The 55707-nt window shown below is 65.3% G+C and carries 55 protein-coding genes, 1 tRNA gene and 1 riboswitch (1 of these 57 only partly in view); of the genes, 22 read left to right on the forward strand and 34 right to left on the reverse strand.

Features of this window, described 5'->3' with window-relative positions; genetic code table 11:
* The first annotated feature begins 48 nt into the window (after positions 1-48).
* Positions 49-369: a HigA family addiction module antitoxin gene (locus D580_RS0107150; protein ID WP_155999762.1), complete on the forward strand. Its 321-nt coding sequence runs from the start codon at positions 49-51 to the stop codon at positions 367-369.
* 231 nt (positions 370-600) lie between these two features.
* Here D580_RS0107150 and D580_RS0107155 read toward each other — a convergent pair.
* From D580_RS0107155 to D580_RS0107180, 6 genes are all read right to left on the reverse strand, one after another.
* Positions 601-674 (reverse strand) — tRNA-Gln (locus tag D580_RS0107155).
* Between the two features lie 31 nt (positions 675-705).
* Complete coding sequence (locus D580_RS0107160; protein ID WP_018953729.1) at positions 706-1062, reverse strand: four helix bundle protein; 357 nt, start codon at positions 1060-1062, stop codon at positions 706-708.
* A 65-nt stretch (positions 1063-1127) separates the two neighbouring features.
* Entirely contained in the window at positions 1128-1520 is a 393-nt protein-coding gene (gene rpsI / locus D580_RS0107165; RefSeq protein WP_012639336.1) for a 30S ribosomal protein S9, read from the reverse strand.
* Between the two features lie 61 nt (positions 1521-1581).
* Positions 1582-2010 (reverse strand): 50S ribosomal protein L13, encoded by a 429-nt coding sequence (gene rplM, locus D580_RS0107170; protein ID WP_012639337.1) that lies wholly within the window; start codon positions 2008-2010, stop codon positions 1582-1584.
* Between the two features lie 595 nt (positions 2011-2605).
* Positions 2606-2911: a (2Fe-2S) ferredoxin domain-containing protein gene (locus D580_RS0107175; protein WP_012639338.1), complete on the reverse strand. Its 306-nt coding sequence runs from the start codon at positions 2909-2911 to the stop codon at positions 2606-2608.
* A 22-nt stretch (positions 2912-2933) separates the two neighbouring features.
* Positions 2934-3662 carry a DUF481 domain-containing protein gene (locus D580_RS0107180; RefSeq protein WP_026289787.1) on the reverse strand — a complete coding sequence of 243 codons (729 nt, stop codon included), beginning with the start codon at positions 3660-3662 and terminating at the stop codon, positions 2934-2936.
* A gap of 82 nt (positions 3663-3744) precedes the next feature.
* On the opposite strand from D580_RS0107180, the gene D580_RS0107185 reads away from it, so the two are divergent.
* Together D580_RS0107185 and coq7 are read left to right on the forward strand one after the other, a co-directional pair.
* The gene (locus D580_RS0107185) at positions 3745-4998 is read left to right on the forward strand and encodes a (Fe-S)-binding protein (RefSeq protein WP_026289788.1); all 1254 of its coding nucleotides are present in this window, start codon (positions 3745-3747) and stop codon (positions 4996-4998) included.
* 63 nt (positions 4999-5061) lie between these two features.
* Complete coding sequence (coq7, locus tag D580_RS0107190; protein WP_018953732.1) at positions 5062-5703, forward strand: 2-polyprenyl-3-methyl-6-methoxy-1,4-benzoquinone monooxygenase; 642 nt, start codon at positions 5062-5064, stop codon at positions 5701-5703.
* A gap of 112 nt (positions 5704-5815) precedes the next feature.
* On the opposite strand, the gene speD is transcribed toward coq7, so the two are convergent.
* The 3 genes from speD to D580_RS0107205 form a co-directional block, all read right to left on the reverse strand.
* On the reverse strand, positions 5816-6628 hold the full coding sequence (gene speD, locus D580_RS0107195) for an adenosylmethionine decarboxylase (RefSeq protein ID WP_026289789.1): 813 nt from the start codon (positions 6626-6628) through the stop codon (positions 5816-5818).
* 242 nt (positions 6629-6870) lie between these two features.
* Positions 6871-7275 (reverse strand): VOC family protein, encoded by a 405-nt coding sequence (locus tag D580_RS0107200; protein ID WP_018953734.1) that lies wholly within the window; start codon positions 7273-7275, stop codon positions 6871-6873.
* Positions 7272-7721: an OsmC family protein gene (locus tag D580_RS0107205; RefSeq protein WP_026289791.1), complete on the reverse strand. Its 450-nt coding sequence runs from the start codon at positions 7719-7721 to the stop codon at positions 7272-7274. Before D580_RS0107205 ends, D580_RS0107200 begins: the two co-directional genes overlap by 4 nt.
* Before the next feature lie 179 nt (positions 7722-7900).
* Here D580_RS0107205 and crp point away from each other — a divergent pair, with 179 nt between their 5' ends.
* Positions 7901-8539, forward strand: a complete 639-nt coding sequence (gene crp, locus D580_RS0107210; protein ID WP_018953736.1) for a cAMP-activated global transcriptional regulator CRP — start codon at positions 7901-7903, stop codon at positions 8537-8539.
* Between the two features lie 187 nt (positions 8540-8726).
* Here crp and trpC read toward each other — a convergent pair whose 3' ends face one another.
* From trpC to rpe, 7 genes are all read right to left on the reverse strand, one after another.
* The gene (gene trpC, locus D580_RS0107220; RefSeq protein ID WP_018953738.1) at positions 8727-9524 is read right to left on the reverse strand and encodes an indole-3-glycerol phosphate synthase TrpC; all 798 of its coding nucleotides are present in this window, start codon (positions 9522-9524) and stop codon (positions 8727-8729) included.
* A gap of 198 nt (positions 9525-9722) precedes the next feature.
* Positions 9723-10739, reverse strand: coding sequence for an anthranilate phosphoribosyltransferase (trpD, locus tag D580_RS0107225; RefSeq protein WP_018953739.1), 1017 nt, complete (start codon positions 10737-10739; stop codon positions 9723-9725).
* A gap of 200 nt (positions 10740-10939) precedes the next feature.
* The gene (locus D580_RS0107230; RefSeq protein ID WP_026289792.1) at positions 10940-11536 is read right to left on the reverse strand and encodes an anthranilate synthase component II; all 597 of its coding nucleotides are present in this window, start codon (positions 11534-11536) and stop codon (positions 10940-10942) included.
* 60 nt (positions 11537-11596) lie between these two features.
* The gene (locus D580_RS0107235; protein ID WP_018953741.1) at positions 11597-11974 is read right to left on the reverse strand and encodes a GxxExxY protein; all 378 of its coding nucleotides are present in this window, start codon (positions 11972-11974) and stop codon (positions 11597-11599) included.
* Positions 11975-12040: 66 nt separating this feature from the next.
* A complete protein-coding gene (trpE, locus tag D580_RS0107240; protein WP_018953742.1) occupies positions 12041-13510 on the reverse strand; it encodes an anthranilate synthase component I in 1470 nt (489 codons plus the stop codon).
* A gap of 89 nt (positions 13511-13599) precedes the next feature.
* Entirely contained in the window at positions 13600-14280 is a 681-nt protein-coding gene (locus tag D580_RS0107245) for a phosphoglycolate phosphatase (RefSeq protein WP_026289793.1), read from the reverse strand.
* A 13-nt stretch (positions 14281-14293) separates the two neighbouring features.
* The gene (gene rpe, locus D580_RS0107250; RefSeq protein ID WP_018953744.1) at positions 14294-14983 is read right to left on the reverse strand and encodes a ribulose-phosphate 3-epimerase; all 690 of its coding nucleotides are present in this window, start codon (positions 14981-14983) and stop codon (positions 14294-14296) included.
* 249 nt (positions 14984-15232) lie between these two features.
* On the opposite strand from rpe, the gene D580_RS0107255 reads away from it, so the two are divergent.
* Positions 15233-15694 carry a CopD family protein gene (locus tag D580_RS0107255; RefSeq protein WP_018953745.1) on the forward strand — a complete coding sequence of 154 codons (462 nt, stop codon included), beginning with the start codon at positions 15233-15235 and terminating at the stop codon, positions 15692-15694.
* A gap of 735 nt (positions 15695-16429) precedes the next feature.
* On the opposite strand, the gene D580_RS0107265 is transcribed toward D580_RS0107255, so the two are convergent.
* The 5 genes from D580_RS0107265 to purE form a co-directional block, all read right to left on the reverse strand.
* On the reverse strand, positions 16430-16741 hold the full coding sequence (locus tag D580_RS0107265) for a c-type cytochrome (RefSeq protein ID WP_026289795.1): 312 nt from the start codon (positions 16739-16741) through the stop codon (positions 16430-16432).
* 202 nt (positions 16742-16943) lie between these two features.
* Complete coding sequence (locus tag D580_RS0107270) at positions 16944-17609, reverse strand: energy-coupling factor ABC transporter permease (protein ID WP_026289796.1); 666 nt, start codon at positions 17607-17609, stop codon at positions 16944-16946.
* A gap of 68 nt (positions 17610-17677) precedes the next feature.
* The gene (locus tag D580_RS0107275; protein ID WP_018953748.1) at positions 17678-18265 is read right to left on the reverse strand and encodes a class I SAM-dependent methyltransferase; all 588 of its coding nucleotides are present in this window, start codon (positions 18263-18265) and stop codon (positions 17678-17680) included.
* Between the two features lie 85 nt (positions 18266-18350).
* Entirely contained in the window at positions 18351-19472 is a 1122-nt protein-coding gene (locus D580_RS0107280; protein ID WP_018953749.1) for a 5-(carboxyamino)imidazole ribonucleotide synthase, read from the reverse strand.
* Entirely contained in the window at positions 19469-19969 is a 501-nt protein-coding gene (purE, locus tag D580_RS0107285; protein WP_018953750.1) for a 5-(carboxyamino)imidazole ribonucleotide mutase, read from the reverse strand. Before purE ends, D580_RS0107280 begins: the two co-directional genes overlap by 4 nt.
* Before the next feature lie 191 nt (positions 19970-20160).
* Between purE and D580_RS0107290 the strand changes: the two genes are divergently transcribed.
* Positions 20161-21051, forward strand: a complete 891-nt coding sequence (locus D580_RS0107290) for a phosphoribosylaminoimidazolesuccinocarboxamide synthase (RefSeq protein WP_018953751.1) — start codon at positions 20161-20163, stop codon at positions 21049-21051.
* Positions 21052-21165: 114 nt separating this feature from the next.
* Positions 21166-21846: a dethiobiotin synthase gene (bioD, locus tag D580_RS0107295; RefSeq protein ID WP_018953752.1), complete on the forward strand. Its 681-nt coding sequence runs from the start codon at positions 21166-21168 to the stop codon at positions 21844-21846.
* A gap of 274 nt (positions 21847-22120) precedes the next feature.
* Here the strand turns inward: bioD and D580_RS0107300 are convergent, their stop codons facing one another.
* From D580_RS0107300 to tkt, 6 genes are all read right to left on the reverse strand, one after another.
* The gene (locus D580_RS0107300; protein WP_018953753.1) at positions 22121-22522 is read right to left on the reverse strand and encodes a CPCC family cysteine-rich protein; all 402 of its coding nucleotides are present in this window, start codon (positions 22520-22522) and stop codon (positions 22121-22123) included.
* 270 nt (positions 22523-22792) lie between these two features.
* Positions 22793-23857 carry a class II fructose-bisphosphate aldolase gene (gene fba / locus D580_RS0107305; protein ID WP_018953754.1) on the reverse strand — a complete coding sequence of 355 codons (1065 nt, stop codon included), beginning with the start codon at positions 23855-23857 and terminating at the stop codon, positions 22793-22795.
* Positions 23858-23946: 89 nt separating this feature from the next.
* Positions 23947-25389 (reverse strand): pyruvate kinase, encoded by a 1443-nt coding sequence (gene pyk / locus D580_RS0107310; RefSeq protein ID WP_018953755.1) that lies wholly within the window; start codon positions 25387-25389, stop codon positions 23947-23949.
* Between the two features lie 66 nt (positions 25390-25455).
* Entirely contained in the window at positions 25456-26634 is a 1179-nt protein-coding gene (locus tag D580_RS0107315) for a phosphoglycerate kinase (RefSeq protein WP_018953756.1), read from the reverse strand.
* Positions 26635-26850: 216 nt separating this feature from the next.
* Entirely contained in the window at positions 26851-27849 is a 999-nt protein-coding gene (gene gap / locus D580_RS0107320; RefSeq protein ID WP_012639428.1) for a type I glyceraldehyde-3-phosphate dehydrogenase, read from the reverse strand.
* Between the two features lie 92 nt (positions 27850-27941).
* A complete protein-coding gene (gene tkt / locus D580_RS0107325) occupies positions 27942-29939 on the reverse strand; it encodes a transketolase (RefSeq protein ID WP_026289797.1) in 1998 nt (665 codons plus the stop codon).
* 503 nt (positions 29940-30442) lie between these two features.
* On the opposite strand from tkt, the gene metK reads away from it, so the two are divergent.
* From metK to metF, 3 genes are all read left to right on the forward strand, one after another.
* Positions 30443-31618 (forward strand): methionine adenosyltransferase, encoded by a 1176-nt coding sequence (metK, locus tag D580_RS0107330; protein WP_018953758.1) that lies wholly within the window; start codon positions 30443-30445, stop codon positions 31616-31618.
* Positions 31619-31792: 174 nt separating this feature from the next.
* Positions 31793-31874, forward strand: a riboswitch (S-adenosyl-L-homocysteine riboswitch).
* 18 nt (positions 31875-31892) lie between these two features.
* On the forward strand, positions 31893-33305 hold the full coding sequence (gene ahcY / locus D580_RS0107335; protein ID WP_018953759.1) for an adenosylhomocysteinase: 1413 nt from the start codon (positions 31893-31895) through the stop codon (positions 33303-33305).
* Positions 33306-33421: 116 nt separating this feature from the next.
* A complete protein-coding gene (metF, locus tag D580_RS0107340; RefSeq protein ID WP_018953760.1) occupies positions 33422-34282 on the forward strand; it encodes a methylenetetrahydrofolate reductase [NAD(P)H] in 861 nt (286 codons plus the stop codon).
* Positions 34283-34729: 447 nt separating this feature from the next.
* On the opposite strand, the gene D580_RS0107345 is transcribed toward metF, so the two are convergent.
* Positions 34730-35569, reverse strand: coding sequence for a phosphate/phosphite/phosphonate ABC transporter substrate-binding protein (locus tag D580_RS0107345; protein ID WP_231363518.1), 840 nt, complete (start codon positions 35567-35569; stop codon positions 34730-34732).
* Between the two features lie 212 nt (positions 35570-35781).
* Here D580_RS0107345 and D580_RS0107350 point away from each other — a divergent pair, with 212 nt between their 5' ends.
* Positions 35782-36516 (forward strand): 16S rRNA (uracil(1498)-N(3))-methyltransferase, encoded by a 735-nt coding sequence (locus tag D580_RS0107350; protein WP_026289798.1) that lies wholly within the window; start codon positions 35782-35784, stop codon positions 36514-36516.
* A gap of 135 nt (positions 36517-36651) precedes the next feature.
* Here the strand turns inward: D580_RS0107350 and D580_RS0107355 are convergent, their stop codons facing one another.
* The 6 genes from D580_RS0107355 to D580_RS0107380 all read right to left on the reverse strand — a co-directional run bounded on the left by D580_RS0107355 (position 36652) and on the right by D580_RS0107380 (position 46751).
* Positions 36652-37119 (reverse strand): chemotaxis protein CheW, encoded by a 468-nt coding sequence (locus D580_RS0107355; RefSeq protein WP_012639435.1) that lies wholly within the window; start codon positions 37117-37119, stop codon positions 36652-36654.
* A 32-nt stretch (positions 37120-37151) separates the two neighbouring features.
* Positions 37152-43070 (reverse strand): Hpt domain-containing protein, encoded by a 5919-nt coding sequence (locus D580_RS0107360; protein ID WP_018953763.1) that lies wholly within the window; start codon positions 43068-43070, stop codon positions 37152-37154.
* A gap of 54 nt (positions 43071-43124) precedes the next feature.
* Entirely contained in the window at positions 43125-45227 is a 2103-nt protein-coding gene (locus tag D580_RS0107365) for a methyl-accepting chemotaxis protein (RefSeq protein ID WP_018953764.1), read from the reverse strand.
* Positions 45228-45362: 135 nt separating this feature from the next.
* Positions 45363-45908 carry a chemotaxis protein CheW gene (locus D580_RS0107370; protein WP_018953765.1) on the reverse strand — a complete coding sequence of 182 codons (546 nt, stop codon included), beginning with the start codon at positions 45906-45908 and terminating at the stop codon, positions 45363-45365.
* A gap of 4 nt (positions 45909-45912) precedes the next feature.
* Positions 45913-46275: a response regulator transcription factor gene (locus tag D580_RS0107375; RefSeq protein ID WP_018953766.1), complete on the reverse strand. Its 363-nt coding sequence runs from the start codon at positions 46273-46275 to the stop codon at positions 45913-45915.
* A 122-nt stretch (positions 46276-46397) separates the two neighbouring features.
* Positions 46398-46751 carry a response regulator gene (locus tag D580_RS0107380; protein ID WP_018953767.1) on the reverse strand — a complete coding sequence of 118 codons (354 nt, stop codon included), beginning with the start codon at positions 46749-46751 and terminating at the stop codon, positions 46398-46400.
* A gap of 353 nt (positions 46752-47104) precedes the next feature.
* On the opposite strand from D580_RS0107380, the gene gshB reads away from it, so the two are divergent.
* From gshB to D580_RS0107435, 11 genes are all read left to right on the forward strand, one after another.
* Positions 47105-48037, forward strand: a complete 933-nt coding sequence (gene gshB / locus D580_RS0107385; RefSeq protein WP_038043347.1) for a glutathione synthase — start codon at positions 47105-47107, stop codon at positions 48035-48037.
* The gene (locus D580_RS0107390; protein ID WP_018953769.1) at positions 48034-49077 is read left to right on the forward strand and encodes an FAD:protein FMN transferase; all 1044 of its coding nucleotides are present in this window, start codon (positions 48034-48036) and stop codon (positions 49075-49077) included. Before gshB ends, D580_RS0107390 begins: the two co-directional genes overlap by 4 nt.
* Positions 49074-49451: a NusG domain II-containing protein gene (locus D580_RS0107395; protein WP_018953770.1), complete on the forward strand. Its 378-nt coding sequence runs from the start codon at positions 49074-49076 to the stop codon at positions 49449-49451. The genes D580_RS0107390 and D580_RS0107395 overlap by 4 nt, the downstream gene beginning before the upstream one ends.
* Before the next feature lie 57 nt (positions 49452-49508).
* Complete coding sequence (locus D580_RS0107400) at positions 49509-50021, forward strand: Gx transporter family protein (protein WP_018953771.1); 513 nt, start codon at positions 49509-49511, stop codon at positions 50019-50021.
* Entirely contained in the window at positions 50018-50896 is an 879-nt protein-coding gene (locus D580_RS0107405) for an energy transducer TonB (RefSeq protein ID WP_018953772.1), read from the forward strand. Before D580_RS0107400 ends, D580_RS0107405 begins: the two co-directional genes overlap by 4 nt.
* A 111-nt stretch (positions 50897-51007) precedes the next feature.
* The gene (locus tag D580_RS0107410; protein WP_018953773.1) at positions 51008-51568 is read left to right on the forward strand and encodes a YqgE/AlgH family protein; all 561 of its coding nucleotides are present in this window, start codon (positions 51008-51010) and stop codon (positions 51566-51568) included.
* 12 nt (positions 51569-51580) lie between these two features.
* Complete coding sequence (gene ruvX, locus D580_RS0107415; protein ID WP_026289799.1) at positions 51581-52039, forward strand: Holliday junction resolvase RuvX; 459 nt, start codon at positions 51581-51583, stop codon at positions 52037-52039.
* Positions 52032-52541 (forward strand): bifunctional pyr operon transcriptional regulator/uracil phosphoribosyltransferase PyrR, encoded by a 510-nt coding sequence (gene pyrR / locus D580_RS0107420; RefSeq protein ID WP_018953775.1) that lies wholly within the window; start codon positions 52032-52034, stop codon positions 52539-52541. The genes ruvX and pyrR overlap by 8 nt, the downstream gene beginning before the upstream one ends.
* Positions 52538-53548, forward strand: coding sequence for an aspartate carbamoyltransferase catalytic subunit (locus D580_RS0107425; protein WP_018953776.1), 1011 nt, complete (start codon positions 52538-52540; stop codon positions 53546-53548). Before pyrR ends, D580_RS0107425 begins: the two co-directional genes overlap by 4 nt.
* Complete coding sequence (locus D580_RS0107430; RefSeq protein WP_018953777.1) at positions 53545-54828, forward strand: dihydroorotase; 1284 nt, start codon at positions 53545-53547, stop codon at positions 54826-54828. The genes D580_RS0107425 and D580_RS0107430 overlap by 4 nt, the downstream gene beginning before the upstream one ends.
* Before the next feature lie 166 nt (positions 54829-54994).
* On the forward strand, positions 54995-55707 hold the 5' portion of the coding sequence (locus D580_RS0107435; RefSeq protein WP_018953778.1) for a dihydroorotate dehydrogenase electron transfer subunit. The gene runs 157 nt beyond the window's last position; 713 of the gene's 870 nt are visible here — the first part of the coding sequence; the start codon lies at positions 54995-54997; the stop codon falls past the right edge of the window.

A 55707-nucleotide genomic window follows, 5' to 3' on the forward strand; every position in this document is an offset into this window, starting at 1 on the left:
CACTGAAGCGTGAAGATGATGACTATCCGACGAGAAGAAATCACCCGCATGGATTTTTCCGATGTGGTGGAGCCCGGCGAGAAACTGCCACCCGTCCACCCGGGGGATATCCTGCTCCATGACTTCATGAAACCGCTCGCACTTTCAGCCAACGGGCTTGCGGCTCGTCTTCATGTTCCCGCCAACCGCATCAGCGGCATCGTCAATGGCTCGCGCGCCGTGACTGCGGACACCGCACTGCGCCTGGCGCGATATTTTGGCACCACTGCGGAGTTCTGGGTCGGGTTGCAAAAAGATTATGAGCTCGAGGTTGCCCGTCGGGCGGCCCTAGCCAGCATCGAGAAAGAGGTTTCGCCGAGGGCGGCTTAGTATTACAGGGGGGGTAGTGGCGGACACGGCCCGCCCTATGGGACCTAACGCTTCGCCGATTCGCTCCGGGCGAATCGGTGTTCAACCCATCCATGGGCCTCACCCTTCGGGCTCCCTTCGGTCGCGCCGATTCGCTCCAGGCGAATCGGTCGAACCTGGCGCCAGGTTCTCATGCCGCACTCTCAAGCCAAATAAAAAAGGGGCCCGCTGTTCGCGAGCCCCTTTTTTATTTGGCTGGGGGACCAGGATTCGAACCTGGGTTGACGGAGTCAGAGTCCGTAGTCCTACCGCTAGACGATCCCCCAAGAACAGTGGCTAGTGGCAAGTCTCAAGTGGCTAGGACTGCTTACGATAGTGCTCAAGCAACCCGTGCAGCATTTTGGACAATTCGGTGGCTTCCTTCAAGTAAGCCCGGGCCGGTGTTTCGGGAAGCAACTTGGCCCGAATCCCAATCATGAGTTGAGTTCTGAGCTCACCGCATGATCCCTTGGCCACCTTCAGGAACTGCACCCTCTCCCTGGATGAATCCCTTTCGTATCCCTCAGCGATGTTTGAGGGAACGGACAGACCGGAACGCACCAACTGATCACTAAAGGACCTGTCCTTACATGTCTGCGTGCATTCGAATAATGCAACAGACAAGGCGCAGGCCCTCTTCCAGACATCCAATGATTCGTACGAGTTCGCATCCATGCAGTCTCACTCCTTGAGACTTGCCACTTGCAACTTGCCACTGCGCCGAAGCGCAGCGAGGCGCTTTAGCGCTTACTGAACTGCGTGGCGCGGCGGGCCTTGCGCAGGCCGACCTTCTTGCGCTCGACCTCGCGGGCGTCGCGGGTCATGAAACCGGCGGCACGCATGGAGCCGCGCAGGGTTTCATCGTATTCCACCAGCGCGCGGGCGATGCCGAGGCGGATGGCACCGGCCTGACCGTTGGCGCCGCCACCGGCGGTGGTGGCGAACACGTCGAAGCGGTTACCGGCCTGGGCCACTTCCAGGGGCTGACGGACCACCATGCGGGAGGTCTCGCGGCCGAAGTAGGCGTCCAGGGGCTTGCCGTTGACGACGATGTCACCCTTGCCGGGACGCAGGAAGACGCGCGCGGAGGCGGTCTTGCGGCGGCCGGTACCGTAGTTCTGAGTCGTTGCCATAAATGTCCTGCCGAATCTTTAAGTCTGGCTTGAGATGCGGCCTGGGCCGCAGTGAAAACGCTTACAGCTCCAGCGCCTGGGGCTGCTGGGCGGTGTGCTTGTGCTCAGTGCCGGCGTAGACCTTGAGCTTCTTGAACATGGCCCGACCCAGGGGGTTCTTGGGCAGCATGCCCTTCACCGCAAACTCGATGGCACGCTCGGGGGCGCGCTCCATCAGCTGGTTGAAGTTCATGGACTTCATGTGGCCGATGTAACCGGTGTGGTGGTAGTACATCTTGTCCTGGGCCTTCTTGCCGGAGACACGCACCTTGTCGGCATTGATGATGACGATGTAGTCACCGGTATCCACGTGGGGGGTGTATTCGGGCTTGTGCTTGCCACGCAGACGACGAGCCACTTCGCTGGCCAGGCGACCCAGGGTTTTGCCGGAGGCATCCACCAGGTACCAGTCGCGTTTGACTTCAGCAGGCTTGGCGCTAAAGGTCTTCATGCAATACTCCAAGGCACTTCCTGTTCGGGAAAGAGCGGGATAATACAGTGGCAAGTAGCAAGTCTCAAGTGGCAAGGGAAAACATCCTCTCCATCCCCCGCTTTCGGGGGAGGATCGGGGGCACCTTGCCACTTGAGACTTGCCACTTGAGACTTGCCACTGCTTTTAATGCCGGGCAAAAAAAAGCGCGGCACTGGGCCGCGCTAATAACCACCAAAGGAGGATGGAGGAGTCCACTGAGTCCGGGGAGGGCCCGGAATTCAGTATGTGATTAGTTTCTAATATTAGATTGCGGCTGTCAACAGGAATTTGATCGCAAAACCGGGGATCGGGGTTGGCGGGGACGAACGGCCTGTTTCGGGGGATGAGCGGCGCGCTGAGTGGCGTGGCGGCATGCCGCTGGAGCGAATCGGGGGTGGGCTGGGAGGTGGCGGCTGTTCGCGGCGGGGTCGCAGTTCAGGCAGTGGCTAGTGGCTAGTGGCTAGTGGCTAGTGGCTAGTGGCTAGTGGCTAGTGGCAAGGGAAAACCACCCCTCCCCCTCATGAGGGAGCGTCGGGGTGGTTTTCCCTTGCCACTAGCCACTTGAGACTTGCCACTAAATCCGCAGGCGCTCCACCACCCGGCCGTGGACCAGGTGCTCCTGGAGGATCTCCTCCACGTCCTGTTCGTCCACGTAGGTGTACCAGACGCCTTCGGGGTAGACCACGGCCACGGGGCCCTCGTTGCAGCGGTCCAGACAGCCGGCGGTGTTGACCCGTACCCCGCCCTTGCCGGTGATGCCCAGCTCCTTGGCGCGCTGCTTGGCGTAGGCGCGGATCTGGCTGGCGCCGTAGTTTTCACAGCAGTTGCCGTCTTCCCGGCAGTTGGTGCAGAAGAAGATGTGGCGCTGGTAGTAGGACATGGACGGGCGGCTCCGGCAGGGTTTACCAGAAATTGTAAACCAGGCTGACCGCGGTGATGGTGTCGGTTTTCTCCCGCTCGGGCGGCACGTCGGTGTTGTGCTTGGCGGTGAGCGACAGGCGCATGGCCAGCTTGCTGTTGATGGCGGCGGTCAGGGAGGTCACCGACTCGATCTCGGTGTTGTCGTTGCCGCTCTGGATGAGCAGGTCCTGGCCCAGCCTGGCGGTCTCGCTGAGGCGGTGTTCGAAGGACAGGGCGCCGCGCAGGATGGCGTCATCATCGCGCTCACCGGATTCGAGCCTGCTCTGGCGGTAACCGGCACCGGCCTCGAGTTCCAGGCGGGTGCGGTCGGTGTCGATGACCCGGCGACCGTAACCGGCGGCGACCGAGGACTGGTAGTCATAGCCACTGAAGCGATCCTTCTCGTAGCGCAGGGCGGCGAAGAGGTATTCCCGGGGGCGGAATTTCCAGTCGCTCTTGAAGTTGCCCACGTAGCGCTCGGCGGTGGAGGTCCCCTCTTCCGAACGCCTCAGCGCCTCCAGTTGCCCGGTGTGGCGCCAGGATGCTTCCTCGTAGCGCAGGCGGGTCTTGGCATTGATGGTCTCGGCCTCTGTGTTGCCGCTGGTCCAGACGGCGCCCAGCTCGGCAAAACCGCTCCAGCCCTCGTCGCCCCAGTCATCGGCGTGAACGGGCGTCAGGGCCAGCAGGCCGGCACCCAGGAGGCTGGTAGAATAGGTGATCGCTTGCTTCATGAAAGGCACGCTTTCCTCCTGTTTGGCTTTCAAAACAAGCGGGTTACCTTAACAGACGAGCGGGATCTCTCCCGATTCCCCCATGAATCACAGGCTTAAAGACACTGATCGCTGCGTCATGTGCGGGCTGTGCCTGCCCCACTGCCCCACCTACGGCCTGAGCCGCCAGGAGGGGGATTCACCCCGGGGCCGAATCAGCCTGATGCAGGGGCTGGCCAGCGGACGGCTGCAGGCGGACGACAAGGTGACCGGCCACCTGGACGGCTGCCTGGAATGCCGGTCCTGCGAATCGGTGTGCCCGTCCGGCGTACCCTTCGGGCGGCTGATGGACGAGGCGCGCGCCCTGTTGCGGGAACAGCGCCCGGACCGCCCCGAACTGCCCGGCATCGCCCGACCGATGCTGCGCGGCGACGCCACGGGCCGGTTCATGGCGGGACTTCTGCACACCGGGCAGCGCCTGGGGCTCCCGGGGGCACTGGGGCATCTGCCGGGTGTGTCCGGCAAGGCGTCGGCCCGCGCCCTGGCATTGCTGCCCCGCCAGGCCACCCCGACTGCGCCTCGCGGCACGCACACGCCCGCCGGGGAGTCCCTCGGCACGGTGCAGTTGTTCATCGGCTGCACCGGCAACGCCTTCGAGGGCAGGTCGCTGGCGGCCGCCCGGGACCTGCTGCTGGCCCTGGGTTACCGGGTGGAGGTGCCGAGGGCACAGGGCTGCTGCGGGGCCCTTGACCTGCATGCAGGCAAGCCGGAGGCCGCCCGGCGACTGGCGGCAGGCAATCTCGCCGCCTTCGGCGCGTCGGATGTGCCCGTCATCAGCCTAAACAGCGGCTGCCGGACCCAACTCAGGGAATACGAGGCGCTGATCCCGGAGGGCGCGGCGCTGGCGGGCCGGGTGCGGGACCTGTACGGATTCCTGATGGAGCACGAGGAGCGGCTGTTCGGCGAGCAAGGTTTAATTCGCCCGATGCCCCCCGAGAGCAGGACCATGCGGGTGGCGGTGCACCTGCCCTGCACCCTGCGCAACGTGCTCAGGGAGCAGGGAGCGATGCTCGCCCTGCTCAGGCGCGTGCCGGGGCTGGAAGTGGTGGAGCTGGAGGGCAACGAACGCTGTTGCGGGGCCGCCGGGGCCCATATGTTCACCCACCCGGAGACCGCCGACGCCCTGCTCTCGCCCAAGATCGAGGCGGTCCGGCGCCAGGCGCCGGAGGCCATCATCACGGCCAACATCGGTTGCAGCCTGCATTTCCAGGCGGGTCTGCGTCGGGCGGGGCTTGAGGTGCCGGTGATGACGCCGGCGGAGTGGCTTGTCAGCCAGTGGCAAGTCTCAAGTGGCTAGTGGCAAGGGAAAGCCTTCGACCTTCCTTGCCACTAGCCACTTGAGACTTGTACCTTTATTGCCATGCGACACCTGACCCCCATCGATCGACTGCTGTGCGGCGCGGACAACGCGCTGCGCACCCTGTTTGCCACGCCGGCCGGAACCGGCCGGCCCGTGCCCGGCGCGGATCTCCCCGAGGCGGAACTGAGCGATGCCGAACGCACCCATGCGGGACGGCTGATGCGCGTGAACCATGCCGGCGAGGTTTCCGCCCAGGGCCTGTACCAGGGCCAGGCGCTCACCGCCCGCAACGCGGTGGTGCGGGAGAACATGGAGCGTTCCGCCGAGGAGGAGAACGATCACCTGCGCTGGTGCCAGGCGCGCATGGACGCCCTGGGTGCACACCGCAGCTATCTCAACCCGCTCTGGTACGCGGGCTCCTTCACGCTGGGTGCCATTGCGGGCCTGGCCGGTGATCGCTGGAGCCTGGGTTTCGTCGGCGAGACGGAACGCCAGGTGGAACACCACCTGGACGAACACCTGGACACCCTGCCCGAGGCCGACGCCCGTTCCCGGGCGGTGCTCGCGCAGATGCGCGAGGACGAGATCCACCACGGCGTCAAGGCCATGGACCTGGGCGGTGCGGAATTGCCGTGGGTGGTGCGGAAGGTGGTGATGCCGGCCGTGTCGAAGGTGATGACGCGCACGGCTTATTGGATATAAAGGCGCCAGTTACTAGAGGCAAGATACAAGAGGCAAGAAAAGGCCACGCTGCCCGGATTCACAACGAGGCAAGCCCAAGCCCCTCTTGTCTCTAGCAACTTGCCTCTTGTCTCTAGATCTTCCCTATATTCTTGCCGTAGAAGATCTCCGCCATCTCCCGCTGCAGGAGGCGCTCGATGCGCTTGAGCTCCTTGGGGGAGTAGTCTTCCTTGCCCATGCCGAACAGGTACTGATCGATGTCGAACTCCTTGATCAGCATCTTGGTGTGGAACAGGTACTCCTGGTAGACGTTCACATCCACCATCTGGTAGCGGTCCTGGGTGTCCTTGGACAGGAAGTTCTGGATGGAATTGATCTTGTGGTCGATGAAGTGCTTCTTGCCGCGGATGTCGCGGGTGAAGCCGCGCACCCGGTAGTCCATGATGACGATGTCGGACTCGAGGCTGTGGATCAGGAAGTTCAGGGCGCGCAGGGGCGAGATGCGCCCGCAGGTGGAGACGTCGATGTCCGCCCGGAAGGTGCTGATGCCGCCGGCGGGATGGCTCTCGGGATAGGTGTGGACCGTGATGTGGCTCTTGTCCAGGTGCGCGAGCACGGTCTCGGGCAGCGGGCCGGGACCCGGGCCCTCGGTGTAACCGATCTTCTCCGTGGCGATGGGCTCCTCGGAGATCAGCATGGTGACGCTGGCGCCCTGGGGGTCATAGTCCTGGCGGGAGATGTCCAGGATGTTGGCGCCGATGATGTTGGCCACCTCGGTGAGGATCTGGGTGAGCCGCTCGGCGTTGTAGGCCTCGTCGATGTACTCGATGTACTCGCCACGATGCTGCTCGCTGGGCGCGTAGCAGATGTCGTAGATGTTGAAGCTCAGGCTCTTGGTGAGGTTGTTGAACCCGTGGAGCTTGAGGCGCTTATCGTGGCGTGTCACCAATGTCCGATCCCCCGCAAAAAGTCGCATTGTAGGGGCATCTGCCCCCGAGTCAATCCAGACTAGCCCGCATATCTCACCACCCTTCTACTGCGGCCGCCGATATGCGCGCTGTGACGGGGCGTGCTCCCTGCAGCCGGCTTGACGTAGTGTCGGCTACGCCTGCGCCGTCTTCCGCTCCGCGCGCCCCGTCACAGCGGCATCTCGACGCCCTCGCTACGAACGGTGGTGAGATATGCGGGCTAGCCGCAGGCGCCGGCGATGGGCGGATGCCAGATCATCTGCACCCGGTTGCCATCGGGATCCCGGCAATAGAAGCTGCGGGCACCGTCCCGGTGGGTGCGCGGGGCGGTGTCCATGGGCACGCCGTGGCTTTTGAGGAACGCGTACCAGGGGTCCACGTCCTCCATGCGGCGCAGGATGAAGCCCAGGTGATCCAGCCGGGTCTCCTCGCCCGACACCTCGCCCACATGCAGGGCCAGGTTGTCGCAGCCGGAGGTGAGATAGAGGTTTTCCGCGTCCGGGCGCCATTCCACGCGCATGCCCAGCAGGTCCACGTAGAAATGCTCGCTGGCGTCCAGATCCCGGACGAACAGGGCCAGATGCCGCATGCCCGCCGTGGCGGGTGGCCGGTTCACGCTGCTCATGCGCCCTCCCCTGCCGGTGACTCGTCGGGACAGGCCTCGCGGATCTCGAAATCGTGGGTGATCTCGGCCATGGCGCCCAGCATGATGGAGGCGGAGCAGTATTTCTCCGCGGAGAGCTTCACCGCCCGCTCCACGTGCTTCTCGGACAGGCCGCGCCCGGTGACGATGAAATGCACGTGGATGCGGGTGAACACCTTGGGCTCGGTCTCGGCCCGCTCGGCCTCGATCTCCACCTCGCAGCCGGTGATGGCCTGGCGGGAGCGCTGCAGGATCATGACCACGTCAAAGCTGGTGCAGCCGCCCATGCCCAGGAGCAGCATTTCCATGGGCCGGGGCCCCAGATTGCGCCCGCCGGCCTCCGGGGGGCCGTCCATGACCACCGAGTGGCCACTGCCGGATTCCCCCACGAAGCTCATGTGATCAAGCCATTTTATGCGCGCCTTCATAATATTCTTTGGTTCCGCGTGTTATGTTGAGCGTGCCGGGGCGGGTGAAATACCCGATAACCGGCCAAACATTGTGCAAAATCCCGTTTATACTTGTGTAGTTGCGAACCCAGCGGCATCTGGGCCGGGACGCAGCACTTAAGGACATCCATCACAGGGTTGCCCCTATGAGGCAGACAATGAACATCCTGCAAAGGCAAAAACCCGTGCAAGACCCCGCTTTGGAGAAGCTGCTTTCCCACTGCCATCGCCGGCAGTATCCGGCTCGAGCCACCATCGTGCACGCCGGGGATCGTCCGGAGACGCTGTACTATATCATTCAGGGTTCGGTGAGCGTGACCATCGAGGACGACGAGGGCCACGAGATGGTGCTGGCCTATCTGAATCCCGGCCAGTTCTTCGGCGAGATGGGCATCTTTTCGTCCCAGACGCGCAGCGCCGGGATCACCACCCGCACGGCCACCGAAACCGCAGAGATCGCCTACCCCAAGTTTCTGGAACTGGCCATGCAGGATCCGCAGATCCTGTTCCTGCTGGCCTCCCAGCTGGCGGTGCGCCTGCGCGACACCAGCCGCAAGGTCATCGACCTGGCCTTCCTGGACGTGACCGGCCGCATTGCCCGCACCCTCGTGGAACTGGCCCAGCAGCCCGACGCGCTGACCCACCCCGACGGCATGCAGATCCGCATCACCCGCCAGGAACTGGCGAAGATCGTGGGCTGCTCCCGGGAGATGGCCGGCCGCGTGCTCAAGGACCTGGAAGAACGCGGCCTGATCACCGCCCACGGCAAGACGATCGTAGTCTTCGGCGTTCGCTGATCCAACAACATCTGCCGCAGAGGCGCGGAGTCGCAGAGAAAAAGATAACGATTGGACAGGATTTACATGATTAACAGGATTGAAAAAACCTTCACAGGGTCCTGATCAATAATCATGTCAATCATGTAAATCCTGTCGAGTTTGTTTTCCTCCGCGTCTCCGCGCCTCTGCGGCAAATCCTTCTTCCCTACCCGAACAACTCCGCCAAACGCGCTCCCGGATCCGAAGCCCGCATGAAGGCCTCGCCCACCAGGAAGGCGTGCACGCCGGCGTTGCGCATGCGCGCCACATCATCCCGGGTGTGAATCCCGCTCTCAGTCACCACCAGCCGGTCCGGCGGTATCATTTCCAGCAGGTCCAGGGTCGTTTCCAGGCGCGTCTCGAAGCTGCGCAGGTTGCGGTTGTTGATGCCGATCAGCCGGGCGTCGAGTTTGAGCGCCCGCTCCAGTTCCTCGCGGTCATGGACCTCGATGAGCGCATTCATGCCCAGCTCGTGGGTCAGCGCGAGCAGGTCGCGCAATTGCACATCTTCCAGGGCGGAGACGATCAGCAGCACGCAGTCCGCACCCATCACCCGGGCCTCGTAGACCTGGTAGGGGTCGATGATGAAGTCCTTGCGCAGCACCGGCAGGCCGCAGGCGGCCCGGGCGTCCTCCAGATAGGCCTCACTGCCCTGGAAGAAGTCGTGGTCGGTGAGCACCGAGAGGCAGGCGGCGCCGCCTGCCTCGTAGCGCTTCGCGATGGCCTCGGGATCGAAATCCTCGCGCAGCAGGCCTTTGCTGGGGCTGGCCTTCTTGATCTCGGCGATCACCGCGGCCTGCCCGGCATGGATCTTCGCCTCCATCGCACCGAGAAAGGGACGCACGGCGGGAGCGGCATCGACGAAGCGGCGCAGATCCTCCAGAGAGGTGCGCGCACTGCGTTCGGCGATCTCCTCGCGCTTGCGGGCGAGGATCTTGGTCAGGATGTCGGTGTTGTTGGTCATGGGGATTCCGCAATTTAAAGATTGCTGCAGAGGCGCGGAGTCGCAGAGAAAAGGATAACGAATGGACAGGATTTACATGATTAACAGGATTGAAAAAACCTTCACAGGTTCCTGATCAATCATCATGTCAATCATGTAAATCCTGTCGAGTTTGTTTTCCTCTGCGACTCCGCGCCTCTGCGGCAGATGTTGCCGTTTTCAGCAGGACGCCGTGAAAGACACCAGCTGCTGAAGTTTCTCAGCGGCGGCGCCTGAGTTGATGGCTTCACGGGCCATTTCGATGCCTTCCGCGTGGCTGCCGGCAACGTCGGCCACGTACAGGGCGGCACCGGCATTGAGCAGCACGATGTCGCGGGCCGGGCCGGGCTGGCCATCAAGCACACCGCGGATCATGGCAAGGCTGCCCGCGGCATCCTCCACGCGGATCATGGACAGGTCGGCGCGTTCCATGCCGAAATCCTCGGGGGCGATCAGGCGCACCGTGACTTCGCCTTCGCGCAGTTCGGCCACCCGGGTGGGCGCGCCGATGCTGATCTCGTCCAGACCGTCCTCGGCATGGACCACCATCACGTGACGGCTGCCGAGTCGGCCCAGCACCCGGGCCAGGGGCTCCAGCCAGCGGTTGCTGAACACACCCAGCACCTGGTTGGGCGCACCCGCCGGATTGGTGAGCGGTCCGAGCACGTTGAACAGGGTACGCACACCCATCTCCCGGCGCGGGCCGACGGCGTGCTTCATGGCGCCGTGGTGCTTGGGGGCGAACAGGAAACCGACACCCACCTGCTCGATGCAGCGGGCCACCTGCTCCGGCGAGAGATCCAGGTTCACGCCGGCGGCCTCTAACACATCGGCGCTGCCCGACTTGCTGGAGACGGAACGGTTGCCGTGCTTGGCCACCCGGCCGCCGGCGGCAGCCACCACCAGGGCGCTGGCGGTGGAGATGTTGAAGCTGCCGGAGGCATCGCCGCCGGTGCCGCAGGTGTCCACCAGGTGCTCGGCCTGCACCTCGACCCGGGTGGCCAGATCGCGCATCACCCGCGCGGCGGCGGTCACCTCGTCCACCGTCTCGCCCTTCATGGCAAGACCCACCAGGAAGCCGCCCATCTGGGCGGGCGTGGCCTCGCCGTTCATGATCAGGCCCATGACCGCGGTCATCTCCTGCTCGCTGAGGTCGATGCGCTGGGTCACGGCGCGGATGGCTTGCTGCATGTCCATGGTGTCGGGCGTCTCTCGAATCGTGTGTGGTTCAGGCCGGATTCTCCGGACCACCGCCGCGGGGGTCAATAGAAGTGGCAAGTGGCAAGTGGCAAGTGGAAAGTGGCAAGTGGCAAGTGGCAAGTGGCAAGTGGCAAGTGGCAAGTAAGAGCATAAAAATCCCGGTCTCCGATGCAAACGGGGTTCCTTGCCACTTGAGACTAGCCACTAGCCACTGCTTTCATGGTCAGGAAGTTGCGCAGCAGGTCGTGTCCGTGGCGGGTGAGGATGGACTCCGGGTGGAACTGCACGCCCTCCACTGCCAGGGTCTTATGGCGCACGCCCATGATCTCGTCCATCTGCCCGTCCGGTGTCTCGGTCCAGGCGGTGATCTCCAGGCAATCGGGGATGCTCTCTTTTTCGATCACCAGGGAGTGATAGCGGGTGGCCTCGAAGGGATTGGGCAGGCCCTTGAACACACCCTTGCCGGTGTGGTGAATGAGCGAGGTCTTGCCGTGCATGATCTCCCGGGCGTGCACCACCTTGCCGCCGAACACCTGGCCGATGGCCTGGTGTCCGAGACACACACCGAACACGGGGATCTCGCCGGCGAAGCGGCGGATGGTCTCCATGGAGATGCCCGCCTCGTTGGGGGTGCAGGGACCCGGCGAGATCATGATGCGCTCGGGCGCCAGCGCGGCCACATCGTCCACCGTCAACGCGTCATTGCGCCGCACCTCCACCTGGGCACCCAGCTCGCCCAGGTACTGAACCAGGTTGTAGGTGAAGGAGTCGTAGTTGTCGATCATCAATATCATCTGTGGATAAACCTCGACGCAAAGGCGCGAAGGCGCAAAGGGCCGCAAAATGTTTTGGAATTAAAGGCCGTTAACCACTCGGCGGATACCCTGCCGGAGCCTTGGTGCATTGAAATTGATCAGCAGGCCCAGTCGACAACCACTCAAGCGCAGATACGAAAGCAGTTGCGCGGAATGCAATGGCTGTAGCACTTCCACTGCCTTCAGCTCCAACACAAGCTTGCCTTCAACCAGCATATCGAGTCGATAGGCCGCGTCGAAAGAAATGCCTTTGTAACTGGCCTGCAGCGCGACCTCGGATTCATGGCCTATACCACGCAACGCCAATTCACGACTCAGAGCCTGGCAATAGACAGACTCCAACAAGCCAGCCCCGAGCACCCGGTGCACCTCGATGGCGGCACCTACCACCACATACGACAACGCGTTCTCATCCATAAGTTCGCCCTCGTTTCTTTGCGATCCTTCGCGTCTTTGCGACTTTGCGTCGAATGATTAATTGCTTTACTTCAGCCCCGCCTCCGCCATGGCCACTGCGCGGAACACGGCGCGGCCCTTGTTCATGGTCTCGGCCCATTCGTTGTCGGGCACGGAGTCGTAGACGATGCCGGCGCCGGCCTGGATGTGCAGCTGGCCGTCCTTGATCACGGCGGTGCGGATGGCAATCGCCGTGTCCATGTTGCCGGCCCAGGAGAGGTAGCCCACGGCGCCGGCGTAGATGCCGCGCTTGACCGGCTCCAGCTCGTCGATGATCTCCATGGCGCGGATCTTGGGCGCACCACTCACGGTGCCGGCCGGGAAGGTGGCGCGCAGCACGTCCATGGCGCGCATCCCCTTCTTCAGATGCCCGGTGACATTGGAGACGATGTGCATCACGTGGGAGTAGCGCTCGACCACCATCTGCTCGGTCACCTTGACACTGCCGGTCTCGCTGACGCGACCCACGTCATTGCGACCCAGGTCGATGAGCATGAGGTGCTCGGCGCGCTCCTTGGGATCGGCCAGCAGCTCCGCCTCCAGGTGCAGGTCCTCGTCCTCGGTGGCGCCCCGGGGGCGGGTGCCGGCGATGGGGCGCACGGTGACCACGTCGTCCTCCAGGCGCACCAGGATCTCCGGCGATGAACCCACCACGTGGTGATCCTCCAGGTCCAGGAAGAACATGTAGGGCGAGGGGTTCAGCCCGCGCAGGGCGCGATAGAGATTGAGCGGCGGCGCGGCGAAGGGGATGGACAGGCGCTGGGAGAGCACCACCTGCATCACGTCCCCCTCGACGATGTAGTCCTTGCAGCGGGCCACGGCGGCCTTGAAGCCCTCCTCGGTGAAACCGGAGATGAAGTCCGATTCGCTGACCTTGCGGGTGTCGCCGGATGCCTCCGGAATGGCGGCAGGCTCACGCAGGCGCCGCTGCAGCTCGTCCAGGCGCGCCTCGGCGGCGGCCAGACCCGCGTCGGGTCGGGCGTGCACCACCAGGTACAGACGGCCGGCCAGGTTGTCGTAGACCACCACCTCGTCGGAGACCATGAGCAGGATGTCCGGCACGCCCAGGGGATCGGGCTTGTCGGTACCGGCCAGGCGCGGCTCGATGTAGCGGATGGTGTCGTAGCCGAAGTAGCCCACCAGGCCGCCGGTGAAGCGGGGCAGGCCTTCGATCTCGGGCACGCGATGACGGGTCTGGAAGTCCTCCACCCAGGCGAGCGGATCGTCCACTTCCAGGTCCTCCGCCACATGGCCGCCCTCCTCCACCGTCACCCGCCGGCCACGCACCTTGACCACGGTGCGTGCGGGCAGGCCCACGAAGGAGTAACGGCCCCACTTCTCACCGCCCTGAACGGATTCGAACAGGTAGGTGTAGGGCGCGGCGGCCAGCTTGAGATAGACGCTCAGGGGGGTGTCGAGATCCGCGAGGACCTCGCGGACCAGGGGGATACGGTTGTATCCCTGGCGGATCAGATCATCGAATTGTTCGGGGCTCATGGTGCATTTCCGGAGGGTCAGGGTGGACGGGGCTGGACGCTGTCACGTTCAGCCGCGCCATCGCCCTTCGTACGTCCGGAAGCCCCTGTTCATGCCGCGTCTTCCAGCAGCCCCTGGATCTGATCCAGGCGATCGATCACCGCGTCGGGGCTGTAGTTGCGGATATCCTCGCCGTGGTTGTAGCCGTAGCTCACGCACACGATGGGGAAACCGGCAGCCCGGGCGGCCTTCACGTCGCTACGGGAATCACCCACCATGAGGGACTCGCCTGGAGTGACGCCCAGCTTGCTTGCGGCATACAGCAAAGGCGCGGGATCGGGCTTTTTCACCGGAAGGGTGTCGCCGCTGACCACCAGCTCGAAATCGTCCAGGATGCCCATGTCCCGCAGCAGCGGCAGGGTGAACTGCTCGGCCTTGTTGGTGACACAGGCCAGGCGTAGGCCGGCGCGCTTGAGATAGTCGAGCCCCTCACGCACCCCCGGGTACAGGCAGCTGCGCCCGGAGGTGTTGTCCTTGTACAGGCGCATGAACACCGGCAGGGCACGCTGGAACTCCGACGGCTCCGGCTCGCCATCCACGGCGTTGATCAGCGCCCGCTGCACCAGGCGCTCCACGCCGTTGCCCACCCACTGGCGCACCGCGGCCTCGCCACGCTCCGGCAGGCCCAGCTCACGCATCATGGCGTCCACGCAGAAGGCCAGGTCCGGCACGCTGTCCACCAGCGTGCCGTCCAGGTCGATGAGCACCATCTTGGGTCGGGCTATGGGCATGGAAACGGCGTCCTCAGGCCTTGGCCAGCTCGTCGCGCATCTGCTTGATGATGCTCTCGTAGTGGTGCGGGTCATCCTTGCTGGCGGCGCCGAAGATGGCGGAGCCGGCCACGAAGGTGTCGGCACCGGCGGCCTTGATCTCGCGGATGTTGTCCGCCTTCACGCCGCCGTCGATCTCCAGGCGGATGTCCAGGCCGGACTCGTCGATGCGCTTGCGCGCCTCGCGCAGCTTGTCCAGGGTGGCGGGGATGAACTTCTGACCGCCGAAACCGGGGTTCACGGACATCAGCAGGATCATGTCCACCTTGTCCATCACGTAGTCCAGGTAGGACAGCGGGGTGGCCGGGTTGAACACCAGGCCGGCCTTGCAGCCTTCGCCCTTGATCAGCTGCAGGGTGCGGTCGATGTGCTCGGAGGCCTCCGGGTGGAAGGTGATGTAGGTGGCGCCGGCCTTGGCGAAGTCCGGGATGATGCGGTCCACCGGCTTGACCATCAGGTGCACGTCGATGGGCGCGGTCACACCATGCTTGCGCAGGGCCTCGCACACCAGCGGGCCGATGGTCAGGTTGGGCACGTAGTGGTTGTCCATGACATCGAAATGCACGATATCGGCGCCGGAGGCCAGCACGTTGTCCACTTCCTCACCCAGACGGGCGAAGTCGGCGGAAAGGATGGACGGGGCGATCAGGTCGGGTTTTGCCATGGTTGCAATGCCTCTGGTGACGAGCCGGGCGGGCCGGCAAGTGAGTATCTGGGCGCGGCGCAGGCTGGGCCATAGCGCACGCGGAACTGCGCAATTTACCTGAATCGGGCGGAAAACTTAAGTCTGAAGGTGGTCCATGGTCAGTCGTCAGTGGTCAGTTGCAGGAAACGGCGGACGACGGGCCACTGACTACGGATCGGCCTTTCAATGGTTTATGATGCAGGCCACAGAAAAATGAAGGAGTTAGCCATGTCCATCGCCATCACCTTGCACGTCCTGTCCGCCGTCATCTGGGTGGGCGGCATGTTCTTCGCCTACATGGCCCTGCGCCCCGTGGCCGCGAGCCTCCTGGAGCCCCCCATGCGCACCACCCTGTGGCGGGACACCTTCAACCGCTTCTTCCCCTGGGTGTGGGCGGCGGTGATCCTGCTGCTGGTTACCGGCTACTGGATGCTGTTCAAGAAGTTCGGCGGTATGGCCCATGCGCCCCTGTACGTGCACGTCATGAACGGCCTGGGGCTCGTGATGATGGCCATCTACCTGCACGTGTTCTTCGCCCCCTTCCGCCGCATGAAGCAGGCCATCAGCGCCCAGGACTGGCCCGAGGCCGGCCGCCGGCTGGGGCAGATCCGCATGCTGATCGGGATCAATCTGGTCATCGGGCTGGTGGTGGTGGCGGTGGCTTCGGGTGGGGCTTATTTGATTGTTTGAGGCGGGCTAGCACATCAAAAGTCAAAGGCTTCCGATCCCCGTTGCACGGGGCTCGGGTTACTTTTCTTGCTTGTCCAAGAAAAGTAACCAAAAGAAGGACACCCCGATGCCGCACCCGCTGTTCGCGGGTACCCTGCGTTGCTCGGCTTCGAGGGGGTCGCCTGACAGGCCGTCCCTGGCCTGGCAGGCGACGCGCCGCTTCCCTGCGGCGCCCCTTCGGGCTTTTTCCCTCGAAGCCTGCGCTACTCGGTGCGGCATAAGGGGCAGACAGGTCAAAACCGCTTCGATCTGCTTTGGGTTTTCCTGGTAGGAGCCCCGACCCCGGGGCGAATGATGGGAAATTCGCCCCGGGGTCGGGGCTCCTACAAAACCAGGCAAGGCAACCCAGCTTGTGGAGGTTGCTGCCTTTGACGTTCTCCCCCCGTTTTTCTCGCCGAGCACGGGGGTGTTCCGGGGTCAAAGCCCGATAGGGGCGCCGCAAGGATGCGGCGCGTCGGCTGCCAGGCCATGGACGGCCTGTCAGCCGACCTCCCCGGAACACCCCCGCGCGCAGGGCACCCCGCAGGGGCGAGAAACCCGGGTGTCTTTTCTTTGGTTACTTTCTTTGGACAAGCAAAGAAAGTAACCCGAGCCCCGTGCAACGGGGATCGGAAGCCTTTGACTTTTTTGCCCCAAAACAATCATCCACAAAAAAGCCGCCCGAAGGCGGCTTTTCTGCTGGCCAGAACCGAAACCTCAGAGGGTCTCGATGTAGGCAGCCAGGTTGGCGATGTCCTCGTCGGACAGGCCCTTGGCCTGGGGGGCCATCAGCGGGGTGTTGGGACCCACGGTCTCGCCGGCACGGTACTTCTTCAGCAGATCAACGGTCTTTGCAGCGGGGGAGCCGGCCAGCTTGGGGAAGATGGCCTGGCCCTGGCCCTGGGCGCCGTGGCAGCTGATGCAGGTGGCGAACTTGGCCTTGCCGGCCTCCACGTCCGCGGCCTGGGCCGCACCGGCCATGGCCAGGGAAGCAGCAAGGGCAACACCCATAAGAGCAAACTTCTTCATGTGCAACACTCCTCCAGTTAAGGATCTAGATTGTCAGCTGGTCCCGCCCATGGCGACCCCGACCAACAAAACCCGGCGATTATCCGGGATGCTCGGGATCAAGTAAACGCCACCATGCCTGAACGAAAGCTGAACCGATCAGAAACCCGATGACACAACCCAAATGATGCGCCCGCTCAGGGACTTATTCCACCGGAACGGTTCAGCGCCCCCGAATATAGCGCTCGTCGGACCAGGTGCACAGCCACTCGGGCTTGAGCATGACCATGGCGGTCACCAGGGTGCCGTTGAGGATGGCCTCGGGCAGCACCAGCAGGGGCAGGTAGATCAGGTATTCCCCGGTGATCTTCTCCAGGTCGTAGATCCCCAGGAACGACAGCAGACCGCCCACGGCCAGCATGCTGGCCAGGATGGCCAGGGCGGCACCGGCAAAGGCGCAGACGTACAGGTAGATGAAGGGATGGGGCGGCAGCAGGCGCTCCACCAGGCGCAACAGGCCATGACTGACCAGTACCGGCACCAGGCCCGAGAGCAGGAAGGCCAGCGGCAGGGAGGCCCAGTCCTGGGCGGTGAACAGGGCCACCAGGACCAGGGCGAGGGCCACGGCCAGCAGGGTGAATTGCCAGCCGAACATCAGGGTCAGGGTGGTCACCCCCAGGTAGTGCAGGGACAGGCCCGGGGAGATACCCGCGCTCAGGCTCCAGAGTACGGCGATGCCCAGCACGCTGGCCAGGAACAGGTGCAGTCGTCCGGGCTGGTAGAGCTGCCACCAGGGGGCACCGGCCAGCGCCCGCCACATGGCAAATGCGAACAGCAGGCCGCTGCTCAGGAGGGTGCCGGTGGTGAAAAGCTGGGCGTCGAACAGCATGAAGGCGATCTGCACAGGTCAGGTTGAAGCATTGGACGCGAACGGCGGGAGGTTCGTTCCCGCACCGGTCACTCCCGCACGGCCAGGGCCACGGTGTAGTCCTTGCCCTGCTTGAGCTTGTCGTAGTTGCCGAACACCTCCTTGAAGCCCCGCTCGATGAAGCGGCGCAGGCCGGTGATGGTCACCACGTACAGGCGGCCACCGGGATGCAGGTGCTCGAAGGCGTCGTAGAGATACAGATAGAGCATCTCCTTGCCCACCTTGGCCGGCAGGTTGGAGGTGATGACCTGGAAACGGCGATCCCCCACGGCGCTGAAGCCATTGCTCAGGAAGGCCTCGGCGTTGCCGATGCCATTGATGCGGGCGTTCTTGTTGCTGTAGTCCACGGCCACGAAGTCCTTGTCCACCAGGCAGGTGCGCCCCCTGGGCGCCAGGCGCGCCAGGGTCAGGCCGATGGGGCCGTAGCCGCAGCCCAGGTCCAGGCAGTCATCGGCCTCACCGACCTCCACGTGGTCCAGCAGCAGGCGCGTGCCGGCGTCGATGCCCCGGGGGGAGAACAGGCCCCAGGTGGTGTGGAAGGTGAGCGGCTGGCCGCACAGGGTGTCGCTGAAGACGATGTCCTCGCGCAGGCTTGCGATGTATTCGGGGGAAGGCATAATTCAAAATTCAAGATTCAACATTCAAGGGCGGAAGGATCATACCACCCCTTGAATCTTGAATATTGAATCTTGAATTCGCCCTTCAAAGCGCCCCGAAGATCGCTTCGGCCTCGGCGATCACGCGCTCCAGGTCATCGCCCAGCACGCAGAAATGCCCCATCTTGCGCCCTGGGCGGGCCTCCGCCTTGCCGTAGAGGTGCAGCTTGGCCGCGGGGTGAGTGAACAGGGCCGACCAGTCCGGCTCACCGTCTGCCCAGAGGTCTCCCAGCAGGTTGACCATCACCACCGGGCTCAGCAGCCGCGTGTCGCCGAAGGGCAGGCCGCAGATGGCACGCACCTGTTGCTCGAACTGGGAGGTGACGCAGGCATCCAGGGTGTAGTGGCCGCTGTTGTGGGGGCGCGGCGCGATCTCGTTGACCAGCAGCTCGCCGGCGGTGGTGATGAAGAACTCCACCGCCATGAGACCGCAGTAGTCGAGGCCCTCGGCGATCCGGATGGCCGCCTCCCGGGCCGCACGGGCCTGGGCCTCGGTGACCCGGGCGGGCACGATGCTCATGTGCAGGATGCCGCCCCGGTGGATGTTTTCGGCCACGGGATAACAGACCGTGGCGCCGTCCGTGCCCCGGGCCAGCACCACGGAGATCTCCATGGCCAGGTCCACCCGGTGTTCCAGCACGCAGGGCACCCCGCCCAGGGCCTCGAAGGCCTGACGGGCCGCCGCCGGGGAGTCCACCGGGATCTGGCCCTTGCCGTCATAGCCGAAGGCGGCGCGCTTGAGGATCGCCGGTCCGCCCACCCTGGCAAACGCGGCCTCGGCCTCGTCGGCGCTGGTCACCACCTCGAAGGCCGCCGTGGCGAGTCCCAGGGAGCGGATGAAGGTCTTCTCGCGACCGCGATCCTGGGTGTGCAGGAGCGAGCCGGCCGCCGGGCGTACCGGGACCTTGCGCGCCAGGGTCTCCAGGGTCTGGGCGGGGATGTTCTCGAACTCGGTGGTCACCACCGCGCAGCGAACGGCCATCTGCTCCAGGGCCCAGGCATCGCCGTAGGCGGCATGCAGGTGTTCATCGGCCATGCGGCCGGCGGGACTGCCGGTGTCCGGATCCAGCACCAGCACCCGGTAGCCCAGGGTGCGGGCGGCCACGGTGAACATGCGGCCCAGCTGGCCGCCGCCCAGCATGCCAAGGGTCTGGCCGGGCAGGATCACGGGTTGGGCGGCAGCTGCATGGCGAGCACCTGCTCGGCCAGCTCGCGGCGGAAATCGGCCAGGCGCTCGGCCAGTTCGGCATCCTGGGCGGCCAGCATGGCCACGGCGAACAGGCCCGCGTTGGCGGCACCGGCCTCGCCGATGGCGAAGGTGGCCACCGGGATGCCCTTGGGCATCTGCACGATGGAGAGCAGGGAATCCTGCCCCTGCAGATGGCGCGAGGGGACGGGCACGCCCAGCACCGGCACCGTGGTCTTGGCCGCCAGCATGCCCGGCAGATGCGCGGCGCCGCCGGCGCCTGCGATGATGCACTTGAGCCCCCGCTCACGGGCGCTTTCGGCGTATTCAAACAGCAGGTCGGGCGTGCGGTGGGCGGAGACCACCCGGGCCTCGTGGGGCACACCGAAGGCCTTGAGCTGATCCACGGCATGGGCCATGACCGGCCAGTCGCTCTGACTGCCCATGACCACGCCGACGATGGGGGATTCGTTAGACATGTTGGCAAAAAACCAGGGTGGACAATCGCCTAGGATAAACCAAATTTGAAGGGGGAAGTACGAATTGGGATGTTGGAAGGGGCTCACTTCGCACTTCCCAATTCCTCCTTCCCCCTTCCACCCCCCACTTCCCAATTCACACTTCGCACTTCAAAATGGCCGCGAAATCAAGCCTAAGGTCGCCATAGCCGATGTCCCAGCCGCTCCTTCAAAGCCACCTGACCTCCCTCCCCCTGATCCACCGGGGTAAGGTCCGCGACCTCTATGCCGTGGGCGAGGATCACCTGCTGATCGTCACCACCGACCGGATCTCCGCCTTCGACGTGATCCTGCCCACGCCCATCCCGGGCAAGGGCGAGGTGCTGACGAAGATCTCCGAGTTCTGGTTTCGCAAGCTTGAGCACATCGTGCCCAACCAGCTGGCGGACATGAGCCTCGCCGAGGCAGTCCCCGATGCCGCCGAACGCGCCCCCCTGGAGGGACGCAGCCTGGTGGTCAAGCGCCTCAAGGCCCTGCCCATCGAGGCGGTGGTGCGCGGCTATCTCATCGGCTCCGGCTGGAAGGACTACCAGAAGACCGGCCAGGTGTGCGGCAACCCCTTGCCTGCGGGTCTGCAGCTGGCTGACAGGCTGCCGCAGCCCATCTACACCCCGTCCACCAAGGCGGCGGTGGGGGATCACGACGAGAACGTGGACTTCGACTACACCGCCGAGCTGGTGGGCCCGGAGCTGGCCGCCCAGGTGCGCCAGACGGCGCTCGCCCTGTACAAGGCCGCCGCCGAGTACGCCCTTGAGCGCGGCATCATCATCGCCGACACCAAGTTCGAGTTCGGCCTGGACGACGAGGGCGTGCTGCACCTGATCGACGAGGCCCTGACCCCGGACTCCTCCCGTTTCTGGCCCGCCGACACCTACCGACCCGGCATCAGCCCGCCCTCCTTCGACAAGCAGTTCGTGCGCGACTACCTGGAGACCCTGGACTGGAACAAGCAGGCCCCGGGACCGGAACTGCCGCCGGAGGTGGTGCAGAAGACCACCGAGAAATACCGCGAGGCGCTGTTGCGGCTTACTGGGGCAAGCTGATTCAAAATTCAAGATTCAAAATTCAAAGGGGGAACCACCGCGATGCGACAACCGATGCCCAGCCGAACAGACGCTTTTCCCTTTGAATTTTGAATTTTGAATTTTGAATTTTGAATGTCTCTAAACGGCTACTTCGTCACCGGCACAGACACCGGCATCGGCAAGACGGTCCTCTCCTGCGCGCTGATTCGGGCCCTGCGTGAAGGCGGATACACCGTCACACCGCGCAAACCGGTGGAATCCGGTTGCGAGGTCCGCGACGGACAGCTCTTCCCGGCAGACGGTACCGCCCTGCGCGAAGCGGCGGGCGCACCCTTCCCGGACCTGGACCGCGTCACCCCCTATCGTTTCTCCCACGCCCTCGCGCCCGACCGGGCAGCCCGCCTGGCCGGCGCAACGCTGCACATCGAACAGCTGAGACAGGCCTGTCTCGCGGATGCAAATCAGGACGCCCTGCTGGTGGTGGAAGGCGCCGGGGGTTTCTATTCGCCGCTCGCCGAGGACGGCCTGAATGCCGATCTGGCCGAGGCCCTGGGGCTGCCCGTGGTGCTGGTGGCGCCGGACCGGCTGGGGACCATGAACCACGTGCTGCTCACCGCCGAGGCCATCGCCCGGCGCGGCCTGCGCCTCGCGCTGGTGGTGCTGAACGCAGTGGAGACCGAACAGCGCGAGGGAATGGACAACCGGTCGGACCTGGCACGGCATCTCGATTGCCCGATCCTCGGCTTTCCGCGGGTGAAGCGGACGGGAGACGGCTGGGAAATCCTGGCCGGCTGGCTTCGCGACGGTGCGTAGCTGGAAAAGCCCTTCCTCTCACGGGGGCACGGAGACACGGGAACAACAAAAGACTCGATCTCTCGCCTTCGCGAGAGAAACGGTTTTAGTATCGAAGCCTTGGAGCCGAACAAAAACGAATACTGTTTAGAGTCCGGGAGCACGGGAAAAGCGTTCAGGATTGAATCCCCCGTGGCTCCGTGCCCCCGTGAGAGGATCGCCTTTCAGGTGCTGGAATGCGAATCAAAGCAGCCGAGGCTAACCATCCTTGCCAGTTTGAGGCCGCGGCCACTCCCTATCCGGCCACGCGCCGCCAGTAGCGTTCGCTCCAGTAGTAGAGCACCGTGGTGTCCAGCACCGGGTAGCTGTCGGCGTAGTCGATACCCCGGGCGGGTTGCTCGATGTTGTCCCGCGCAGGATCCAGGGGACGCCATTGGGTGTCCCGGGTCTCACCCACCGGTTTGCGCCCCATGCCCTCGTGGCGCCGCTCGGCTGCGCCGAACTCCCGGTAGTTCTGCTGCGCACGCTCCAGGGACACGGTGTTGGAGCCGCCGGGCATGAGGGGAAAACGCAACTGCACCAGGTTGTCTTCCCAGCAGCAGATGGGACAGCGATGATGGCTGCCCGGCGGCATGTCGAAGACCTGGTAGCCGCACACGGGGCAGGGAAACTTGGCCTCGCCAAACGACATCATCATCACACACCTCCCGCATCCGCACACCCTCACGCCTTCATCAAGGGTAAGCCGAGGGCGCCGTTGCGACAACTTGAAATCAAGTGCCTTCAACGCAAAGGCGCAAAGACGCAGAGAACGCAAAAGATCAGGATTTTTTCATCAAAACCTTTGCGCCTTTGCGCCTTTGCGTTGAAGGCTTTTCCACAACCCGCGCAAAAAAGGCACAGGGGCGAACCCCTGTGCCTTTCAGTACAATCGATGCGGGACCAAGGTCCCGCACGGTGACGGGTCTTAGTTGACCTTGGGATCCAGCTCGCCGCTCTTGTAACGGGCGGTCATCTCCTCCAGGGAGAGGGGCTTGATCTTGGAGGCCATGCCGGCGCAACCGAAGGCCTCGTAGCGGGCCTTGCAGATGTCCTTCATGGCCACGGTGGAGGCCTTCAGGAACTTGCGGGGGTCGAACTCCTTGGGGTTCTCGGCCAGGAATTTGCGGATGGCGCCGGTGGAGGCCATGCGCAGGTCGGTGTCGATATTGACCTTGCGCACGCCGTGCTTGATGCCTTCCTGGATCTCTTCCACGGGCACGCCGTAGGTCTGACCCATGTCGCCGCCGTAGTTGTTGATGATCTGCAGCCACTCCTGGGGCACAGAGGAGGAACCGTGCATCACCAGGTGGGTGTTGGGGATGCGGGCGTGGATCTCCTTGATGCGGTTGATGGCCAGGATGTCACCGGTGGGCGGACGGGTGAACTTGTAGGCGCCGTGGGAGGTGCCGATGGCGATAGCCAGGGCGTCCACGCCGGTCTTCTTGACGAAGTCCGCGGCCTCGTCCGGGTCGGTCAGCAGCTGGGAGTGGTCCAGCACGCCCTCGGCGCCGGAGCCGTCTTCCTCGCCGGCCATACCGGTTTCAAGGCTGCCCAGGCAGCCCAGCTCGCCTTCCACGGACACGCCCAGGGCGTGGGCCATCTCGGAGACCTTGCGGGTCACGTCCACGTTGTACTCGTAGGTGGCCGGGGTCTTCATGTCGGGCATCAGGGAGCCGTCCATCATGACGGAGGTGAAGCCGGACTGGATGGAGCGGAAGCACACGGCGGGCTCGGAGCCATGGTCCTGGTGGAGCACGATGGGGATGTGCGGGTACTGCTCCACGGCGGCGATGATCAGGTGGCGCAGGAAGGGCTCGCCGGCGTACTTGCGGGCGCCCGCGGAGGCCTGGATGATCACCGGCGCATCCACCTCATCGGCGGCCTGCATGATCGAATGCACCTGCTCCATGTTGTTGGCGTTGAAGGCCGGCATGCCATAGCCGTGTTCGGCGGCATGATCCAGCAGCTGTCTCAGAGAAATCAGGGCCATACAGACCTCCTATTGCGTTTCGCTTGTGGTTTGGATTTCAGGACCAAACGGGTTGATGAGTATAGTAAATCGTCTCGCGGACAGACGCCTCACGCGCCGCTCTCGATGAGCTCGCCTACCCGCACAATCTTCATGGCATTGGTGCCGCCCATGACCCCGGCCAGATCGCCCTTGGTGATGATCACCAGGTCGCCATCGGTGACGATGCCCTCGCTGATGAGCAGGTCCACCACCTGGCGGTTGGTCTCCGCGTGGCTGGTCTGCACCGCCTCGAAGGCCACAGGGTAAACGCCGCGGTAGAGGGTGAGTTTTCTACGCGTGTGCTCATGGCGCGTCAAGGCGTAGATGGGGATGCCGGAACTGATGCGCGACATCCACAGGGCCGTGGAACCGGACTCGGTGAGCGCCGCGATGGCGCGCACATCCAGGTGATTTGCGGTGTACATGGTGGCCATGGCGATGGCCTCGTCCACCCGCTCGAAGCGGCTGTCCATGCGATGGTGGGAGACCCGCGCGCTGCGCTGGCGCTCGGCGGCCTCGCAGATACGGCCCATGGCAGCCACGGTCTTGACCGGGTAACGGCCGGTGGCGGTCTCGCCGGAGAGCATCACCGCGTCGGTGCCGTCCAGCACCGCGTTGGCCACGTCGAACACCTCGGCGCGGGTGGGGATCTGGTTCAGGATCATGGACTCCATCATCTGGGTGGCGGTGATCACCACCCGGTTGAGGGTCCGGGCCCGCTGGATCAGGGTCTTCTGTACCCCGGGCAGTTCCGCATCACCGATCTCCACACCCAGGTCACCACGGGCGATCATGATCACATCGGAAGCGAGGATGAGCTCGTCGATGGCATCCATGGCCTCGGCGCGCTCGATCTTTGCACAGATGGCGCCGTGTCCACCGGCCTCGCGCAACAACTCCCGGGCCAGGTGCACGTCGTCGGCGGTGCGGGGGAAGGAGACCGCGAGATAGTCCACCCCGAGTTCCGCGGCGAGACGGATGTCCTCGCGATCCTTTGCGGTGATGGCGGGCGCGGACAGGCCTCCGCCCTGGCGGTTGATGCCCTTGTTGTTGGACAGGGTACCGCCCACCACCACACGGGTGTAGATGGCAGGGCCGTCCACGCGATCCACGCTGAACACCAGGCGGCCGTCATCCAGCAGCAGGGTGTCACCGGCATGCACGTCGTTGGGCAGGTCCTTGTAGGTGAGGCCCACGCGCTCGCGGTTGCCCTCGTCATCGCCCAGGCTTGCGTCGAACACGAAGGCATCGCCCTCGTTCAGCTCCACCTCGCCTTCGGCGAAGCGGGCGATACGGATCTTGGGGCCCTGCAGGTCACCCAGGATGCCCACCACGCGGCCCACCTTGTCGGCGGCCTCGCGGATTATCTGGGCCCGGCGGCGGTGCTCGTCTGCCTTGCCGTGGGAGAAATTGATGCGCACCACGTCGACGCCGGCACTGACCAGCTTTTCCAGCACGGCAGGGCTGTCCGTGGCCGGGCCGAGGGTGGCAACGATCTTGGTTCTTCTCATCAGAATGAAATCTCGGGTTGGCCGGGGCGCCGGGGCGGCTGGCCCCGGCCACCCACGGCACGGGGATCAGCCCTTGGCGCGCTCTTCGAGCATCGCAACGGCGGGCAGCTTCTTGCCTTCCAGGAACTCCAGGAAGGCGCCGCCGCCAGTGGAGATGTAGGAGATGCGCGAGGCCAGGCCGTACTTGTCGATGGCGGCCAGGGTGTCGCCGCCACCGGCGATGGAGAAGGCGTCGCTCTCGGCGATGGCCTCGCCCAGGGCCTTGGTGCCCGCGGCGAACTGGTCGAACTCGAACACGCCCACGGGGCCGTTCCAGACGATGGTGCCGGCCTTTCTGAGCATGTCCGCGTAGGAAGCGGCGGTGTCTGGACCGACATCGAAGATCATATCGTCGTCGGCGACCTCGGAGACCTTTTTGGTGCTGGCCGGGGTGGACTCGGAGAACTCCTTGCCGGTGACCACGTCGGTGGGCACGGGGATGTCACCGCCCTTGGCCTTGGCGGCGGCCATCAGGCGCTTGGCCTCGTCCACCAGATCGGCCTCGTACAGGGATTTGCCCACGGGATGACCCTGAGCGGCGATGAAGGTGTTGGCGATGCCGCCACCCACGATCAGCTGGTCAACCACCTTGGACAGGGACTCCAGCACGGTGAGCTTGGTGGAGACCTTGGAGCCGCCGACGATGGCCACCAGGGGACGCCTGGGGTTGTCCAGGGCCTTGCCCAGGGCCTCCAGCTCGGCGGCCAGCAGCGGACCGGCGCAGGCCACGGGGGCATACAGGCCGGCGCCGTGGGTGGAGGCCTGGGCGCGGTGGGCGGTGCCGAAGGCATCCATCACGTAGACGTCGCACAGGGCGGCGTACTTGCGGGACAGGCCTTCCTCGTTCTTCTTCTCGCCCTTGTTGAAGCGCACGTTCTCCAGCAGCACCACCTCACCGTCGGCGACATCCACGCCGTCGAGGTAATCCCGCACCAGGCGCACTTCCTTGCCCAGCAGGCCGGACAGGTGCTCGGCCACAGGCTTGAGGGAATCCTCCTCGCTGAACACGCCCTCTTCAGGGCGGCCCAGGTGAGACATGAGCATCACCTTGGCGCCCGCCTTCATGGCGTGCTCGATGGTGGGCAGGCTGGCGCGGATGCGCGCGTCGGAGGTGACCTTGCCATCCTTGACGGGGACGTTGAGGTCTTCACGGATGAGCACGCGCTTGCCGGCCAGATCCAGGTCGGTCATCTTGATGACGGACATGAGACAACTCCTATAAAGGCTGAATGAAAAGTCTGAAAGATGTTTGTTAAAACCGTGTGCACGGCTGAGCCGTGTCCCTCACCCCGACCCTCTGCCGCAAGCAGGCGAGGGGGGAAAGGTGTCGCTTCGCGACATCCATGCCAAAGGTCTTAACAAACAGCTCTCCGATCCATGAAGACCCCGGATGCCGCGCGCGGCATCCGGGGATCACACTGCTTACTGGCCGATGTGCTTGACCACACGCAGCATGTTGCAGGTGTAGCCGTACTCGTTGTCGTACCAGGAGACCACCTTCACGAAGGTGGGATCCAGCTGGATGCCGGCCTCGGCATCGAAGATGGACGGCATGCTCACGCCGCGGAAGTCGGTGGAGACCACCTTCTCGTCGGTGTAGCCCAGCACGCCCTTCAGGGGGCCTTCGGAGGCGGCCTTCATGGCCTTGCAGATGTCCTCGTAGGAGGCTTCCTTGTTGAGCTCCACGGTCAGGTCCACCACGGACACGTCGGAGGTGGGCACGCGGAAGGCCATACCGGTCAGCTTGCCGTTCAGTTCGGGCAGCACCTTGCCCACGGCCTTGGCGGCGCCGGTGGAGGACGGGATGATGTTCTCCAGGATGCCGCGGCCGCCGCGCCAGTCCTTGGCGGAAGGACCGTCCACGGTCTTCTGGGTGGCGGTGGCGGCGTGCACGGTGCTCATCAGGCCGCGCTTGATGCCGAAGCTGTCATTGAGCACCTTGGCCACGGGGGCCAGGCAGTTGGTGGTGCAGGAGGCGGCGGAGATGATGGCCTGACCCTTGTAGCTGTCGTGGTTCACGCCGTAGACGAACATGGGGGTTGCGTCCTTGGAGGGGGCGGACATCACCACCTTCTTGGCGCCGGCCTCGATGTGCTTGCTGGCCACGTCTTCGCTCAGGAAGAAGCCGGTGGATTCGATCACGATGTCGGCACCGACCTCGTTCCACTTCAGGTTGGCGGGGTCGCGCTCGGCGGTCAGGCGGATCTTCTTGCCGTTGACCACCAGGTTGTTGCCCTCCACGGAGATCTCGCCGTTGAAGCGCCCGTGCACGGAGTCGAACTTGAGCATGTAGGCCAGGTAGTCCGGATCCAGCAGGTCGTTGATGGCAACCACCTCGATCTCGGGGAAGTCCTTGGCGATGGCGCGGAAGGCCATGCGGCCGATGCGGCCGAAACCGTTAATACCGACTTTAATCGTCATGTCTCACTCTCCTACTCGTCGTAGCGTGTAAAAAACCTGTTATTTGCGGCCCGCGCCCTGCACCGGGGCGCGGGTCTAGAACCGTTCCGGGATCAGGCGAGGACCTCTTCCACGGCCCTTGCGACGTTCTCGGCGGTGAAGCCGAACTCCTTCATCAGGGTGCCGCCGGGGGCGGATTCACCGAAGCGGTCGATGCCCACCACGCGGCCGTCGAGGCCCACGTACTTGAGCCAGAAGCCGGTGACACCGGCCTCCACGGCCACCCGGGCACGCACGGCCTTGGGCAGCACGGCCTCGCGGTAGGCGGCGTCCTGGGCGTCGAACAGATCGGCGCAGGGCATGGAGACCACACGCACCTTCCTGCCCTTGCCGGCCAGGCTCTCGGCCGCTTCCATGGCGATGCCCACCTCGGATCCGGTGGCGATGATGATGGCGTCGGGGGTGCCGTCGGTGTCCTTGAGGATGTAGCCGCCCTTGGCGATGCTCGCCACCTGCTCGGCGCTACGGGCCTGGTGAGGCAGGTTCTGACGGGACAGGATCAGGGAGGTGGGACCGGCGGTCCGCTCGATAGCCGCCTTCCAGGCCACCGCCGTCTCCACGGCGTCACAGGGGCGCCATAGGGACATGTTGGGGATGATGCGCAGGCTGCTCACCTGCTCGATCGGCTGATGGGTGGGGCCGTCTTCGCCCAGACCGATGGAGTCGTGGGTCAGCACGTAGATCACCCGCTGTTTGGTGAGCGCGGACATGCGGATGCCGTTGCGGGCGTAGTCGGAGAAGATCAGGAAGGTACCGCCGTAGGGGATGAAACCGCCATGCAGGGCGATGCCGTTCATGATGGCGGACATGCCGAACTCACGCACGCCGTAGAACACGTAGTTGCCGTCACCGTCTTCCTTGCTGATACCCTTGGAACCCTTCCACAGGGTCAGGTTGGAGCCGGCCAGGTCGGCGGAGCCGCCCAGCAGTTCCGGCAGGGCCGGGGCGTAGCCGCCGATGGCGTTCTGGGAGGCCTTGCGGGAGGCAATGGACTCGGCCTTGTCGACGGCGGCCTTGATGTAGGCGCCGGCCTTTTCCTGCCAGTCGGCGGGCAGTTCTCCGCTCATGCGGCGCTTGAACTCGGCGGCCAGTTCCGGGTGGGCCTTTTCATACTCGGCGAAGGCCTTGTTCCAGGCAGCCTCGGCCGCGGCGCCCTTGTCGCGGGCGTTCCAGCCGGCGTAGATCTCGTCGGGGATCACGAAGGGCTCGTGTTTCCAGCCCAGGGTCTCGCGGGCCAGCTTGATCTCGTCATCGCCGAGGGGCGCGCCGTGACACTCTTCCTTGCCCTGCTTGTTGGGGGAACCGAAACCGATCACGGTCTTGCAGCAGATGATGGAAGGCTTGTCGGTGACCGCACGCGCGGCCTCGATGGCCTGTTTCACCGCCTCGGCATCATGGCCGTCCACATTGGGCACCACGTGCCAACCATAGGCCTCGAAACGCTTCGGGGTGTCGTCGGTGAACCAACCTTCCACCTCGCCGTCGATGGAGATGCCGTTGTCGTCGTAGAAGGCGATCAGCTTGCCCAGGCCCAGGGTGCCGGCCAGGGAGCAGGCCTCGTGGGAGATGCCTTCCATCAGGCAGCCATCGCCCAGGAACACGTAGGTGTTGTGGTCCACCACGGCGTGGCCGTCGCGGTTGAAGTGGGCGGCCAGGGCCTTCTCGGCGATGGCCATGCCCACGGCGTTGGTGATGCCCTGGCCCAGGGGGCCGGTGGTGGTCTCGACGCCGGGGGTGTAGCCGTATTCAGGGTGACCGGGGGTCTTGGAGTGCAGCTGACGGAAGTTCTTCAGCTCATCCATGGGCAGGTCGTAGCCGGTGAGGTGCAGCAGAGAGTAGACCAACATGGAGCCGTGGCCGTTGGACATGACGAAGCGGTCGCGGTCGGCCCACTTGGGGTTGGCCGGGTTGTGCTTCATGTAGTCGTTCCACAGCACCTCGGCGATGTCGGCCATGCCCATGGGGGCGCCGGGGTGACCGGAGTTGGCCTTCTGGACCGCATCCATGCTGAGCGCACGGATGGCGTTGGCTAGCTCTCTACGGGAAGGCATAAGGATCTCCTGCAAGATAAAAGTGAAAAGGCTTCGGGTTTCATCAATCTGCTCCGGGCCGCCCCTGTTTTTGATGGTTGTGGTGGGGCGGCGGCCCGGTCGATGTCTTAAGCACGATCCGGGGAATGCGGTCCTGCGGCCGGCGCGTGGCGAGAGTGGCGCTCGAACATCCAGCGCCCCTGTGGGTGCTGGAAATCGGCGCAGCACGGACCCCCTGCCGCCGGCATGGAGCGAAGCATTTTCCCCGAGTGGGCCATGCGGGGCAAGCCTGCCCCGCGTCGAAGCCCCCTGACAGCCCTCGGGAGGACACCCGACCCCCGGTCGCCAATACCCTATCAAACAAATGATTTAAAAAGGATTTACGAAACCGCTACGGAGCCCTCCCTATCTCCGTTGGGATGCATTCGCAAGACTAAATCGGCTACAATCCGCACTCTTTGGGCCCAAGCGAACTACGTGCGGCCCGATCACCAGGGCCATTCTGACGGAGCATCAGAAAAAGCATGAAAAACAATTACCTGTTCACTTCCGAGTCCGTTTCCGAGGGTCATCCCGACAAGATGGCCGACCAGGTCTCCGACGCCATCGTGGACGCCATCCTCGCCCAGGACCCCCATGCCCGGGTGGCCTGCGAGACCCTGGTGAAGACCGGCATGGTGGTGCTGGCGGGCGAGATCACCACCCACGCCAACGTGGACTACGAGACCCTGGTGCGCGAAGTGGTGGTGGACATCGGCTACAACCATTCGGACGTGGGCTTCGACGGCAACACCTGCGCCGTGCTCAACGCCATCGGCAAGCAGTCCCCGGACATCGCCCAGGGCGTGGACCGGGACGTGAGCAACCGGGAAAACCAGGGTGCCGGCGACCAGGGTCTGATGTTCGGCTATGCCAGCAACGAGACCGAGAACCTGATGCCGGCGCCGATCTTCTACGCCCATAACCTGGTGCGCCGCCAGGCCGAGGTGCGCAAGCACGGCGAGCTGTCCTGGCTGCGCCCGGATGCCAAGAGCCAGATCACCTTCCGTTATGAGGATGGCCAGCCGGTGGGCATTGATGCGGTGGTGCTCTCCACCCAGCACGATCCGGAGATCGACCAGAAGGACCTGCGCGACGCGGTCATGGACATGATCCTCAAGCCCGTGCTGCCCGCCCATTGGCTGGACGCCTGCCCGGCCGAGAACATCCACATCAACCCCACCGGCAAGTTCGTCATCGGCGGCCCGGTGGGCGACTGCGGCCTGACCGGGCGCAAGATCATCGTCGACACCTACGGCGGCATGGCCCGCCACGGCGGCGGGGCCTTCTCCGGCAAGGACCCCTCGAAGGTGGACCGCTCCGCCGCCTACGCCGGGCGCTACGTGGCCAAGAACATCGTCGCCGCGGGTCTGGCGGACCGCTGCGAGATCCAGGTCTCCTACGCCATCGGCGTGGCCAGGCCCACCTCCATCAGCATCGAGACCTTCGGCACCGGCAAGGTGGCCGACCGGCGCATCGTCGAACTGGTGCGCGAGCACTTCGACCTGCGCCCCTGGGGCATCATCACCATGCTGGACCTGCTGCGCCCCATCTACCGCGGCACCGCCGCCTACGGCCACTTCGGCCGCGAGGACCTGGACCTGCCCTGGGAACGCACCGACAAGGCCGCCGATCTGGCAGCGGCAGCGGGGCTGAAGTGATTTTTATATAACTGCGACGCAAAGGCGCGAAGACGCGAAGTAACGCAAAGGTTTTTTGGTTTTAAAACACAAAGATTTACTTTGCGGGCCTTTGCGTCTTCGCGCCTTTGCGTCGCGGTTTGCAGTTCACAGACGATCTTGAAGTACCCGCGGACAAGTAGCCGCGGTTTGTTACGTGTCGAGGAGCGCTGCAGCGGGTTTCAGCCCCGTCAGGCTCGGCACGGCGCAACAACCGTAGTAACGGCGCTCATCCGACAACCATGGAGATCGACCCATGAATGCTGTGATGAACCCGAAGCACGACTACATCGTCGCCGACATCAACCAGGCCGACTTCGGCCGCAAGGAAATCGCCATCGCCGAGACCGAGATGCCCGGCCTGATGGCGGTGCGCGAGGAATACGCCAAGGACCAGCCGCTCAAGGGCGCCCGCATCGCCGGGAGCCTGCACATGACCATCCAGACCGCGGTACTGATCCAGACCCTGGAGGCCCTGGGCGCCGAGGTCCGCTGGGCCTCCTGCAACATCTACTCCACCCAGGACCACGCCGCCGCGGCCATCGCCGCCAACGGCACCCCGGTGTTCGCCTACAAGGGGGAGACCCTGGATGACTACTGGGACTACGCCCACCGCATCTTCGACTGGCACGACGGTGGCACCCCCAACATGATCCTGGACGACGGCGGCGATGCCACCCTGCTGATCATCCTGGGCACCAAGGCGGAGACCGACCCTTCCGTGCTGGAGAATCCGGGCAACGAGGAGGAGCGCGCCCTGTTCGCCTCCATCAAGAAGCGCCTGGCCGAATCGCCCAACTGGTATTCCAACATCAAGAAGAACATCCGCGGCGTGACCGAGGAGACCACCACGGGCGTGCATCGTCTCTATCACATGCAGAAGGAGGGCACCCTGCCCTTCCCCGCCATCAACGTGAACGACTCGGTCACCAAGTCCAAGTTCGACAACCTCTACGGCTGTCGCGAGTCCCTGGTGGACGCCATCAAGCGCGCCACCGACGTGATGATTGCGGGCAAGATCGCCGTGGTGTGCGGTTACGGTGACGTGGGCAAGGGCAGTGCCCAGTCCCTGCGCGGCCTCGGCGCCACCGTGTGGATCACCGAGATCGATCCCATCTGCGCCCTGCAGGCGGCCATGGAGGGTTACCGGGTGGTGACCATGGACGAGGCCGCCGACAAGGCGGATATCTTCGTCACCGCCACCGGCAACAAGAACGTGATTACCCACGACCACATGGCGGCCATGAAGAACCAGGCCATCGTGTGCAACATCGGTCACTTCGACTCCGAGATCGACGTGGCGTCCCTGCGCAAACACCCCTGGGAGAACATCAAGCCCCAGGTGGATCACGTGATCTTCCCGGACGGCAAGCGCATCATCCTGCTGGCCGAAGGCCGGCTGGTGAACCTGGGCTGCGGCACGGGCCACCCGAGCTTCGTGATGTCCAACTCCTTCACCAACCAGGTGATGGCCCAGATCGAGCTCTTCTGCCACGGCGACCGCTACAAGAACGAGGTCTACGTGCTGCCGAAGCACCTGGACGAAAAGGTGGCGGCCCTGCATCTGAAGAAGATCGGCGCCAAGCTCACCCGGCTCACCGAGGAGCAGGCCAGGTACCTGGGTCTGCCGGTGGACGGCCCCTTCAAGCCGGAACACTACCGGTATTAAAGGCAGGTACAAGGCAGAAGATACAGGGTGCAAGGGGGGCTGCCTCCTTGCACCCTATGCCTTGTGTCTGTCCCCTTTCCTTACCCCTTACTCCTCACCCCTTTCCGTTGATCGCCATGAAATCCCAGAAAGCATACGAGAAAGTATTCAGCTTCGAGTTCTTCCCGCCCAAGACCGACGAGGGCGCGGAGAAACTGCGCAAGGCCCGAGAGGCCCTGGCCGAACTGAAACCCAAGTTCTTCTCCGTCACCTACGGCGCCGGCGGTTCGACCCAGGCGCGCACCCTGGACACGGTGCTGGAGATCCAGCGCGATGCCCGCTTCGAGGCGGCACCGCACCTCTCCTGCATCGGTTCCACGCGGGAGCATATCCGCGAGATCCTGGACCTGTATCGCAACAACGGCATCCGCCACATCGTCGCCCTGCGCGGCGACATGCCATCGGGCATGCGCGGCGAGCCGGGCGAGCTGCGCTACGCCAACGAACTGGTGGAATTCATCCGGCAGGAGACCGGCGATCACTTCTTCATCGAGGTGGCCGCCTACCCGGAGATGCATCCCCAGGCACCCAGCTACGAAAAGGACCTGGAGAACTTCAAGCGCAAGGTGGATGCAGGCGCCGATTCGGCCATCACCCAGTACTTCTACAACGCCGATGCCTATTACCACTTCGTAGACAGCTGCGAGAAGATGGGCGTGACCCTACCCATCGTGCCCGGCATCATGCCCATCACCAACTACACCCAGCTGGCGCGCTTCTCGGACGCCTGCGGTGCCGACATTCCGCGCTGGATCCGCAAGCGCCTGGAAGGTTTCGGTGATGACACTGCCGCCATCCGGGCCTTCGGCGAGGACGTGGTGACCCGCTTGTGCGAGAAACTGCTGGAGGCCGGGGCGCCAGGCCTGCACTTCTACACCATGAACCAGGCCGGCCCGACCCTGGCGATTTGGAACAACCTGGGCCTCGGCGGACGCTAGCCCGCATATCTCATCGGGATCGCGGGAGCAGGCGAAGGATTCGTGCCCGTAGGCGCCGCTCTGGAGCGAAACTCATAGCCGTAGCTATGGGTTGAGTGAAGAGCAAGCCTACGGGCGCGAAGACGAGCCTGAACCGCGATAGGACTCCGGCGGGAACAGTCTGTCATGCTGAGGTTGGCGACCATTTCAACGTATTCCAGTTATATATCAACCTGTTGCGCGCCCGCCGGTGTCCGACCGGTGAGATATGCGGGCTAGTGTCCTGAATCATCCGGTCGACCAGGCAGCGCACGAAAAAGGGCGGCCCATCGGGCCGCCCTTTTTCGTGCAAGCCCCTCGGGCCTGCCAGCGAACAGAATCACAGGTCGGCCCCTGGCCGCCGCAGACCGGGGCACGGCTGCGGAACGGCGGGCACGGCCCGCCCTATGACGGGGGTGAACAGGCCATCTACCAGCCGAACAGCACGCCCTTGAGCAGACGGTCATGGGGCCGGTACTCATCGTCGTTTGCGGGGATGAACCCCTGCGCATCCCGGGCAAAGGTCCGCAGGACAGCCGCCACGGCCGGCTCGTTCGTGGCGGTAATCAATTCACGCAGGCGCGCTGACTGCACTTCATCCACCCGCGCACTGACGCTGAAGCCCTGGTTGGGCAGGGGCTGGCTTTCGAACAGGATGCGGGTTCCTCGACGATCTTCGTCGCTCAACTGGTTGTGGTAGAAGTTGGTGGGCAGTGCGACGGCATCACACTCCCCGGCGCGGAATTCGTCGAAGGCCTGGCGTATGCCGTGCCGGGCGGAGTGGATCACCGGCTGACGGATCACGTCCGGATATTCGGCCAGCATCACCAGGGGTGCCAGGTTCGGCGGCGCCACGGAGCAGATCTTGCGGGCCACCAGGTCGCGCATCTCGGCGACACTCTCATTGTCCTCCCGCACGATCAGGTAAAAGCGCAGCGTGCCGGGCATCCTCGCCACGGGCCGGTGATTCAACTCGGCCATGCGCCAGGCAATCAGATGGGGGCCGTCCAGCAGAATGTCATAGGCGTCATTGCGCATGTCCCGCTGGTAGGTGAGCCAGCTGCCAGGATGCCGATAGATCACCGGCACGCCCAGCACTTCGCTCATACGCTCTACCAGGGGGCCATACAGCTGCGCACCCTGCTCGGGGGTCTCCCGTGGTGCCGCGCTGAATACCAGGGGCTCCTGTGCCAGGGGCTGACCGATCGCAAGCCACAGCCCGGTCCACAGCACAACCTGCCGCAGGATGCGGCCACGAATGCCTTTCATGTCGTTCACCTCTGAGATGCCCCGTACCATTTGGTTCGATCCGAGGTCGATAATTTTTTGATGTCATTGGCCGGTCTGACCGGCGGCGTCATTGTGTAGCATATGCAAGCAGGATTCACCGTCACGGGCGGTGCTTTCCGAATTTCCCGAGCATTCACCAGACAACCGGCACATGTCGTTAGCAGCTCCGCCCCTTCAGCGAGTCCATGTTCATGCGAACCACACGCCTGTACCTGAACCAGTCCCTCGCCGTCGGCCAGACCATTGACCTGGACGAACGGGCTCACCGGCATGTGGTGCAGGTGTTGCGCCTGCGTCCCGGCGCGGAACTCGTGCTGTTCAACGGCCAGGGCGGCGAATACCGGGCCAGCCTGAGCGAGGCCCAGAAACGCCACTCGAGCGTGACACTGACCGGATTCGACCCGGCAACCACGCGTCCGCGTCTCAACGTTACCCTGGTGCAGGGCATCTCCAAGGGGGACCGCATGGACTACAGCCTGCAGAAGGCCACGGAACTGGGGGTGAGCAGGATCCAGCCGGTGCTCACCCAGCGCAGCCAGACACCGGGTGATCCCCGGCGCCTGGAGAACCGCATGGAACACTGGCGCGGCGTGGTGATCAGCGCCTGCGAACAATGCGGACGCAACGAGCTGCCCGAGCTGGGCTCGGTGATGTCATTCCAGGAATGGCTGGGAAGCCCGCCAGACCACGGCCTGGGCCTGGTCCTGGACCCGCGCGCGGACACCGGCCTGCCCGGACTTGCACCGCCCGAAGGAGCGGTCAGTCTGCTGATCGGACCCGAGGGCGGACTGGACGAGACGGAGATCCAGGCCGCCCGGCACCGGGGCTTCACCCCGGTGCGCCTGGGCCCGAGGATCCTGCGCACGGAGACCGCCGGGGTGGCGGCACTGGCGGTGATTCAGGGGATCTGGGGGGATTTGAGGTAAGTGGCAAGTCTCAAGTGGCTAGTAGCAAGGGAAACCACCGCATTTCTCCCTCTCCCACAGGGAGAGGGTCGGGGTGAGGGTGGTGTTGCCTTGCTACTAGCCACTTGAGACTTGCCACTGCTTTGAAGCTTCGCTTCAAAGCCTCTGCAGGTATTCCTTGAGCAACCCCTCGATGCGCTCCAGGGTGGGGATCAGGCAGGTCACACCGCTGGCGCGCACGCGCCGGGCGATGCTGCCGTCACCAGGGTCGGGCTCCGATGAAGCCTCCAGGTCCTGGGGACGGATCTTCAGGGGGTGGGGAATGCCACGCACCTGCAGGGCGTAGTAGGTGAGCCCCGGGAACTGCTCCAGGCCATGCATCACCAGCATGCGCTGCAGGCGGTTGCGCGGCTCGGGGGCGGCGCCCATGAGGGTCTCCACGGACACCACCGGCACCTGTTCGTTGCGCCACTCCACCAGGCCGGTGAGCCACGGCGGCGCGCCGGGGATCTCGCGCATGAACTGCTGGGTCACCACCTCGGCCACGGCCGGCTGGGGCAGGAGCAGGTGATGCTCCGTCACCGGGACGATGAAGCAGCTGAGGCTTTCCTGGGCGTCACTCATGGGTCAATCAAGATTCCTGTGTTTTGCCGCCATCACTGGGCCAGGATGTCCTGGATGTTGGCGAGCAGATCCGCCTCCTGGTAGGGCTTGCCCAGGTAGCGGTTCACGCCGATGTCCAGGGCACGCTGGCGGTGCTTTTCGCCGGTACGGGAGGTGATCATGATGATCGGGATCTCCTTGAGCCGGCTGTCATTGCGGATATGGGTGGCCAGCTCATAGCCGTCCATGCGCGGCATCTCGATATCCAGCAGCATCACGTCGGGCACATGTTCCTGGAGCTGGGCCACGGCGTCGAGACCGTCCTTCGCCGTGATAACCCGATAGTGGTTGCGCTCCAGCATGCGCGCCGTGACCTTGCGGATGGTGATGGAGTCGTCCACCACCATGACCGTAGGGATGTGCTCTACCGCCTCGGCGGCCTCGCCTTCCGGCGCCCGGTAGACCAGCTGCACACCGGCACCGATGCGCACCAGGGCCGGCACGTCCAGGATCAACACCACGCGGCCATCACCCAGGATGGTGGCACCGGAGATACCACGCACCTTGGCCACCTGCGGCCCCACCGATTTGATCACCACCTCACGGCTGCCCAGCAGGCCGTCCACGTGCAGGGCGATGCGGTGATCACCGGAACGCACCAGCAGCACGGGGTACATCACGTCCATGGCGTGCAGGTTGGGCTGGGAGACCTCCAACAGGGCACCCAGGTGTTTCACCTCGTAGGTGTTGCCGGCATAGTCGTAGGTGGGATTGGCCTCCTCGTAGTAGCGGGCCAGGTCACCGCCACGCACGCGCACGATGCCTTCAATGCTGGACAGGGGCACGGCGTAGATGTCCTCGCCCACCTGCACCAGCAGGGCCTGGTTGATGGCCAGGGTGAAGGGCAGGCGCACCGTGAAGCGGGTGCCCTTGCCGGGCACGGTCTCGATGCTCAGGGTGCCGCCCAGCTGCTTGATCTCGCTGTTCACCACGTCCATGCCTACGCCGCGTCCGGAGATCTGGCTGACCTCCTGGGCGGTGGAGAAACCGGACTCGAGGATGAACTGCATGATGTCCTCGTCGGTTAGCGCCTCATCGCCCTTGATCAGACCCAGGCGCATGGCCTTGCTGCGCACGGCGTCCAGGTTGATGCCGCCGCCATCGTCGCTGACCCGGATCACCACCTCGGAGCCTTCGCGGGTGACCTGGATGTCGATGTGACCCGCTTCGGCCTTGCCCGCGGCGCGGCGCTTGTCCGCTGACTCGATGCCGTGATACACGGCGTTGCGCAGCATGTGCTCCAGGGGCGAGACCATGCGCTCGAGCACGGAGCGGTCCAGTTCGCTGCCTTCACCCTGGATATCCAGCTCCACCCGCTTGCCCAGTTCCGTGGCCGTCTGGCGCACCACGCGGCGCAGTCGCGGCACCATGTTGGAGAACTGCACCATGCGCGTGCGCATGAGGCCTTCCTGCAGGTCGGTACTCACGCGGGACTGCTGCAGCAGCAGGGTCTCGGAGTCGCGCACCTGGTCGGAGAGGATGTCCTGGATACTCACCAGGTCGTTGATGGATTCGGCCAGGGCCCGGGACAGCTGCTGGATGTTGGAGTAGCGGTCCATCTCCAGCGGATCGAAATCCTCGGCGATCTCGTGGTCCTGTTTCTCCTGCTCGTAGCGGAACAGGATCTGCGCCTCGGTCTCCATCTCCAGCTTGCGGAGCTGCTCGCGCAGACGGGTCACGGTCTGGGACAACTCGCCCAGGTTGAAACGGAAACCGGTGATCTGCTGCTCCAGGCGGGCGTGGTAGATGTTCACCTCGCCCGCGTAGTTCACCAGGTTGTCCAGCACCTCGGAGCGCACACGCACCAGCTCCTGGGGACCGCTGTCGGCGGCCGCACGGGCGCCAGCCCGAGCCGGCTCTTCTGACGGCGCCGCCGCAGCAGGCACCTCGGGGATCTCGGTCAGGGTGGGCTCACCGCCGCCGTAGCCCGGCTCTTCCACCAGCTCCAGCGTCTCGTCCGGGAGTTCGTCCACGCTCAGGCGGGGGGATTCGTCGTCGGCCGGGATCTCCTCGATGACGATCTCTTCCTCGACCGGGGACTGGGCTGGAATCTCCTCGGCGATGGAGACGATCTCGGGCACTGACGGCGCGGCCTGTTCGGCGGGGGCCTCGGCCTCGCCGGCCTTGAAACCGGAAAGCCGCGCGATCAGATCCGGGGCGGTGATCAGCGGCTCACGCCGGCGGGCCTGTTCCAGCTGTCGGCTCAGGGTGTCCAGGGACTGGGCCACCACGTCCAGCATGGCGGGCTGCGCCTGGCCACGGCCCTCGGTGATGTCGATCACCAGGGTCTCCAGGGCATGGCTCAGATCGCCGATGGGCCGCAGACCCGCCATGCGGGCGCCGCCCTTGAGGGTATGCAGCTGACGCTGGATCTCGGCAATGATGCCCTGATCGTTCAGGTTGTGACGCCAGGACTCCAGCAGGTTGTCGCTGGCATCCAGGATCTCGCCACCCTCTTCCAGGAAGATGTCCACCAGCTCCTGGTCCTGCTCGTCGTAGGTGACGGCCTCGGTGGGTGCGGGCTGCGCCGGAACGGCAGCTGCGGCGGCCGCGGCCAGGGCGGCCGCCGACTGGCGTGCCTCCTCCTGGCGAACCGTTTCCTGACGTGCCAGTTCCGCATCCAGCATCGCCTGCATGTCTTCGGCCAGTCGCTCGCCGGAAGGCAGGGGATCCTCGCCCCGGCCCAGGGCCTCGATCACGCCGCTGACATGCTCGATGAGCGCCCAGAACCCGGGCAGGGCAGCGCCAGGCACGAAGGCCTCGGTGTCCGCGCGCGCCTTGACGTAGCGCTCGCAGGGCGCACAGACCTCGAAGATCTCGGGGACCTCCGCGGTGCGTGCCGCGCCGTTGAGGGTGTGAACCGCGCGCAGCAGGGCGTCGGTGACCGGCATCCCGCCGTCTTCCCGGGACGCGCCCTCCAGCTGGCTACGCAGGGTGTTGAGATGCTGGGTGGCCTCGTTACGGAAGATCTCGAACAGGGCCGGGTCCATGCGCTGGGCCACCGGCGGCACTGCCTCGTCCGGCGTCGGCTCCATGCCCGGCACCGTGGCCCTGGCCATGAAGCGGGTTTCCGCCTCGTGCTGATCGGGCAGCCCGGCCGGGGTGGAGATCACCGTATCGGCTTCCCGCTGGGCAGGTCCGAGCTCAGGCTCCTCGAGCAACTCGGATTCAAACCTCAGGGAAGACACTTCGGGCATTGCCTCGATGCTGCCGAATCCGCCGTCACGCGGCTCGAGTTCGTTCAGTTCCTCGGCCCCAGCGCCGACATCCAGATCCTCCAGGGACAGCCCGGTCTCTTCCAGGGCCAGGGTGTCCTCATCCGACCCCGCCTCCAGAGACAGATCGAAACCGCCCTCGGATGCGAGACCTGTCAGGGTGTCATCGGCCTGCGGAGCGGACTCGGCGGCGACGGGGGTCTGCACATTCAGGTTGCCGAAATCCAGATCCTCGCGGTCCAGGATCACCGTGGGCACATCCTCGCCAGACCAAGCGGGTTCGGAGGCCTCGATTTGCTCAGCCGGTGCTGCGCTCACCAGGGGCTCGGCAGGCGGTGCCGCCGGAGGCGTGGGCCTGGCAGGCGCTGAGTCACCGCGGGCTAGGGCGTGAGCCCGTTCCATCAGCGCATAGGTGCCGGGCTCATCGCCCTCGGCCCCCTCGATCTGCTCGCGCAACACGGGCAGCATCCTCAGGGCCTCGCCCAGGAGGGCATAGACGGCCGGGCCGGGTGATACGCTCTGGTCGATGATGCGGTTGAGCAGATTTTCCATGGACCAGGCAAACTCACCCAGCAGCAGGGCGCCGACCAGACGGCCGCTGCCCTTGAGGGTGTGATAGGAGCGGCGCACCGTGGTGAGCGCCTCCTGATCGGCAGGGTTCTCCCGCCAGCGCGGCAGGTATTCGCTGATGCGCTCGATCTCTTCCTGGGCCTCTTCCAGAAAGATCTCCTTGATCTCCTCGTCCACCTCGCCGGAAAGCACCGGGAAGCGCTGCGGCTCTGGTTCGGGCACTGGCTCCGGCGCCGGAGCGGCCACGATCTCCTCGGCAGGCTGTGCCGCCTGGACCGAGGCCGGGGCTTCCGCCTCGGGTGCCTCCGGCATTTCTGCAGCCACCCCGGCGCGGGGTGTCATCCAGGTCGCATCATCGTCGACGGCAGGCATCGACAGCCCATGTTCCGGGGTGACGATCAGGGTCTCGTCGGCGGACAGGATCGCGGGCGTATTCAGGCGGGCCACGCAGGCCCGTGCGGTCTCCAGCATCGGGCGAGGATCGCCGCTACCTGAGTCCAGGGTCTCCAGATAGAGTTCCACCGCCGTGATGGCTTCGGCCAGGGCCTCCTGCTGCTCTGCAGGGGGGACCTTGCCAGTGGCCAGGATGCCTGCCTGCACGTAGTCGCGGATGCCTCGCAGCACCTCCTCCACCCCTTCCAGCGACAGGATGGAGAGCGCACCGCCCACCCGCTGCAGGGTCGCCGGGACCTCGTTCAGATGCTCGATGCCGGCGGGCTCGGCCACAAAGTCGAGGATGCCGCTCTTGGCCCGGGTCATGTCGGCCAGGGCCTCGCGCAGCATGGAATTGATGATGGTGCGCGACTCGGCCGCGGACAGCTCGCCCAGGGCATCGGGCAGCAGTCCCGCACGTGCACCGGCACGCCCTCGGGAGGCCACCAGGCCGTTGACCGCCGCCTCCATGTTGAGCAGGCGGGAGGCCACATCCATGAGCAGCGTATCGTCCTTGGCGTCGTCACCGGCAGCGATCAGCGCGTCGATGGTATCGGCCTCGCGCAGGGCCATCTCCCGGGGCTCGGCCATGCCCAGCATGGCCATGGTGTCGGCCATGCGATGCAGCTTCTCCACCTGGGGCTTGAGATCTTCCACCCTGGACTGGGGGCTGTGCATGAACACGTCCAGGCCATCCTTGACCTCGGCCAGGTCCTCGCGGATGGCGCGGGAGACCGTGTCCATCAGCTCCTGGTTGGGGCCGCGGATGTTGGCCAGGGCCTCTTCCAGATCCGCGCCCTCGGGCAGCAGTTCGTTGAGGCGGAAGGCACGCTTGACCGCGCCCACCTGCTCGCCGCCGGGACGGGAGCGGGCCACGTAGTAGAGCAGGTTCTTGATCAGGTCACCGGGGATGCGCGCGCCCAGGGCGGACTCACCGTCCTGGATCAGCACACGCATCTCGCGATCGATGCGTCCCAGCAACTGCTTGACCGTGACGCTGGCCTCGAGGGCACCGCTGTCGAGGGCCTCGGCGACGGCACCGCCCACCCAGAACAGACGCCGCACGGCATCATCCCTGGCGGCCCGGCGCAGATCGGCGATCACCGACTGGATGCGCTGCAGGCTTTGGGGTACGTCGCGGTTGCGGAACAGACCCAGCAGACCGAGCTGGTAGTGATGGCGGCTGCGGCGTGCCAGTTCACGGATGTCCTCGCCGCTGGGCCTGACCTCGGTCTCGCCCTCGTCGCGATCCATGATGCCTTCCATGTCCGGGAAGAACAGCACATTCTCGGACATCAGGCTGGCGTTGCGGGTGGTGCGCAGATCGTTGAGGAGGGGCAGCAGGACGATGGGGATGTCCCGATGGCCGGTCTGGATGTGTTCAAGGTAATCGGGCAGCTGCAGGATGGCCCGCATCAGCACCTCGAAGGCGTCGTCACGGCTGGTGACACTGCCGTCGCGCACCGCCTGGGTGAGGCGCACCATCTCCTCGGCGAGCAGGGCGGCGCCGTGCAGCTCCACCATCTGCAGGGTGCCGTTGACCTGTCGAAGCTTGGACTCCGTGTCCGCCAGCTTGTCGGTCTGGGCGTCGTCCTCGATGTAGGACTCCAGCGCGACGCGTGCCTCGTTGAGCAGCGCGTCCAGCTCCTTCTTCACCCAGTGCAGGGCGCTGTACTCGATGGTCTCGTCAGTCATGGCACACCTGGCTGCTTGTGGGAACGGGCGAATGGGGACTCATGGCGCCTTGGCTCAGGCCACCTTGTGCTCGCCCACGTCCAGCTGCTCGTCTTCCTGATCGATGATGACCGTATCGAGCTGCTCCGACTCGGGCAGCTTGAAGCCGGCCACCGACTTGCGTAGCTCGGTTGCCAGGTTGGTGAGGTTACCGATGGACACCGCAGTCTCGTTGGTGCCGTCGGAGGTCTGCATGGTGATCTCCTGGATCACGTTCATAGTATTGGACACGTTCTGCGCCACCGAGGCCTGCTGACGGGCCGCGTGGGAGATGGTGGCAATCAGGTCGGCCAGCTGGTTGGACACGCCTTCGATCTCGTTCAGGGCGTCGCCGGCATCCAGGGCCAGCTTGGCGCCGTTCACCACGTTGGCGGTGGACTGCTCCATGGAGATCACCGCCTCGTTGGTGTCGGCCTGAATGGTCTTCACCAGGGCCTCGATCTGCTTGGTGGCGTTGGCGGAACGTTCCGCGAGTCGCTGCACTTCGTCGGCCACCACCGCGAAGCCGCGGCCCGCCTCGCCGGCCGCCGACGCCTGGATGGCGGCATTGAGCGCGAGGATGTTGGTCTGGTCGGCGATGTCGTTGATCAGACCCACGATGTCACCGATCTCCTGGGAAGATTCACCCAGCCGCTTGATTCGCTTGGAGGTCTCCTGGATCTGCTCGCGAATGGTGTCCATGCCGTCGATGGTCTTGCGCACCGTCAGTGCACCCTTGCCGGCGATGGCCACGGCCTTCTGGGCCACCTCCGCGGAGGTTTCGGCGCTGCGCGACACCTGTTCGATGGAGTCGGCCATGTCGGTAATGGATGCCGACGCCGAGGCGATCTCGCGGGCCTGGTGGTTGGAGGCATCGGCCAGGCGCAGGGCGGTGGACTGGGTCTTGACCGCTGCGGTGGAGACCTGCAGGGCGGTCTGGTTGATGGTGGTCACCAGGCTGCGCAGGGCGTCGATGGCGTAGTTGACCGAGTCGGCGATGGCGCCGGTGATGTCCTCGGTCACCGTGGCATGCACCGTCAGGTCACCTTCGGCCAGGTTGGTCATCTCGTCGAGCAGTCGCAGAATGGCGCGCTGGTTACGACGGTTCTGTTCGGTGGTCACGGCCAGACGGCGGCGGGTATCCTGGTACAGCACGTAACCCAGCAGGACCAGCATGGCCAGCGCCAGGGCACCGAACAGGTAGCCGGCATAGACCCAGAGGTTGAGACTCGAACCGTAGGCCAACAGGGCCGTCTCAAGATCCGTGGTCACGGCGAGCATCTCGCCGGACAGACCTTCCAGTTGCTGGGCAGACTCCTTGATCTCGAACAGCTGAGGGGCCACTTCCAGGATGCCGCCCACGTTGTCGCTCACCATGCTGAACAGCATGGCCACTTCACGAAGACGGTTCTGGGCCTCGGGATCCTGCACCTGCACGATGCCCAGTGCCGGGAAGCCGCGTACCATGCCTTCCAGCACCCGGCCGAATTCGGCGGCATCACGGCCGAAACGGTCCGCCGCGCTGGCGGCGGTGATACCGCCCTCGAGCACACCGACCAGGTTGTTCTGTACCCGCTGGGCCAGCATCATCTGGCGGGTGGCGATATAGATCTGGCGGGGTTCGGCATTCGCGGCGATCAGACTCTGCACCACGTCATCGGAGAGCACGATGAGCTCGGGGATGGATTCGTTGATGACGTCGAAGTACTCGCTGGTGGCGAGCACCGCCTCTCGACCGCCGATGATGCTGTCGATGTTGGCACGATAGGCGTCCCAGGCCGTCTCCACCGCGGCCAGTTCGCTGGCGACTTCCTCGGGCACGGCGGGCACGCCGGTACGGGGATTGCCCGCCTTCAAGGCGTTCAGACTGCGGTCGAACTCGTCGCGCAGTTGCTGGAGCTGTGTGAAGGCCGCGTCGTTACCTGCCGCGGACTCCAGCGCGAAGGTCGCGATTCGCTGCGAGGTCAGTCGCTGTTCGGCCGCCTCTGCCACGTGGCCGCGGTTGTGTCCCAGCTGCACGGTGTAGTAGACGAACGCCACCACCGTGAGCAACATGAACACGATGAGCAAACCGCCCAGGATGGCGAAGGTTCGGTTAATACCGAGCTTCAGCCCGCTGTCGCTTGAAGACCCTTTCATAACAGTGCTCCCCACCCCAAAGGTGTTCTTTGTGTTGAGACCACCCCAGTCCCTGCGGGGCGAAGCTCGAGGTTTTCTTCTTGTTCTATGCCCCGCTTTACCTGGCGGCGGGGTTTGGCCTGATCCGTTCCGGGATCAGGTGGATACATTCAGAAAGCGTTCGTCCTGGGCAAGCCGCCAGGGGCTGAACACGGCCAGGTGCTCCTGGCCTGCATGAAAGGCGCCGTCCAGATAGGGACGCAGGGCCGGATCGACCTCGGGCAACTCCATGACGCGGTCATCGGTCCAGTAATGTTTCATGCCCTGCACGGACTCGACCACCAGGCCCGCGTAGACACCCTGGTAGTTCACCACCAGCAGGCGCTGGCGTCGGGAGTCGCGGGGGAGGTTTTCCCCGAACAGAAAGCCCTGCAGATCCATGACCGGCAGCAGGTTGCCGCGCATGTTGGCCATGCCGCAGGCCCAGGATTTCACACCGGGTATGCGGGTGACCGGCGGCGGGGTGACGATCTCCGCCACCTGACTCATGGGGGCCAGCAGCTGCTGTCCCCGCAGTCCGAACAGCACGCCCTTCCAGGCCTCCTTCTGCACCGACTGCGTGGGCAGCTTGCCGGCCAGCTCCTCACCCTTGCGTGCCAGGAGCTGGAGGTATTCGAAGGGATTCTGCAGGACGGCGGACATTGCCTCAGGCGACCAGTGCCTTGACGCGCTCGAGTAGATCGCGCTCCTTGACCGGCTTGACGATGTAGTCCTTGGCACCCTGGCGCATGGCCCAGACCTTGTCGGTCTCCTGGTCCTTGGTGGTGACCACGATCACCGGGATGCTGCTGGTGGAGGCGTCGTTGGCCAGCTGGCGGGTGGCCTGGAAACCATTGAGGCCGGGCATCACTACGTCCATGAGCACCAGGGCAGGCTTGTGCTGCTTGGCCATGGCGATGCCTTCTTCACCACTCGAGGCGGTCATGACACTGTAGCCGTTCTTCTCCAGGATGGTCTTGAGTACGTGAATCTCGGTGGGCGAATCGTCAACTACCAGGATCTGCGTCATCGCGGATGTTCTCCATTGATCAATCTGATGTTTACGTCATCCCGACGGATTGCGGTGTGTGTCTGCATCCCGGTCTCACCGGAAGCGCACCCTCTCATCACCACCCCGCCGGGCAGTTGTCCCTAGTGCTTGACATGCATCCTGATGGCGCCCAGGAGATCGTCGCGGGTGAAGGGCTTGGTCAGGTACTGCTCCGACCCCACGATCCGGCCACGGGCCTTGTCAAAGATACTGTCCTTGCTGGACAGCATGATCACCGGTGTCTGTTTGAACAGACGGTTGTGCTTGATCAGCGCGCAGGTCTGATAACCGTCCAGACGCGGCATCATGATGTCCACGAAAATGATGTCAGGCTTGTGCTCGGCGATCTTGGCCAGGGCCTCGAAGCCATCGGTGGCGGTCACCACCTCACACCCCTGTTTCTTGAGCAGGGTTTCAGCAGTCCGGCGAATCGTCTTGCTGTCGTCAATGACCATGACCTTGAGCCCAGCAAGCTCGTCCTGCTCTCCGGCACCGCCATGGGTTTCTTCGCTCACAGCACCCCCAAGATCCGTTGACTGTCAAATTTGGGCCGAATTTAACCCATGACCTTGGTTTTATCAAACAAGATACCCCCAAGCCGTAAAGACAGTTAGCGACTTTATGTTAGGTGAGTTCTAAGCGCTATGGACGGCCATCGGTCAGGGGAAACGTGCCCTTCATCACACTTGATCCCTGACTGGCCTGCGTTGTGGAACCCACAGCGGGTGGATTATCTTGGTCACATCCCCCGCCCATCACGCCGGAGTAAGCTTCCTTGCCTGCCGCCACGCCCAGCATCGGGGTCGTCATGGACCCCATCGCACACATCAACATCAAGAAGGACTCCACCTTCGCCATGCTGCTCGCCGCCCGGCGTCGTGGCTGGCCGGTGTTCTACATGGAACAGCAGGACCTGTGGCTGGCCGAAGGACGCGTACACGCCCGCATGCGTGCGCTGGAAGTGCGCGACCAGGCCGGTGACTGGTTCACGCTGGGCGATACCGTGGAACGGCCCCTGGCCAGCCTGGACGCGGTGCTCATGCGCAAGGACCCGCCCTTCGACATGGAGTATCTCTACAGCACCTACCTGCTGGAGCTGGCGGAACGGGAGGGCTGCCTGGTGGTGAACCAGCCCCGGAGCCTGCGGGATGCCAACGAGAAACTGTTCACTGCCTGGTTTCCCCAGTGCTGCCCCGAGACCGTGGTCAGCCGCGACATGGCCCGGCTGCGCAGCTTCCTGGATGCGCAGCAGGACATCGTGGTCAAGCCCCTGGACGGCATGGGCGGCGCCTCGGTGTTCCGCATCCGCCAGGGCGACCCCAACACCGGCGTGATCCTCGAGACCATCACCCAGCATGGCAAGCGCACGGTGATGGCCCAGCGCTTCCTGCCGGAGTACATAGAGGGCGACAAGCGCATCCTGCTGGTGGACGGCGAGCCGGTGCCCTACGCCCTGGCGCGCATCCCCGCGAGCGGCGAGGCCCGCGCCAACCTGGCCGCCGGCGGCCGTGGCGAGGGCGTGCCGCTCACCGAACGGGACCGCTGGATCTGCCAGCAGGTGGCGCCGGCGCTGCGGGAACGGGGCCTGCTGTTCGTGGGCCTGGACGTGATCGGCGATTATCTCACCGAGATCAATGTCACCAGCCCCACCTGCATCCGGGAACTGGACGCCCAGTTCGGCCTGGACATCGGTGGGCAGCTCATGGACGCCATCGCGCGACACCTGGAGGCGCGCCGGTGATCACCTGGCAGCGGCTGATTCCGTCCGTCCTGATCCTGTTGCTCGCCGCCTGCAGCCCCCGCCCGGAGGTGCACACCGAGCGGCTGCTGGCCTTCGGTACCGTGGTGGAGCTGAGCATCTACACCCACGACCGGGAGCTGGTCCGGGAGGCGGCAAGGGTGGTGGGCGAGGACCTGGACTACATGCACCGCGCCTGGCATGCCTGGGAACCGGGCCCCCTGGGGCGCACCAACCAGCTGCTCGCCACGGGCGCGGAATTCTCGGCCAACCCCTCGGTGCTGCCGCTGATCCTGGAGGGTCAGCGCCTGGAGGCGGACAGCGACGGCCTGTTCAACCCCGCCCTCGGTGCGCTGTTCGCCCTGTGGGGTTTCCACGGCGATGAGCGTGAAGAACACGCCCCGCCCGATGAGGCCGAGATCCGTGCCCTGCTCGAGACCCGCCCCAGCATGGCGGACATCCGCGTCGACGGCATCCGCATGCGCAGCGACAACCCGGCGGTGCGCCTGGACCTGGGCGGCTTCGCCAAGGGTTACGGTGTGGACCGGGCCGTGGAGCGCCTCAAGGAACTGGGCATCGAGCACGCCATCCTCAACGCCGGCGGCGACCTGCGCGCCATCGGCCGCCCGGGCAACCGCCCCTGGCGCATCGGCATCCGCCACCCGGACAGCGAGGGGGTGCTGGCCTCCCTGGAGCTTGCCGGCGACGAGAGCGTGTACACCTCCGGCGACTATGAGCGACACTTTATTTATGCAGGCGAACGCTTCCACCACATCCTCGACCCGCGCACCGGCCGGCCCGCCCGCGAGGCCCGCTCGGTGACCGTGATCCACAGGGATGGCGCCCGGGCAGACGCCGCCGCCACCGCCCTGTTCGTGGCGGGCCCGGCGCGCTTCGCCGAGATCGCCGCGCGCCTGGGCATCGAACAGGCCATGCTGGTGGATCCGCAGGGCGCGGTGCTCATGACCCCTGCCATGGCCGAACGCATCCGCTTCGAACAGCAGCCCGCACCGCCGGTCATCCTCGTGGAGCCGGCCCGATGACCCGGGGTGATGGACTGGTGGTGATCTGCGCCTGCCTGCTGGTGGGTCTCTCCTACGTCCAGTTCTGGGGCGCACCCGATGCCGGCGACGCGAGCGCGACCCGGGAGGTCCGTATCCTGAGCGGCGGCACGGAGTTCGCCCGCCTGCCCCTGGACCGGAACGCCCTGGTGGAGGTGCCCGGCCCCGCCGGCATCACCCGCGTGGAGATCGCCGACGGCGCTGCCCGCTGCGCCGCCTCCCCCGGCAGCCAGGGCATCTGTCAGCGGGCCGGCTGGCTGCGGGAGGCCGGCGACATGGCGGTGAGCCTGCCGAACCGGGTGCTGATCGAGATATTGGGTGAGACCAAAGGCCCGTTCGACAGCATCAATTATTGAAGAAGAGACAAGAGACAAGTGGTCACACTTGCCTCTTGTCTCTTGTATCTTGTATCTGTGCTTATATCGACCACCCGCGAAGACCACCTGATCGCCTGGCTGGCGGCCCTGGCCATTGCCATCCATGTGCTGGAGGCGGCGCTGCCAAGCCCGATCCCCGGGGTCAAACCCGGGCTCGCCAACGTGATCACGGTGCTGGCCCTGCTGCTCTACGGCTGGCGGGTGGCGGTCTGGGTCTCGCTGCTGCGGGTACTGGCCGGCAGCCTGCTGGTGGGCAGCTTCCTCAGCCCCACCTTCCTGCTGAGTCTGACCGGCGCCCTGGCTAGCCTGGCGGCCCTGGGTCTGGCCACGGCCGTCGCGGGCCGGCACCTGAGCGCCCTGGGGCTGTGCGTGCTCGCCGCCCTGGCGCACATGCTGGGCCAGTTCCTGGTGGCCTACACCCTGATCATCCCTCACCCGGCCCTGCTCAAGCTGTTGCCCGTTCTGCTCACCGCCGCACTGCTGTTCGGGCTGGCAAGCGGTACAATTGCACGCATGATGTATCCGCAACGCCCGCCCGCCGCCCCATGAGTGTGTCCGCCGCCACCGTCACCCCCAGCGATCGCCTGGGTCTGACCCTGTTCCTGGCCGCGGCGATCCACGGCATCGTGATCCTGGGCGTGGGTTTCGGTATCGAGTTCTCCGGCCGGGACCGCACCCCGCCCACCCTGGACGTGGTGCTGGTGCAGACCCAGTCGCCCACACCCCCGGAGCAGACCGAGCGCATCGCCCAGGCGGACCAGCAGGCCAGCGGCCAGGCGGAGGAACCGGATCGGCCCAGCGCCCCGGTGACCGCGCCCCTGCCCCTGCCCACCGACGGCATGGCCCCCGAACAGGCCACCCCCAGCGCGCCGGATCCCACTCCGGCGGAACAGACCCCGGTGCTGACCCGCGAGCAATCCCCCACCCCGGCACCCAGCCCGGAGGTGGTCGAGGAGACCCCGGTCCGGGAGCGGGTCACCACCGACCGCCTGGTGGAACGCAGCCTGGAGATGGCCCGGCTGGCCTCGGAACTGTCCGAGGAGCGCCGCCGTTACGCCCAGCGCCCGCGGGTCCATTACATCGACGCCCTGAGCGCGCGCAGTGCCGTGGAGGCCAGCTACGTGGATGCCTGGGTGCGCAAGGTGGAGCGGGTGGGCAACCTCAACTACCCGGACGAGGCACGCCGCCGGCGCCTGGATGGCACCCTGATCCTCAACGTGCTGATCAACCACGACGGCCAGGTGCTCAACGTGCAGGTGGCCAAGAGCTCCGGGGAACAGGTGCTGGATGATGCCGCCCGGCGCATCGTGGAACTCTCCAGCCCGTTTTCGCCCTTCCCGGTGGAGATGCGCCAGAAATACGACCAGCTCATGATCACCCGCACCTGGGTGTTCCAGAGCGATGCCCGCGTGCGCATGCGGTAGGTTCAATTCAACATTCAAGATTCAAGATTCAAAGGTTCCGTGCGGGGGGCGCCTTGCGGGGGGCAGACCCCAGGCCGGATACTATTCACTCCTTAGCGCACACACAGACCCATGACCGCCAGCAGCAATTTCACCAACCAGTTCCTGATCGCCATGCCCGGCCTGGAAGACCCGAACTTCTTCCATTCGGTCACCTACATCTGCGAGCACAACGAGCAGGGTGCCATGGGCATCGTCATCAACCAGCCCACGGACCTGACCCTGAAGACGGTGCTCGAGCACATGGACATCGAGGCCGACGACAAGGCCGCCGAGATCCCCGTGTTCCACGGCGGACCGGTGCAGACCGACCGGGGCTTCGTGTTGCACAGCCCCGCGGGCACCTGGTCGTCGAGCATGCAGGTCTCCGAGGGCGTGCAGGTGACCACCTCCCGGGACATCCTAGAGGCCATGGCCCGGCACGAGGGGCCGGAAGACGTGCTGGTGGCCCTGGGCTATGCCGGCTGGGGCGCCGGGCAGCTGGAGCAGGAGATCGCCGACAACGCCTGGCTCACCACCCCCGCGGACCTGGACATCCTGTTCCGCCTGCCGCCGGACCAGCGCTGGCAGGCGGCGGCGGCGCGCCTGGGGGTGGATCTCTCGCTGATCAGCGGCGATGCCGGACATGCTTGAAGGCAGTGGCAAGTGGCAAGTGGCAAGGGAAATACGGCGCTGGGGCTGGACTATGGTGGCCGGCGCATCGGGGTGGCTGTGGGCAGCCGGGAGAGCGGGTCGGGGTCGCCGCTGGGGGTGGTGGTCAACCGGGATGACGGGCCTGACTGGGCGGCGCTGGACCGCTGGGTGAGGGAATGGCGGCCGGATGTGCTGGTGGTGGGACAGCCGGTGAACCTGGACGGCACGCCCCACCCGCTCGCACCCCGCATCCAGCGCTTCTGCGAACAGCTCACGGAACGGTACACACTGCCCGTGGCCCGGGTGGATGAACGCTTGAGCTCCTTCGACGCCGAGGAACGGCTGCGCGAGGCACGCGCCAGCGGCCGGCGCGGCCGCAAGGTGCAGAAGGGCGACGTCGACGCCCTGTCCGCCGCCATCCTGCTGGAAAACTGGTTTTCTGAACACCTCGGGAACACGACCCATGAATGAAGACATCCAGGCCCTGCTCGATGCCATGGCCGAGGCGCTCAAGCAGCGCCTCGACGCCCGCGGCACCCCGGACCCGGTCATGGTGGGTATCCACACCGGCGGCGTGTGGGTGGCCGAGGCCCTGCACCGGCGTCTGGCCCTGGGCCAGCCCCTGGGCCAGCTGGACATCTCCTTCTACCGGGATGATTTCAGCCGCATCGGCATGCACCCCCAGGTCAAGCCCTCGAACCTGCCCTTTTCCGTGGACGACCGGCACATCATCCTGGTGGACGACGTGCTGTTCACCGGGCGCACCATCCGCGCCGCCCTCAACGAGATCTTCGATTTCGGCCGGCCCGCCTCGGTGACCCTGGCCGTGCTGGTGGAGCGGGACGGCCGCGAACTGCCCATCGAGGCCCAGGTGGTGGGCAAGCACCTGAGCCTGCGCCCGGACCAGCAGGTCAAGCTGCGCGGGCCGGATCCGCTGCGTCTCGAGATCGTCAGCACCGGAGGTGACCAGTGAGCGAGGCGCTTTCCAGCACCCGGGCCATCCCGGCGGCCGGCCCCCTGCCCTCCAGCCTGCAGTTCAACGAGGAGGGGCGCCTGCGTCACCTGCTCACCATCGAGGGCCTGCCCCAAACCCTGATCACCGAGATCCTGGACACGGCGGAGTCCTTCGCCAGCATGAATGCCCAGGCGGTGAAGAAGGTGCCGCTGCTGCGCGGCAAGACCGTGGTGAACCTGTTCTTCGAGGCCAGCACCCGCACCCGCACCACCTTTGAACTGGCCGCCAAGCGCCTGTCCGCGGACGTGCTCAACATGAACATCTCCACCTCCGCCACCACCAAGGGCGAGAGCCTCCTGGACACCCTGCGCAACCTGGAGGCCATGTACGTGGACATGTTCGTGGTGCGCCACGAATCCAGCGGCGCGGCGCACTTCTTCGCCCGCCACGTGGCCCCCCACGTGTCGGTGCTCAATGCCGGCGACGGGCGCCACGCCCATCCCACCCAGGCGCTGCTGGACATGTTCACCATCCGACGCCACAAGCAGGACTTCACGCGCCTGCGGGTGGCCATCGTGGGCGACATCCTGCATTCCCGGGTGGCCCGCTCCCAGATCCACGCCCTGAACATCCTCAACACCGGGGAGATCCGCGTGATCGCGCCCCAGTCCCTGCTGCCGGCCCAGGTGGAATCCCTGGGCGTGCACGTCTACAACGACATCCGCCAGGGTCTCAAGGACGTGGACGTGATCATCATGCTCAGGCTGCAGCGCGAGCGCATGGAGTCGGGCCTGCTGCCCTCGGAACACGAGTTCTTCCAGCTCTATGGCCTGACCCAGGAACGTCTGGCCCTGGCCCATCCCGACTGCATCGTCATGCATCCGGGCCCGGCCAACCGCGGCGTGGAGATCGACTCCCGGGTGGCGGACGGGCCCCGTTCCGTGATCCTGGAACAGGTGACCTACGGCATCGCCGTGCGCATGGCGGTGATGTCCATGATCATGGGCGGGAGCGTGACCCCATGAGGCTCCTCATCGAGAACGCACACCTGCTGGATCCGGCCCAGGGCATCGACCGGGTCACGGACATCTACATCCAGAAAGAGAACGTCGTCGCCCTGGGCGAGGCACCCAGGGACTTCGAGCCCCAGCGGCGCATCGACGCCGCCGGCCGCCTGGTCATCCCCGGCGTGGTGGACATGGCGGCGCGCCTGCGCGAGCCCGGCCAGGAACACAAGGCCACCGTGGCCTCCGAGACCCGGGCCGCGGCAAGCAGCGGCATCACCACCCTGGTCTGCCCGCCGGACACCAACCCGCCGGTGGACTCCCCGGCGGAGGTGGAACTGATCACCCGTCGCGCCAAGCAGGCCTGCGGCGTGCGCGTGCATGCCCTGGGCGCGCTCAGCGCGGGGCTGGCCGGCGAACAGCTCTCGGAGATGGCGGCACTCAAGCGCGCCGGCGTGCTGGGCGTGAGCCAGGCGCTCAAGCCCATGGCCAGTCACCTGCTGCTGCGCCGGGCCATGGAGTACGCCGCGAGCCACGGGCTCACGGTGTTCCTGCATCCCATCGACTGGTCCCTCAACGCCAAGGGCTGCGTGCACGAAGGCCCGGTGGGCACGCGCCTCGGCCTGCCCGGCATCCCGGCGGCCGCCGAGACCGCCGCCCTGGGCACCATCCTCGCGCTCACGGAACAGACCGGCGCGCGGGTGCATCTGTGCCGCCTGTCCACCGCCCGGGGCGCGCAGATGCTCGCCCGCGCACGCCACGACGGACTGCCCATCAGCGCCGACGTGGCCGCCCACCAGTTGTTCCTCACGGACATGGACGTGGCGGACTTCAACAGCCTGTGCCACGTGATGCCGCCCCTGCGCAGCCAGCGTGACCGGGAGGGACTGCGCCAGGCGGTGGCCGACGGCGCCATCTCCGTGATCTGCTCCGACCACCAGCCCCACGAGGCGGATGCGAAACTCGCGCCCTTCGCCCAGACCCTGCCCGGCATCTCGTCCCTGGAGACCCTGCTGCCGCTGACCCTGCGGCTGGCGGAGGAAGGGGTGCTGAGCCGCGCCGAGGCCGTGCGCCGCATCACCGCCAACCCCGCCGCCATCCTGGGACTGCCCGTGGGCACCCTGGCGCCGGGCCACCGGGCGGACCTGTGCATCATCGATACCGAGGCGATCTACCGGCCCGAGGCGGAGTCCTGGCTCAGCCAAGGCCGCAACAGTCCGTTCTTCGGCTGGGAATTCGCCGGCCGGGTCACGCATACCCTGGTGGCCGGACGGGTTGTCTTTGAGCAGACAGGCCGATAAACAGCTTGCCGCAGAGACGCAGAGGCGCAGAGAAAAACATGTTTGGGTAAATGCGGCGGGGCACAGCAGCGGATGAACCGACTTTTCCAGTCTGCGGCAGTTCTCCGCGCCTCAGCGTCTCTGCGGCAAACCCTAAACCACGCAGATCACATCGGAATCAAGAAACATGCATAAACCCCACCGCGGCACCATCTATGTGGAGGATGCCAAGGTCCTCGCCCACGAGGCCTTCGCCGGCGAACAGTACATCATGCGGGTGCAGGCGCCGCGCTGCGCCGAGAAGGCCCAGCCGGGCAGTTTCGCGCACCTGCAGTGCGATCCCATGCTGCCCATGCGTCGCCCCCTGTCCATCATGCGCACCGATCCGCGTGCCGGCTGGGTGGAGTTTCTCTACAAGGCGGTGGGGGAAGGCACCCGGCTGCTGTCACGCCGCAAGCTGGGCGAGACGATCAGCGTGATGGGTCCCATCGGCAAGCCCTTCCAGCCCCATGGCGACCGGCCGCTGACCCTGCTGCTGGGCGGTGGCGTGGGCATCCCGCCCATGGTGTTCCTGGCCTCCAGCCTGCGCAGCAACCCGGTCTACCAGCCCCTGGTGATCATGGGCTCCGAAGTGCCCTTCCCGTTCAAGCCGCGCCCCTCGGAGATCCTGGTGCCGGGCATGCCCGAGGGGGTGATCGCCACCATGCCGCTGCTGGAGGACTGGGGTGTAGCCTGCCGGCTCACCAGCGGCGCCGGGTTCCCCGGCTGCCATGAGGGCTACGTCACCGACCTGGCCCGGCTGTGGCTGGACACCCTGAGCGAGGAGAAGCGCCGCCAGGTGGAGATCTTCGCCTGCGGCCCCCACCCCATGCTGGCGGCCTGCGCCCGGCTGGCCGAGCA

The sequence above is a fragment of the Thioalkalivibrio sulfidiphilus genome (genome assembly GCF_000377945.1).
Lineage (GTDB): Bacteria > Pseudomonadota > Gammaproteobacteria > Ectothiorhodospirales > Ectothiorhodospiraceae > Thioalkalivibrio_A > Thioalkalivibrio_A sulfidiphilus_A.

What these genes read in the sequence shown, in the direction of transcription:
- D580_RS0107150 (WP_155999762.1), top strand. Translation starts at nt 49, where the DNA reads ATGGATTTTTCCGATGTGGTGGAGCCCGGCGAGAAACTGCCACCCGTC.
- D580_RS0107160 (WP_018953729.1), bottom strand. Translation starts at nt 1,062, where the DNA reads ATGGATGCGAACTCGTACGAATCATTGGATGTCTGGAAGAGGGCCTGC.
- rpsI (WP_012639336.1), bottom strand. Translation starts at nt 1,520, where the DNA reads ATGGCAACGACTCAGAACTACGGTACCGGCCGCCGCAAGACCGCCTCC.
- rplM (WP_012639337.1), bottom strand. Translation starts at nt 2,010, where the DNA reads ATGAAGACCTTTAGCGCCAAGCCTGCTGAAGTCAAACGCGACTGGTAC.
- D580_RS0107175 (WP_012639338.1), bottom strand. Translation starts at nt 2,911, where the DNA reads ATGTCCTACTACCAGCGCCACATCTTCTTCTGCACCAACTGCCGGGAA.
- D580_RS0107180 (WP_026289787.1), bottom strand. Translation starts at nt 3,662, where the DNA reads ATGAAGCAAGCGATCACCTATTCTACCAGCCTCCTGGGTGCCGGCCTG.
- D580_RS0107185 (WP_026289788.1), top strand. Translation starts at nt 3,745, where the DNA reads ATGAATCACAGGCTTAAAGACACTGATCGCTGCGTCATGTGCGGGCTG.
- coq7 (WP_018953732.1), top strand. Translation starts at nt 5,062, where the DNA reads ATGCGACACCTGACCCCCATCGATCGACTGCTGTGCGGCGCGGACAAC.
- D580_RS0107200 (WP_018953734.1), bottom strand. Translation starts at nt 7,275, where the DNA reads ATGAGCAGCGTGAACCGGCCACCCGCCACGGCGGGCATGCGGCATCTG.
- D580_RS0107205 (WP_026289791.1), bottom strand. Translation starts at nt 7,721, where the DNA reads ATGAAGGCGCGCATAAAATGGCTTGATCACATGAGCTTCGTGGGGGAA.
- crp (WP_018953736.1), top strand. Translation starts at nt 7,901, where the DNA reads ATGAACATCCTGCAAAGGCAAAAACCCGTGCAAGACCCCGCTTTGGAG.
- trpC (WP_018953738.1), bottom strand. Translation starts at nt 9,524, where the DNA reads ATGACCAACAACACCGACATCCTGACCAAGATCCTCGCCCGCAAGCGC.
- trpD (WP_018953739.1), bottom strand. Translation starts at nt 10,739, where the DNA reads ATGGACATGCAGCAAGCCATCCGCGCCGTGACCCAGCGCATCGACCTC.
- D580_RS0107230 (WP_026289792.1), bottom strand. Translation starts at nt 11,536, where the DNA reads ATGATATTGATGATCGACAACTACGACTCCTTCACCTACAACCTGGTT.
- D580_RS0107235 (WP_018953741.1), bottom strand. Translation starts at nt 11,974, where the DNA reads ATGGATGAGAACGCGTTGTCGTATGTGGTGGTAGGTGCCGCCATCGAG.
- trpE (WP_018953742.1), bottom strand. Translation starts at nt 13,510, where the DNA reads ATGAGCCCCGAACAATTCGATGATCTGATCCGCCAGGGATACAACCGT.
- D580_RS0107245 (WP_026289793.1), bottom strand. Translation starts at nt 14,280, where the DNA reads ATGCCCATAGCCCGACCCAAGATGGTGCTCATCGACCTGGACGGCACG.
- rpe (WP_018953744.1), bottom strand. Translation starts at nt 14,983, where the DNA reads ATGGCAAAACCCGACCTGATCGCCCCGTCCATCCTTTCCGCCGACTTC.
- D580_RS0107255 (WP_018953745.1), top strand. Translation starts at nt 15,233, where the DNA reads ATGTCCATCGCCATCACCTTGCACGTCCTGTCCGCCGTCATCTGGGTG.
- D580_RS0107265 (WP_026289795.1), bottom strand. Translation starts at nt 16,741, where the DNA reads ATGAAGAAGTTTGCTCTTATGGGTGTTGCCCTTGCTGCTTCCCTGGCC.
- D580_RS0107270 (WP_026289796.1), bottom strand. Translation starts at nt 17,609, where the DNA reads ATGCTGTTCGACGCCCAGCTTTTCACCACCGGCACCCTCCTGAGCAGC.
- D580_RS0107275 (WP_018953748.1), bottom strand. Translation starts at nt 18,265, where the DNA reads ATGCCTTCCCCCGAATACATCGCAAGCCTGCGCGAGGACATCGTCTTC.
- purE (WP_018953750.1), bottom strand. Translation starts at nt 19,969, where the DNA reads ATGTCTAACGAATCCCCCATCGTCGGCGTGGTCATGGGCAGTCAGAGC.
- D580_RS0107290 (WP_018953751.1), top strand. Translation starts at nt 20,161, where the DNA reads ATGTCCCAGCCGCTCCTTCAAAGCCACCTGACCTCCCTCCCCCTGATC.
- bioD (WP_018953752.1), top strand. Translation starts at nt 21,166, where the DNA reads ATGTCTCTAAACGGCTACTTCGTCACCGGCACAGACACCGGCATCGGC.
- D580_RS0107300 (WP_018953753.1), bottom strand. Translation starts at nt 22,522, where the DNA reads ATGATGATGTCGTTTGGCGAGGCCAAGTTTCCCTGCCCCGTGTGCGGC.
- fba (WP_018953754.1), bottom strand. Translation starts at nt 23,857, where the DNA reads ATGGCCCTGATTTCTCTGAGACAGCTGCTGGATCATGCCGCCGAACAC.
- pyk (WP_018953755.1), bottom strand. Translation starts at nt 25,389, where the DNA reads ATGAGAAGAACCAAGATCGTTGCCACCCTCGGCCCGGCCACGGACAGC.
- D580_RS0107315 (WP_018953756.1), bottom strand. Translation starts at nt 26,634, where the DNA reads ATGTCCGTCATCAAGATGACCGACCTGGATCTGGCCGGCAAGCGCGTG.
- gap (WP_012639428.1), bottom strand. Translation starts at nt 27,849, where the DNA reads ATGACGATTAAAGTCGGTATTAACGGTTTCGGCCGCATCGGCCGCATG.
- tkt (WP_026289797.1), bottom strand. Translation starts at nt 29,939, where the DNA reads ATGCCTTCCCGTAGAGAGCTAGCCAACGCCATCCGTGCGCTCAGCATG.
- metK (WP_018953758.1), top strand. Translation starts at nt 30,443, where the DNA reads ATGAAAAACAATTACCTGTTCACTTCCGAGTCCGTTTCCGAGGGTCAT.
- ahcY (WP_018953759.1), top strand. Translation starts at nt 31,893, where the DNA reads ATGAATGCTGTGATGAACCCGAAGCACGACTACATCGTCGCCGACATC.
- metF (WP_018953760.1), top strand. Translation starts at nt 33,422, where the DNA reads ATGAAATCCCAGAAAGCATACGAGAAAGTATTCAGCTTCGAGTTCTTC.
- D580_RS0107345 (WP_231363518.1), bottom strand. Translation starts at nt 35,569, where the DNA reads ATGAAAGGCATTCGTGGCCGCATCCTGCGGCAGGTTGTGCTGTGGACC.
- D580_RS0107350 (WP_026289798.1), top strand. Translation starts at nt 35,782, where the DNA reads ATGCGAACCACACGCCTGTACCTGAACCAGTCCCTCGCCGTCGGCCAG.
- D580_RS0107355 (WP_012639435.1), bottom strand. Translation starts at nt 37,119, where the DNA reads ATGAGTGACGCCCAGGAAAGCCTCAGCTGCTTCATCGTCCCGGTGACG.
- D580_RS0107360 (WP_018953763.1), bottom strand. Translation starts at nt 43,070, where the DNA reads ATGACTGACGAGACCATCGAGTACAGCGCCCTGCACTGGGTGAAGAAG.
- D580_RS0107365 (WP_018953764.1), bottom strand. Translation starts at nt 45,227, where the DNA reads ATGAAAGGGTCTTCAAGCGACAGCGGGCTGAAGCTCGGTATTAACCGA.
- D580_RS0107370 (WP_018953765.1), bottom strand. Translation starts at nt 45,908, where the DNA reads ATGTCCGCCGTCCTGCAGAATCCCTTCGAATACCTCCAGCTCCTGGCA.
- D580_RS0107375 (WP_018953766.1), bottom strand. Translation starts at nt 46,275, where the DNA reads ATGACGCAGATCCTGGTAGTTGACGATTCGCCCACCGAGATTCACGTA.
- D580_RS0107380 (WP_018953767.1), bottom strand. Translation starts at nt 46,751, where the DNA reads ATGGTCATTGACGACAGCAAGACGATTCGCCGGACTGCTGAAACCCTG.
- gshB (WP_038043347.1), top strand. Translation starts at nt 47,105, where the DNA reads ATGGACCCCATCGCACACATCAACATCAAGAAGGACTCCACCTTCGCC.
- D580_RS0107395 (WP_018953770.1), top strand. Translation starts at nt 49,074, where the DNA reads ATGACCCGGGGTGATGGACTGGTGGTGATCTGCGCCTGCCTGCTGGTG.
- D580_RS0107405 (WP_018953772.1), top strand. Translation starts at nt 50,018, where the DNA reads ATGAGTGTGTCCGCCGCCACCGTCACCCCCAGCGATCGCCTGGGTCTG.
- D580_RS0107410 (WP_018953773.1), top strand. Translation starts at nt 51,008, where the DNA reads ATGACCGCCAGCAGCAATTTCACCAACCAGTTCCTGATCGCCATGCCC.
- pyrR (WP_018953775.1), top strand. Translation starts at nt 52,032, where the DNA reads ATGAATGAAGACATCCAGGCCCTGCTCGATGCCATGGCCGAGGCGCTC.
- D580_RS0107430 (WP_018953777.1), top strand. Translation starts at nt 53,545, where the DNA reads ATGAGGCTCCTCATCGAGAACGCACACCTGCTGGATCCGGCCCAGGGC.